This is a genomic window from Pseudomonas sp. LS-2, from assembly GCF_003605735.1.
In the GTDB taxonomy this organism is placed as follows: Bacteria; Pseudomonadota; Gammaproteobacteria; order Pseudomonadales; family Pseudomonadaceae; genus Aquipseudomonas.
In genome coordinates, this window is the sequence record NZ_QXTJ01000048.1 from 1 (window position 1) to 57,671 (window position 57,671).

Here is a 57,671-nt window from a genome sequence, read left to right on the forward strand (position 1 = left end):
TTGCAGCACGCTGATGCCCTGAGCCTGCACCTGTTGGAGGATCCGTTCCGGGTCGCGCTGGGTGTCCTTGTCGGCCATCACCACACGGCCGCCTACCATCAGCGGCGTGTACAGCTCGAGGCCGAAGATATCGAAAGAGAACGTGGTCAGCGACAGCAGACGGTCGTCTGCGGTAATCCCCGGTGCGGACGCCATGCTGACGATGAAGTTGGTCAGTGCGCCGTGGCGCACCATCACGCCCTTGGGTTTGCCGGTGGAGCCGGAGGTGTAGATCGCGTAGGCGAGGTTTTCCGGGCTCAGGTCGGTTTGCGGATTGGCCTTGCTGTAGCCACTCAATGGCTGATCGAGGTCCAGCGCTTGCACCTGATCCGGAATCGGCAACACGGACTGCAAATGCCCTTGCGTCAACAGCAGTTTCAAGCCGCTGTCTTCGATCATGTAGCGCAGACGATCCTGCGGATAATCCGGGTCCAGCGGCACATAAGCGCCCCCGGCTTTCAGCACCGCCAACAGAGCGATCACCATTTCCAGCGAACGATCCAGCGACACGCCCACCAGCACGTCCGGGCCAACACCCAGCTCAATCAAGCGATGGGCCCACTGGTTGGCTCGGGCGTTGAGCTCGGCATAGGTCAATTGGGTGTCTGCAAACACCAGCGCCACCGCGTCCGGCGTGCGCGCGGTCTGCTCCTCGATCAGTTGCTGAATGCACGCGTCAGCCGGGTATTCGACGTGGCTGCGGTTCCAGTCGTGCAGCACCTGCTGCGTCTCATGCCCGGCAAGCATCGGCAACTCGGCGACCCGCTGCTGCGGATCGGCAACGATGGCCGCCAGCAGGTTCTGCCAATGAGCAACCAGACGCTCGATGGTGCGCGCGTCGAACAGCGCGCAGGCGTAGACCACCGCGGCGGTGAGCGCGTCGCTGGCTTCGTAGGTCTCCAGCGTCAGGTCGAACTGCGCGGTCTGCCGTTCGCTGGCGAGCCCTTCGACGCGCAACCCCGGCAGGCGCACGTCGATGCTCTTCTTGCCCTCGCTCTGGTGGTTGTACATCACCTGGAACAGCGGGCTGTGGCTCAGGCTGCGCTCGGGTTGCAGCGCCTCCACCAACTGTTCGAACGGCAGGTCCTGATGGGCCTGGGCCTGCAACGCGGCCTGGCGCACCTGACGCAGCAGATCGCTGAACGCCATTTGGCCATCGACATCGCTCTTGAGCACCTGAGTGTTGACGAACAGGCCGATGAGTCGCTCGATCTCCACGCGGTTGCGGTTGGCGTTGGGCACGCCGACGCGGATATCCTGCTGCCCGCTGTAGCGGTGCAACAGCGCCTGGAACGAGGCCAGCAACACCATGAACAGGGTCGCACCTTCTCGCCTTGCCAGCTCACGCAGATCACGAGTCAATGCCGCACTGAGCGGGATGTCCAGACGTGCGCCAAGGGTGTCCTGCAACGCGGGGCGCGGCCGGTCCAACGGCAATTCCAGCACTGGCTGATCGCCGCCCAATTGCTCGACCCAGTAATCCAGCTGGCGCTGGCGCTCACCGGCGTCCATCCATTGGCGCTGCCATTGAGCGTAATCGGCGTATTGAATCGCCTGCGCCGCAAGCGGCAAGGGCTGCCCCTGACTGTGGGCGGCGTAGGACGCAATCAACTCTTCGACCAGCACCTGCATCGACCAGCCATCAGAGATGACGTGATGCTGGGTCAGCAGCAATACGTGATCGTCCGCCGCCAGTTGCAGCAAGCCTGCGCGCAGCAACGGCCCGTGCTGCAAGTCGAACGGGGCCAGGGCCTCGGCTTCGACCGCCGCGCCAATCAGCGTTTCGCTGGCCAGCGGCACCACACTCAGCACCCCTGGCGAGGGGGCGTCGATGATCTGCACGGTCTGCGAAGCGGCGTCGGCAAAGCGTGTGCGCAGGCTCTCATGGCGCTCGATCAACAGGTTGAAACTGCGCTGCAGCGCGGCAACGTCCAGCGTCCCGTGCAAACGCAGCGCCAGCGGAATGTTGTACGCGGCGCTGTGCGGATCCAGTTGCCAGAGGAACCACTGACGTTCCTGGGCATAGGACAGCGCCAAGGGCTGCTGACGATCCACCGCCACCAGCGCGGGCATCTGCGCCCGCATCGTCTCCGCCGCTTGCACCGGCGGTTGTCCCGGCGCGTGATCCGGCAAATCGGCGACCCGGCCCTGGCCCAGCGCACCGACGAATGCTTGCAAGGTGACGTGTTCGAACAGCGTGCGCAGCGGCAGCTCGATGTTCAGGGCGTGACGCACGCGGGAGATGACCTGCGTCGCCAGCAGCGAGTGCCCACCCAGCTCGAAGAAGTTGTCGCTCAGGCCGACGCGATCCAGCTTCAGCACTTCCTGCCAGATCCCGGCGATGCGCTGTTCCAGCTCGGTGTGCGGGGCGACGAAATGCTGCTGCAACTGTGCGGCATCGGGTTTGGGCAAGGACTTGCGGTCCAGCTTGCCATTGGGCGTCAGGGGCAGCGCATCGAGCGTCACCCATTGCAGCGGCACCATGTAGTCCGGCAGTCGCTGGCGCAGCGCTTCACGCAACGCCAGATGGAACTCATGGCCCGAGACATCGGTGGCCGCGGGCACCACATAGCCGACCAACGCCTTGCCGGTGCCGCTGTCGTAGACATCCACCACCGCATCGCGCACAGCGTCGAGTTCCAGAAGATGGGCGCTGATTTCACCCAGTTCGATACGGAAACCTCGTACCTTGACTTGATGATCGACGCGGCCGACGTACTCCAGCAGACCGTCGTTGCGACGACGACCCAGATCGCCGGTGCGGTACAGTCGCCCGCCCGCCTGAGCCGCGAATGGATCAGGCAGCCAGGCCGTGGCGGTACGCGCCGGGTCGCTCAGGTAACCGCGTCCCACACCGACGCCCGCCACCCACAATTCACCCACCGCCCCCAGCGGCACCGGCTGCAACTGCCCATCGAGCAGGTACAAGCGGTTGTTGTCGGTCGGGCTGCCGATGGGCAGACAGGCGCTTTGGGTCGCGCTCATCTCTACGCGGTACAGCGCCACGTCGTCCGAGCATTCGGCGGGGCCATAGGCGTTGACCAGGGTGATCGCCGGGTACCGCTGCAACCAGCGACGGGCCAGCTCCGGAGGCATGGCTTCGCCGGTCGGCAGCATGACGCGAAGGCGCTCCAGCGCCGCCACCGGTTCATCCAGCAGCCCCTGAATCAGCGACGGCACGCTTTCCAGAATGGTGATCCCGGCCTGACGCACATGGGCCAGCAGCGCGGCCGGCTCCTGAGTGATGTCGTGAGGCACGATGTCGACCCGCGCACCGCACAGCGGTGCGGTGAGGAACTGCCACACGGAAATGTCGAAACTCTGCGAGGCCGTCTGGGCGATGACGTCGTCTTCGCCCAACGCCAGATACGGCAGTTTGGAAAGCTGGTTGTTGAGCATGCCGCCCTGCTCCACCAGCACGCCCTTCGGCGTGCCGGTGGAACCCGAGGTGTAGATGGCATAGGCCAGATGCCGGGCACCGACGTAGATCCGCGGATCGGTCTGCGCGCCAGTGCCGTTCTGCACCGCCTCCCAGACCAGCAATTGCGGCCGGTCGTGCGACGGCAGACTGTCCAGCAGCAGCTGCCCACGTTCGGCACAGGCAGCGCTGCAGAACAGCACCCGCGTGCGGCTCAATTGCAGCAGACGCAGCAGCCGCTCATCCGGCAGGTGCGGGTCGAGCGGCAGGTAACCGGCGCCCGCCTTGAAGCTGCCGACGATCATGCCCAACAGCGGCAAATCCCGTTCGGCCAGCAGCGCCACCGGCTGATCGATCTGCACCCCTGCCGCGATGAGCCCGTGCCCGGCGCGATTGGCCTGACGGTTGAGTTCGTTGTACGTCCACTGCCGGTCCAGGCACGAAGCCGCCACTCGCTCGCCGTATTGCCTGACGCTGGCCTCGAACAGACGCACGTAACCCTGATCCAGCGGGTAGCTGCGTTCAGTCTGGTTGCAAGCCTCGACCAGTCGCTGGCGCTCGGCGTCGGACATCAGGGGCAGTGTGGCGAACTCACCATGGAAATGGCTGACCAGCACATCCAGCGCCCGCTTCATGTCCTGCAACAGCCGGTCGATGGTGGCTGCGTCGAAGAAACGCTGATCGTAGGACAGGTGCAAGCCCAGCTCATCGCCGGGATACACCACCACCGTCAGCGGGTAGTTGGTGTGCGTGCGGGCGCTGTCGGCAATCGCGCTCAGTTCCTGCGCACCGCTGACCACGGCGCTTTCAAGGGGCGCGTTCTCGAACACGAACAGGCTGTCGAACAGTGGCTGGCTGCTGTCGATCGCGCTGCACGCCTGGATCTTCACCAGCGGCAAATGCTCATGTTCACGCAACGCCAGGTTGTGTTCGAACAACGCCTGCAGCCACTGCCTGACACTGCCGTTGTGCGGCATGCGTACCCGCAGTGGAATGCTGTTGATGAACAGGCCGACGGTGTCCTGCATCTCCGGGCGACTGACCGGGCGCCCGGCCACCGTCACGCCGAACAGCACGTCCTGATCGCCGCTGTAGCGATGCATCACCAGCGCCCAGGCCGCCTGTGTGAAGGTATTGACGGTCAACTGGTATTGCTGGGCCAGTTCGCGCAGGGCACGACCTTCGCTGCGCGCAAGGTTCAGATAACGGTCGCCGATCTGCGACTGACCGCCCTGGCGCTGCACCGGCCGATCGTACGGCAACCAGGTTGGCTGCTCGACACCGCGCAGTTCTTCGCGCCAGGCGCTGATCGCCTCGGCCTCGCCCTGGCCTTGCAGCCAGGCGATGAAGTCGCGATAACGCGCTGCGGGTCGTGGCAACGCCTTGCCCTGATAGAGGGTGAAGAAATCCTGCAACAGCAGCGACCGGCACCAGGCATCGATCAGGATGTGGTGGTTGCTGAGAATGAACCAGTATTGCTGCGGCCCGCGACGAATCAGGCGCAGGCTGAACGGCGGTTGCACCAGCAGATCGAAACCCTGCTCGCGCTCCTGGGCCAGCAGGGCCTGCAGATCGGCTTCGTGCTGATCTGCGGGGCGCGCACTCCAGTCTAGGTAGTCCAGTCGCAACGGTGCGTGGCGATGAATGATCTGCAGCATTTCGCCGTGCTGATCGAGATTGAACGAGGCTCGTAACGCGTCATGGCGCTGGATCACCGCCTGCCAGGCGCCGCGAAAACGCGGCAGGTCGATGTCGCTGTCGATGCAGTAGCGATCCTGCATGAAATAGATACCCGAGTTCGGCTCCAGCAGCGTGTGCAACAGCAGCCCTTCCTGCATCGGCGACAGCGGGTAGATGTCTTCGATCTGCGCCATCGGCGTCGGCAGTTCGTCGAGACGCTGCTGGGTCAGGCTGGCGAGCGGGAAGTCGGACGGCGTCGCGCCCCCCGCCTGCGCCTGGACGCAATGCTCGATCAGGGCGATCAGTTCCTGACGATACTCATGGGCCAGACGCTCGATGGTGGCCGGATCATGCAGCTCGCGGCTGAACGTCCATTGCAGCGACAGCTCGCCGCCGTAGACCTGACCTTCGATGCTCAACCAGTTGGCCAGCGGCGCCTGTGGGTCTTGGGCGACACCGGACTTTTCGCTGGACGGCACGAACAGCGCGCCGTCAGCGAACTGGCCGTCGAACTGACCCAGGTAGTTGAACGTGATGCGTGGCGTCGGCAGCGCCGCCAGGGTCTGCTGTGCGTGCGATGAGCCCAGATAGCGCAACAGGCCGAAGCCCAGGCCCTTGCCCGGTACGGCGCGCAGTTGCTCCTTGACCGCCTTGATGGACGCGGCCAGGTCATCGGCCGGCGTCAGGCTGACCGGGAACAGGCTGGTGAACCAGCCGAGCGTTCGGGTCAGGTCGATGTCTTCGAACAGGTCTTCACGGCCGTGGCCTTCGAGCTGGATCAGCACCGAGCGCTCGCCGCTCCAGCGGGCGATGACCCGCGCCAGCGCCGTGAGCAACAAATCGTTGACCTGGGTGCGATAGGCCGCAGGCGCATCCTGCAGCAATTGCCGCGTCAGGTGCGCGTCGAGACTGGCGACGACTTTCTGTCCGTGCTCGTTGCGCAGACCGCCGTCGGCGCGGTCGCACGGCAGATCCGTCGGGGCATCGGCCAACGCGCGTTGCCAGGCATCGAGCTCGGTTTCCAGCGCCGGACTGCGGGCGTGATCCTGCAAACGTTCGGCCCAGGTTTTGTAGGCGCTGGTCTTGGCCGGCAAGGTCGGCGCGGACCCTGCCTGCGCCTGGCTGAGCAAGGTTTGCAGGTCCTCCAGCAGCACGCGCCATGACACGCCGTCCACCACCAGGTGATGAATCGCCAGCAGCAGACGCTGAGAGCCGTCGGCCATGTTCACCAACAGCGCACGCAGCAGCGGGCCATGGCTCAGGTTCAGGCTGCGCTGGGCCTGGTCGCAGCACTCGTTGAGTTCACTCGCCGTCGCCGCATCCCGCTGCCATAGCGGTGCCTCATCGGGCATCGCACCCTGTTCCTGAACCCAGCCATCGCTGCCCGCTGTAAAGCCCAGGCGCAATGCGTCGTGGTGTTGAATCAGTTGGGCAATCGCCCCCCGCAGGTGCGCAGGGTCCAGGGGCTGGCGCGGGGTCAGCAACAGCGACTGGTTCCAGTGTTCACGACGCGGGATCGGCAATTCGAAGAACCACCGCTGCACCGGCGTCAGCGGCGCTTCACCCGTCACCAGACCCTGATCGATGGTGGCGGCAACGGAGGCCTGGCAGACCTGAGCCAAACTGCGCACGGTCTGGTGCTGAAACAGATCGCGCGGGCTGAACAAAATGCCCGCCTGACGGGCGCGACCCACCACCTGAATCGAGACGATGGAATCACCGCCCAGCTCGAAGAAGTTGTCCTCCAGACCGACCTGCTCGACGCGCAGCACGTCGCGCCAGATGGCGGCCAGCGCCTGCTCGACGTCACTTTGCGGGGCGATGTATTCGGCCTGCACACTGGCTTCAGCGCGCGGCAGCGATTTGCGGTCGAGCTTGCCGTTGGGCATCAGCGGCAGGCTCGCCAAGGGCAGCCAGTGCTGCGGGACCATGTACTCCGGCAGCCCCTGCAACAGACAGGCCTTGAGCTGTTCACGCCAGTCGGCGGGCGGTTGCTCGACGCTCAGCACCAGACAGGCCACCAGTTGCTTGCCGTCCTGCGCCAGCACCACCGCCTCGCGCACCAGCTCGTGCTCGCACAGACTGGCTTCGATCTCGCCCAGTTCGATGCGCAGGCCACGCAGTTTGACCTGATGATCCAGGCGCCCCAGATACTCGATCACGCCGTCGATCCGGTAGCGCGCCAGGTCGCCGGTGCGGTACAGCCGTTCGCCGGCATTGAACGGGTCCGGCACGAAACGCTCGGCAGTCAGGCCGGGGCGTCGGTGATAACCCCGGGCAAGGCCGACGCCGCCCAGATACAACTCGCCACCGGCGCCGACCGGCAGCAGGCTCAGGTCAGAACCGAGGATCTGCGTGCGCAGGTTATCGATGGGCACGCCAATGGGCACGCTGGCCCGGCGCTCGTCGACGCAACGCCAGTGAGTCACGTCGATGGCCGCTTCGGTCGGGCCGTACAGGTTGAACAGCCCGGCGCCCGGCAACCTGGCGAAGACCTGCTGCTGGGCATCCACTGGCAGGGCTTCGCCGCTGCACACAATGCGCTTCAGACTGCTACAGGCCTCGACGCCCTGCTCATGAATAAACGCCTGCAACATTGACGGCACGAAGTGCACGGTGGTGATTCGATCCCGCACGATGGTCTCGATCAGCCGCGCCGGTTCGCGGTGTTCACCCGGCAGCGCGACCGCCAGACGCGCACCGACCATCAGCGGCCAGAAGAACTCCCAGACCGAAACGTCGAAGCTGAACGGCGTCTTCTGCAGCACGGTATCGCGCGCGTCGAGGCCGTATTCGCGCTGCATCCACCACAGCCGGTTGGTCAGCGCGATGTGCCGATTGCCGGCGCCTTTCGGGTGCCCGGTCGAGCCCGAGGTGTAGATCAGGTAGGCCAGTTGCTCTGGCAGGCAGGGCAGCTCGGGGTTGGCGTCGCTGAAACCTTCCAGCCAGTCGCCGTCCTGGTCCAGACACAGGGCCTGGACCTGCGCGTCCAGTGGCAGCTGATCCAGCAGGTGGCTCTGGGTCAGCAGCAGACGCACGCCGCTGTCCTCGATCATGTAGCGCAGACGCTCGGCCGGGTATTCCGGGTCCAGCGGCACATACGCGCCCCTGGCCTTGAGCACGGCCAGCAGGGCCACGACCATCTCCACCGAACGCTCGGTGGCGACGCCCACCAGCAGCTCGGCCCCGGCCGGCGCCAGTTCGCGCAGTTTGTGGGCCAGACGGTTGGCGCGCTGGTTGAGTTGCAGGTAGGACAGTGTCTGTCCATCGAACATCAGCGCCACGGCGTGAGGCTGCTGGCGCACCTGATCTTCGAACAGCTGGTGCACACCGCGCTGCGCGGGGAATTGGGCGTCGGTGCGGTTCCAGTCCACCACTTGGGTCTGGATCTGCCGGGCATCGAGCACGGGCAAGTCACTGACCCGGCGCGTGCTGTCGGCGACCATTTCATCAAGCACCTTGAGCCAGAGACCGGCCATGCGCTCGATGCTCGCCGGGGCGAACAGGTCGGTGGCAAATGTCAGAGCGGCCATGAGCGTGCCGCCCTTCTCGTAGGTGTCCAGCGTCAGGTCGAACTGCGTGGTGCGGGTGCTCCAGTCCAGCTGACTCAGACTCAGTCCCGATTCGAGTTCGAGCGCCGAAATGTCGGCGACGTCCGGCTGGTGGTTGTACATCACCTGAAACAGCGGAGTGTGGCTCAGGCTGCGCTCGAGTTTCAGCGCATCGACCAGCCGCTCGAAGGGCAGATCCTGATGGGCCTGAGCGCCATTCACTGCGTCTTTGAGATCCGCCAGCAACTGATTGACGCAGGTGTGCTCGTCGAAGCGCGCGCGCAGTACCTGCGTGTTGACGAACAGCCCGATCAGGCCTTCGACCTCCCGGCGATTGCGGTTGGCAATCGGCACCCCGACCCGCAGATCGGTCTGACCGGTGTAGCGATAAAGCAGAATGTTGAACGCAGCCAGGAGGACCGTGAACAGCGAGACATTCTGCTGGCGCGCCAGCTGCCGCAGATCGTCCGCCAACGTGGATGGCAGATCGAATTCGTAGCGACTGCCTTGATGACTGGCCACTGCCGGGCGGGGGAAGTCGGTGGGCAACTCCAGCACCGGATGATCGTCACCCAGTTGCGCTTGCCAGTAGGCGAGCTGGCGCTCCTGCTCGCCCGCTTCCATCCAGCGTCGCTGCCAGAGTGCGTAGTCGGCGTACTGGATCGGCAACGGTTCCAGGTCGAGGCTTGCGCCGCGGGTGTGGGCGTCATAACAGCGGATGAATTCGTCGATGAGGATGCTCATCGACCAGCCGTCGGAGACGATATGGTGCAAGGTGAGCAACAGCACGTGATGCTCGGGGCCGAGCTTGATCAACTTGACTCGCAGCAGCGGACCGTTGGCCAGGTCGAACGGCAGCAGCGACTGTGCTTGCGCTTCATGGCGCACACGTCGCTCGCGTTCGTCTTCGGGCAGGATGCTGAAATCTTCGCGCTCGACCAGCCGTGCTCCCGTCACCGGCGCCTGTTGCAGGGTTTCGTCAGGCAGTTGTTTGAAGACCGTGCGCAAGGTCTGGTGCCGCTGGACGAGACTGGCGAACGCCTGTTCGAGCGCTGACTCGACCAAAGGCCCCTTGAGCCGCACAGCACTGGGCAAGTTGTAGGCGCCACTTTGCGGATCCAGCTGCCAGAGAAACCACATGCGCCGCTGCGCATAGGACAACGCATCACGGTCCTCGACGTCCACTTCTGCCGGGATCGGAAACTGAGCGAAATCCACCCCTTCTTTCTGCAAGGCCGCCAGAAACAACCGGCGTTTTTCCAGGGGCAACCCGATAAACCTGCGAGCGAGTTTCAAGGAGTCATCAGCATTCATTTCTTAGCATCCGGATCAATAGGCAGGAAGCACAAAGGCGCGTCGTCCCTATAAAACGAATGCAGCGGGGAAAAATTAGCGGGATGTGGGTGACGCGGAGCGTCACAGGATTCATGCCCACGCGGAGCGTGGGCACGATCACCACACGCTTCTGCCCGGAGGGCGTGGGCATGATCGCGACACGCTTCTGCCCGCAGGGCGTGGGCATGATCGCGACACGCTTCTGCCCGCAGGGCGTGGGCATGATCGCGACACGCTTCTGCCCGCAGGGCGTGGGAGGCCGGCTTGCCGACGATCTGCCGGGAACCGGCAGTCAATCCGATGGACGCGGTGTGCCTGATCTTGCCAGGGCGCCTGATCTTACTGCCGCTACGCAGCAGATCGTCGGCAAGCCGGCCTCCCACGCCCTCCGGGCAGAAGCAACTTAGCGCTCGCGCCACAGCGCCCTACTTCAGCCTCTGCTTTTGATCGTTCCCACGCTCCGCGTGGTAACGCCGCCCCGGATGCTTTGCGTCCGCTGTGGGTGACGCAGAGCGTCACAGGATCATGCCCACGCAGAGCGTGGGCACGATCATCACCACACGCTTTTGCTTCTAAGCGCGCGACAGCACAGACGACGCCCATCGCGACTTGGGTGCAGGCTGAACGCAGGCGACGTGGAGTGGGCCGAGCGGCATGGATGCCGCGAGAGCGCCGCAAGGACATGGATGTCCGTTCGGCGCGGGCCCACGGAGCGTCGCCGGAGTGAGGGTACCTCGACGAAGTCGAGGCCAAACCGGGAGCAGGGCCTTTTGGTTACTTTTTAATGGTCCGGCACTCCGGCTCTTGAAAAAGTAACTCGCCGAAGGCGAAACAGGCCCGGCGTTAGCCAGCCTATGACCCCGCTACAACTGATCCGCCGAAAACCCCTCGGCCATCGCCACGATCACCTTGCGCTTACCCTCGAACGGCGCACGGGCATGGGCGGCGAGCATGTTATCGAGCATCAACACATCCCCCGCCTGCCACGGAAAACGGATCATGCACTGATCCAGCACCCCACGAATCTCCTCCAGAATCTCATCCTCGATCGGCGATCCATCGCCGTAATACACGTTACGCGGCAGGTCCTCTTCATCGACGATATCCAGCAGGCTCTCCCGCACCTCCGGCTGCAAGTTGGAAATGTGAAAAAGATGCGCCTGATTGAACCAGACCCTCTCACCGGTACGCGGATGACGCGCCACCGCCTGGCAGGTCTGCCGCGTGCGCAACTCGCCATCGTCCTTCCATTCGCAGACGATGCCATGGGCCCGGCAGTACGCTTCGACCACCGCCCGGTCATCGGTATTGAAGACTTGTTCCCAGGCCACATCCAGCCCGTTGCCGAAATTGCGCACGTACATCAAACCCTTGCTGACAAAACGCTCGCGAATATGCACCGGCATCCGCCTGTACACCTCGCGACTGTCGGCGATCGGCGTCTCGCCCCCCGACTGCGCGGCGATCATGCTGTAGAACCAGATTTTCATCGGCCAGTCGCGGGAATACGCCTGTTCGTTGTGCAGCGGAATGCTCTGATGCGCCGGGTATTCGGTTGAGGTATACACGCCCTGCGTCACACTGCTGCGCGGCGTGGAGCCGAACTCATAGTTGAGCAGCGGATGACCGAAGCTGGCGGCGAACTCGCGAAACTGCTCCGCGCCTTCCAGCGAAAAGCCTCGAAAGAGAATCCCGCCGTCGCGCTGCAGATGCTCATCCACCAACTCACTGATTTCATCGAACACCGCCAGCAGGCGGGTGCCGGGGTCCGTCGCTTCGACCAGCAACGGCAGACGCCCCTCCCCGGAAAACAGCGGACGCACGGCAAATCCTGTGGCAACACCCATGATGGGCCTCCTGTAGACAATCAAGCGCGCCGCACGGCGCTAGCGGCTGAGTGCGACCGGCTGAAAGTGCCGACGGTAGTGAACGTCAAGGTGGTCCCTGATCAGTCGCAGCACCCGCGCTTCGTGTTCGTGAATGAAAAAATGCCCGCCCGTCATCATGTCCACCGAAAAGCTGCCGCTGGTCTCTTTGCTCCAGCCGATCAACTGTTCGGTGGTCGCCCGGTCTTCCTTGCCGCCCAGCACATGCACCGGGCATTTGAGCAGCGGGCGCTCCCGTGGACGAAAACGGCCGCACATCAAAAAGTCCGCGCGCAACACCGGCAAGGTCAGGCTCATCAGTTCGCGATTGGCCAGCACTTCCTCACGAGTGCCCTGAAACGTGCGCAGCTGTTCGATCAACTCCTCGTCCGTCTTGGGCTCGGCGAATTCGCGGTCGTAATCGCTGCGTTGAGTCGGTGCCGCCGTGCCGGAAGCGAACAGCGCGACCGGTTCCGGGTAACCGAGCTCGCGAAAGGCATAGGCCATCTCGCAGGCCATCAAGGCGCCCAGGCTGTGGCCGAACAAGGCATAGGCCCCCCTGATCGACGACGAATGCTCTCTGGCGAGCTGCCGCGCCAGTGGGTGCATGTCGGTTTGCAGAGGTTCGTCGTAACGCGCCCCTCTGCCCGGCAGCTCCACCGGATGCACGTGCAGCCAGGGTGGAAGGCTGCGTCGCCACCGGCTGTAAACCATGGCGCTGGCGCCGGAATACGGCAGACACAGCAATGTCAGCTTGTTCACCGCGCTTACCTCGATCAGTGATGTGTAGATGGAACGGATGAACACGCGGGCAAATTAGTGCCACCGCGGGCGGACGACGGTCGTCGTCGCGATAAATTTCCTGGGTCATCGCTCGTTCCCTGTTCAAACCGTCTCCAAAACATTCGAACCAAAGCACTCAGACCCAAGCACTCAGACCAGCCACCAGACCGAACGCGAGGCAACGCCGTGGACCTGCAGACCATCCTCACCAGACTGTTCGCCAATGCAGGCAGCGTCGGCATCGAAGGCGTCTTTCAATTCGTGTTCTCGCCGGGGCAGGCGTTCTGGTCCGAAGTCAAGGCCGCCAGCCGCACACAGGCCGGTCGTCACCCGAGCCCCGACGTCACCATCGAAGTGGCCGAGCGCGATTTCCTCGGGATCATGGGCGGCATGGCTAACGTCGAGGAACTGTTCGCCAGCGGGCGGCTGAAGATCGGCGGCAACATGGGTCTGGCGACGATGTTGCCGCAGATCATCGATCACGCACGCAATGGCGGCGCCAAGGCGGAAAAGGTCGACATGAAGACGCGTTATCCGACGCCTGCGCGCTTCAGCGAGAGGGTGTCGGCCAGCCTGCCGGTGCAGCGCGTGATCGAACGACGGCCGCGCAGCGAAGTGTCAGTCAGCGAATTTCGCAGCCGCTACCTGCCCCATGGTATTCCGCTGGTGATCAGTGATGCCCTGCAGGACTGGCCGTTGTTCAAGCTCAGCCGCGAAGAGTCGCTGGTGCATTTCGCCGAACTGCAGGGCATCACCCGCCACGGCGACTATGTGAAGAAGACCTTCTCCGCCGACCGTGACTTTCGCTCCACATCGATGGCCGATTTCATTGCCTCGCTGGACCGCCCGGCGCAGAAGGGCGCGGACGGCGCACCACCGGCCTACATGGGCAACAACATCCTGCCGGCGCAACTGATGAAACAGATCAAGTACCCGCCCTACTTCGCCCCGTCGCTGTTCATCCCGCCGCGCATCTGGATCGGCCCGAAAGGCACGTTGACGCCGCTGCACAGAGACGACACCGACAACCTGTTCGCTCAGGTCTGGGGACAGAAATCGTTCATTCTCGCCGCGCCCCATCATCGCGAAGCACTGGGGACCTGGTCGACCTCGCCGGAGGGCGGGCTGGACGGCTGCGAAGTCAATCCAGACGCCCCCGACTACGGGCGCTTTCCGGCAGCCAGAGACGTGCCGTTCCTGCGGGTGACCCTGGAAGCGGGGGACCTGCTGTTCCTGCCCGAAGGCTGGTTCCATCAGGTGGAATCGATCTCCACGTCGCTCTCGGTCAACTTCTGGGTCAATTCGGGGCGTGGCTGGTAACCCCGCCAGCCCCGCATAAAAAACCTTTCTGCTGTATCGCCAGCCCTTGAGTTACGGGCCACTGGCCGTAACGAAACATTTACTTTCATATTCCGTGTCGGGTTTTCCCGCGCTCATTCGTCTTTATAAGTTGAAGCCAGTCGTGCCGGTCAAAGGACGGCCCCTCGCAAACGAGGGGCCGTATTGCGTTGCTCGCACGGCTCAACCCCTCGGATCAAGACGTGTACCGAATGTCCAAGAAGTCCCGCTCCAAACTCTGGTTTCTCGTCCATAGCTGGTTGGCGCTGCCGATCTGGTTTTTCGTATTGATCGTCTGCGTGACCGGCACCCTGGCCGTGGTCAGTCAGGAAATCGTCTGGCTCGCCAACCCGGACGTGCGCGCCAGCAAACCCTCGGATGACGCCACGTCGCTGAGCTACGACGCCATCCTCAAGGCCATCCAGGTGGCCGAACCGCAGACGCTGGTGGAAAACATCAGAACCCCCGACGAGTCCCATTTTGCGCTGACCGCCGATGTCAGCTACCCCGATGGCCGCTCGGTCTCCGTCTACGTCAATCCGTACACCGGGGCGATTCAGGGTGTCAGTCCGTCATTCGACTTCCAGGCCTTCACCCGCGCACTGCATGGCTGGTGGCTGGTCCCGTTCACCAACGGTTTCAGTTGGGGCTGGTATCTGGTTTCACTGCTGGGGCTGCCGCTGCTGGCCTCGCTGGTCACCGGTCTGGTCGTCTATAAGAAGTTCTGGAAAGGCTTTTTCAGACCGACCCTGCGCATCCGTCAGGGCGCACGGATTTTCTGGGGCGACTTTCATCGACTCAGCGGCATCTGGTCGATCTGGTTCATTGCCGTGATTTCCGTCACCGGGACCTGGTTCCTGATTCAGGCCATCCTGTTCGACAACCAGATCAGCATCTCAAGCGAACCCGTCGTCCCGGTCATCGCCCGTGAAAACGTGCCCACCGGCGCCAACGGAGAACCGCCGCCGATGATCGGCGTCGATGAAGCGATCCGCGTGATGACCAGCAAGGTCCCCGGGTTCGACGTCAGTTACATCGCCCTGCCCGCCAACGCCTACAGCCACCTTTCAGTGATGGGCCGCGGCTGGTATCCGTTGATGTACCAGACCGCCAACATCAACCCGTACAGCGGCACACTCGACACCACCCACCTGCTGACCGACCGCAGCGCCCTGGAGTTCGTCACCGAATCGATGCGCCCGCTGCATACCGGCGATTTCGGCGGCATCTGGATCAAGCTGATCTGGTGCTTCTTCGGCCTGCTGCTGAGCATGATGGTGCTAAGCGGCTTGCTGATCTGGACCAAACGCACCGCTCAGGCGACCGCCGCCGCCTTCAAACGCAGCAACAAGGCAACGGCCGAGCCGATCAAGACGGCCTCCATCCCAGACACCGCGGAGGCTAACCTGTGAGCCGGACCCACACTGCAGCCGCCCCGTCCCCGCTGCGCCAGCTCTGGCACAAGTGGCGCTTCCACCTGAACATCCTGCTGTTGCTGATCCCATTGGGCTTCATGCCCAAGTACTTCGCAGACGCTGCGCTGTTCCGTGGCGAGAGCGGTCTGGGCGAGCGGCAGATCGGTGAGGTTCAGGTCGGGCCATGGAGCCTGCGTCTGGCCGAGCTGCGCAATCAGGCGCCGCAACTCAACGGCCCGGCCGGCTACATGAAAAGCTTCAACGCCGCCCTGTGCGACACCTGCGTCAACCAGGTCAAGGCAACCTATCTGCGCATCGGCAAGCCGCGCAGCCTGCGCGCTGCCGGTGCGATCTTTTTCGGCACGCCGTATCGCATGGGCGCCGCCGTTTCGATCCCCAAACGCCTCCCCGCCGACAATGATCTGTGGATCACCATGGAGGGCTGGGACGGCTCCATGCATCAAGCCTCGATTCCCCTGAGCAAGGCGTCGCCGGCAACGGCCGCCTGGCTCGAAACACAAGGAAGCAAACCATGACCGCTGTGACAGGCAAACGTTGGCCGGGCCTTGTTGCCCCAGGCCTGTTACTGATGTTCTGCGCCGGCTTCAGCAGCCTGGCGATGGCCCACAACCCGCTGTGCGAGTGCAAGGAAATCGAAGGCGAGCAAATCCGCTGCACGGGCGGTTTCTCCGACGGCAGCGGCGCGCCGGGGGTGACGCTGGACGTCATCGGCTACGACGAAAGCATTCTGGTGCCGGGCAAGCTGGGCACCGACTCGACCCTGACCTTCAAGAAGCCGGGCGGCGAGTTTTATGTGCTGTTCGACGCAGGCCCGGGCCACGTCGTTGAAGTCGATCACGCGGATATCCAGCCACAATGAACGCATCCGCCCATACCCAGGTCATCCGTCCCGCCGGGGCCGGCCACGAAACGCTTTACGTGCTGCTGTTCTGCCTGATCGTGCTGGCCTGCGCCGGCTCGGTGGTGTTCTGGCATCGCGAGAGCCAGGACGTCGCCAGCCTCGAGACCTTCCAGATGGACGCCCGACGCGACCTGACGCCCGGCGAACAGGGGATCTACGCGGATCTGCGGGTGACCCTGGACGAAATCCGCCTGCTGCAACAGGAACAGCCGACCCTGCCGACCCCAAACGCCTTGGGCGCAGAAGGCTTCGCGCCGTTCGCCGAGGACGCCAGTTCCGTCAGCCGCGGTGGTCACGTTTGGCAACTGCTCGATCAACGCGCCTACCTGGGCCTGAGCAAGGTGGCGACCACTGCGGGCTCGTTTCTGCTGCGGGTGAACGCCGCGGACCCACAACCGGACATCTGGCTCAACCGCGCCGTCGCCCCGGCCATTCCTGACGACCTCGGCGATCAGGCCCTGATTGCGGGGGGCTGGCGGCAGATCGTCGCGCAGTTCGACGCCGGGGTCACCCGTCAGCATCAACATTGAACCCTTGATTCGCGCCAGGAGAAGACTGCTTACCCATGTCCATTTCATCCTTCGTTCGCCAGCGCCGCCTGCTGCTGGCTGGCCTGCTCGGCCTTTTGCTGACGCCGCTGATGTCACCCACCGCCAGCGCCGAGGAAGCAAAGCGCCTGCGCATCGGCATCACTTTGCATCCGTATTACAGCTACGTGGCGAACATCGTCGGCGACAAGGCCGAAGTGGTGCCGTTGATACCGGCCGGCTTTAACCCTCACGCCTACGAACCCCGTGCCGAGGACATCAAACGCATCGGCACGCTGGACGTGATCGTGCTCAACGGCGTGGGCCACGACGACTTCGCCGACCGCATGATCCAGGCCAGCGAAAAGCCCGGCATCGCGACCATCGAAGCGAATGAAAACGTGCCCTTGCTCGCCGCCACCGGCACCGCCGCCCGAGGCGCGGGCAAAGTGGTGAACCCGCACACGTTTCTTTCCATCAGCGCCTCCATTGCTCAGGTCAACAACATCGCCCGCGAGCTGGGCAAACTCGATCCGCCCAACGCGGCCACCTACACCGCCAACGCACGGGCCTACGGCAAACGCCTGCGCAAGATGCGCGCCGATGCGCTGGCCAGACTGACCCAGGCGCCAAACCCTGACCTGCGTGTCGCCACGGTGCATGCGGCCTACGACTACCTGCTGCGGGAATTCGGTCTTGAGGTCACCGCCGTCGTCGAACCCGCCCACGGCATCGAGCCCAGCCCCAGCCAACTGAAGAAAACCATCGACCAGCTGCGCGAACTGGACGTCAAGGTGATCTTCTCGGAGATGGACTTCCCCTCCACGTACGTCGAGACCATCCAGCGCGAAGCCGGCGTGAGGCTCTATCCGCTGTCGCACATTTCCTATGGCGAATACACCGCCGACAAGTACGAAAAAGAAATGACCAACAACCTGAACACCGTGGTCAGGGCGATTCAGGAGTCCGGCGCATGACGGTCGCAGAAAGTATCCAGGTGACCCGCAACGGTCCGGGCGTCCACTTCGAAAGCGTCAGCCTGACACTGGGGCGAACCGTCATCCTCGACAACGTGAGTTTTCGTGTCAGTCCCGGCAGCGTTCATGCACTGGTCGGCCCTAACGGCGGCGGTAAGAGCTCGCTGATCAAGACCTTGCTCGGGCAGATGCCGCATCAGGGCCGCCTGAGCCTGGAGTGGCAGCAGCCATCGGGCGTCATTGGCTATGTGCCTCAGGCGCTGGAATTCGACCGGGGCCTGCCGATGACGGTGGACGATTTCATGGCCGCGATGTGCCAACGCCGGCCGGCGTTTCTCGGCCTGTCAGCGCGCTACGCTCAAACCATCGGCGATGCGCTGGAACGGGTCGGCATGCAGGACAAACGCAAACGGCGCATGGGTGCGTTGTCCGGGGGCGAGCGCCAGCGCGTGTTGCTGGCCCAGGGGCTGATCCCCTCCCCGCAACTGCTGGTGCTCGACGAACCGATGTCGGCCCTTGATGAAGCAGGCATTCGAGTCTTCGAACGCCTGCTTGGCGACTGGCGCCAGTCCGGGGTCACGGTGCTCTGGATCGAACACGATCTGGAGGCGGTCCAGCGTCTGGCCGACCGCGTGACAGGCCTGAACCGCCGCGTGCTGTTCGACGCCCCGCCCGGTCAGGCATTGACCCCCGAACGGCTGCTGACGCTGTTCTCCACCCACCCTCGCGGCAGCCACGGGAGTATCGGGCCATGACGTATGAAGCCTTTCGTCTACTGGTGCAGGACTGGGCATCTTCCGGCTATCTGCCGGCGGTTCTCGCCTATGGATTCGTGGTCAACGCCCTGATCGCCGGACTGTTGATCGGACCGGTGCTCGGAGGGCTGGGCACGCTGGTGGTGGTCAAGCGCTTTGCCTTCTTTTCCGAAGCCGTCGGGCACGCGGCACTGACCGGCGTGGCGGTCGGCATTCTGCTGGGCGAACCCTACACTGGCCCCTACGGCAGCCTGTTCGGCTACTGCCTGCTGTTCGGCGTGCTGCTCAACTACCTGCGCAATCGCACGGGTCTGGCACCCGATACCCTGATTGGGGTGTTCCTCTCGGTGTCGCTGGCACTGGGCGCCAGCCTGCTGCTGATGCTGGCCGGGAAGATCAACATTCACATTCTGGAAAACGTGCTGTTCGGCTCGGTGCTGACGGTCAACGGCAACGACCTGCTGGTATTGGCGATCGTCGGCTCGTTGGTCATGGCACTCGCCCTGCCGCTGTACAACCGCATCATGCTCGCCAGTTTCAACCCGCAACTGGCGGCAGTTCGCGGCGTGGCGGTCAAGACCCTGGACTACCTGTTCGTGGTTCTGGTGACGCTGATCACCGTTGCGGCGGTCAAGGTCATCGGTGCCATTCTGGTCGGTGCACTCTTGGTGGTGCCTGCCGCTGCGGCACGCCTGTTGAGCCAGTCGCTCAAGGGCTTTTTCTGGATCTCCGTGCTGATCGCGACGGTCAGCACCCTCTGCGGCATCCTGCTGCCCATCGTCTTCGACCTGCCGGTCCCCTCAGGCGCCGCGATCATTCTGGTCGCCGGCGCTGCCTTCGCCCTCGCTGCGATTGCCCGCGGCACCGTGCCGAGCCTGAAAGGAAATATTGGATAAATGTCAGTCATCCGCTTATCGACCCTGACGCTGGCACTCGCCCTGGGCGGTGCGTTCGGCGCGCCTTTGCTTGCCAGCGAGACCCATCAGAACCCGACCTCACACACACCTGAGCAACCGGTGCGGGTCATCGCCTCGTTGCCCATCACCTTTGGCCTGGCTGAAATCCTGTTGAAGGGCTCGGGAGTGACGCTCGAACGCGCTGCTCCGGCGAGTCTGCCGGGATCGCGTCAGGCCGCGTACTTCAGCGGACGTGGCGCGTCGGAGCTGAAACAACTGGCGACATCGGCCGATGCGGTGATCGGTTTGCGTTCGATCTGGCCGGATGACCCGCTGTATCCCGATGCCCGCCGCAGCAACATCCGCATCGTCGAGATCGACGCCGCGCGGCCGGTGGACGGCGCCCTGCCTGGCGTCGCCTTGCAGCCTGGGCAAAACGACGGCCTGAACAGCCAGCCGTGGCAGTCGAGCAACAACCTGGGACGAATGGGCGATGTACTCGCCACCGATCTGGCGCGCTTGGCCCCGTCGGCCAAGGCGACCATCGACAGTAACCTTGCCGGTTTCAAGCAACGGCTGCTCAAGATCAGCGCCGAGGCCGAGGCGCAACTGGCCAAGGCCGATAATCTGAGTGTGATGAGCCTGAGCGAGCGCTTTGGGTATCTGACCAGCGGGCTGAACCTGGACCTGCTGGCGGTCGATGCCCGCCCTGATCCGCAATGGACCGCCGAGGCACTGGAAGCGCTGCAGAAGCGACTCAAGACCGATGACGTGGCAGTAGTGATCGCTCACCGCGACCCCGCCGATGCGCTGAAAGCGGCCATTCGTGCGGCGGGCAGTCGATTGCTGGTGTTGCAGACGGACAGCGACGATCCGCTGGGGGAGCTTGAAGGGAATATCAAACAGGTCACCGAGGCGCTGGTTTCCGGGTCCTGACGCATTGTTCCGACGGCGGTCAACCGCTGCTGCCGCTTCGCGCCAGATCGCGGGACAAGCCACGCTCCTACGCCTTCGGCAGAAACAGAACGGCGGCGTGATTCGGGCTTTTGATTCGGCCCGAAGGGCGTAGAAACAGAACGGCGGCGTGATTTGCGCTTTTGATTCGGCCCGGAGGGCGTAGGAGCAAGCTTGCTCGCGATCTGGCGCGCAGCGGCAGTAAAGTCTGCGCATGCGGTGTGCCTGACACACCGAGCTGGCTGATCTTACTGCCGCTGCGCGCCAGATCGCGGGACAAGCCACGCTCCCACGCCTTCGGCAGAAGCAGAACGGCGGCGTGATTCGGGCTCTTGATTCGGCCCGGAGGGCGTAGAAGCAGAACGGCGGCGTGATTCGGGCTTTTGATCCGGCCCGGAGGGCGTAGGAGCAAGCTTGCTCGCGATCTGGCGCGCAGCGGCAGTATATCCTGCCCATGCGGTATGCCTGACACACCGCGCTCGCCGATCTCACTGCCGCTTCGCGCCAGATCGCGGGACAAGCCACGCTCCTACGCCTTCGGCAGAAGCAGAATTGCGGCGTGATTCGCGCTTTTGATTCGGCCCGAAGGGCGTAGAAGCAGAACGGCGGCGTGATTCGGGCTTTTGATTCGGCCCGAAGGGCGTAGGAGCAAGCTTGCTCGCGATCTGGCGCGCAGCGGCAGTAAATCCTGCCCATGCGGTTTGCCTGACACACCACGCTGGCTGATCTTACTGCCGCTGCGCGCCAGATCGCGGGACAAGCCACGCTCCCACGCCTTCGGCAGAAACAGGATTGCGGCGTGATTCGCGCTTTTGATTCGGCCCGAAGGGCGTAGAAACAGAACTGCGGCGCAATTTGCGCTTTTGATTCGGCCCGAAGGGCGTAGGAGCAAGCTTGCTCGTGATCTGGCGCGCAGCAGCAGGGAAGAGCGCCGAGGCGGGTAGGCGGGCACACCACGCTGGCCNCCAGATCGCGGGACAAGCCACGCTCCTACGCCTTCGGCAGAAGCAGAAGTGCGGCGTGATACGCGCTTTTGATTCGGCCCGAAGGGCGTAGAAGCAGAACGGCGGCGTGATTCGGGCTTTTGATCCGGCCCGGAGGGCGTAGAAGCAGAACGGCGGCGTGATTCGGGCTCTTGATTCGGCCCGAAGGGCGTAGGAGCAAGCTTGCTCGCGATCTGGCGCGCAGCGGCAGCCAAGCCTGCCTATGCGGTGCACCTGACACACCACGCTGGCTGATCTTACTGCCGCTTCGCGCCAGATCGCGGGACAAGCCACGCTCCTACGCCTTCGGCAGAAGCAGAAAGGAATCAGTGCGCCGTTGCGGCCTGCTCTTCCATTTTCTTGCGCAGGCTCAAGGGACGCATGTCCGTCCAGACTTCCTCGATATACGCCAGGCATTCCTTTTTCAGGCCGCTCTTGCCCACCGTACGCCACCCCTGCGGCACAGCCTTGTAATCAGGCCAGATCGAATACTGCTCCTCGTGATTGACCACTACCTGAAAGAGGATGTCCTCGCGGTCGAATACTGACGTCATTGCTTGTCTCCATCGCTGAAAGGTTCGCCGCGCCGGACGCGCAGCGAAGGTGTAGAGGGTTGTGTAGAAGGAACGGATCAGCCGCCCGAAAAATTAGAGGCTGGCGACCGCAGCGGCGAACGCCCTGCTGAAGATCTGCGCCACTTCATCGATCTGCGCCGCCGTAATCACCAGCGGCGGCAGGAAACGCACCACGCTGCCATGCCGCCCGCCCATTTCCAGAATCAGCCCGCGCTTGAGGCACTCACGCTGTACCAGCGGCGCCAGACGGGCAAATGGCGGCGGGTGCCCCAGCGCATCTTTCTCGCCCTGCGGATCCACGAGTTCGACACCCAGCATCAGACCGCGACCACGGATATCGCCCATCTGCGGGAAATCCCGTTGCAGGATGCGCAGGTGCTCGCTCAAGCGCTGCCCCATGGCCGCTGCGTGGTCGGCGACGTTGTGCTCCTTCAGATACCGCATCACCGCGGAACCGGTGGCCATCGCCATCTGGTTACCGCGGAAAGTGCCGGCATGGGCGCCGGGCTGCCAGGTGTCGAGCCAGTCGCGATACACCACCACCGCCATGGGCAGACTGCCGCCGATGGCCTTGGACATCACCACCACATCCGGGATGATTGCGGCGTGCTCGAAGGCGAACATTTTGCCGGTACGACCGAAGCCGCTCTGAATCTCATCGACGATCAGCGGCACGCCCGCCTTTTCGGTAATCCGACGCACGCCGCGCAGCCATTCGACGTCGGCAGGAATCACCCCGCCCTCACCCTGTACCGCTTCAAGAATGATCGCCGCCGGCAACTGCACACCGGCTTCCGGGTCGTTGAGCAGGCTTTCCAGATAATGCAGATTGGCCTTTACCCCTGCCTCCCCTCCCAGCCCGAACGGACAACGGTAATCGTAGGGGTAAGGCAGAAACTGCACGCCGCTGCTCAGCAACGCGCCCAGTGGACGCTTCGGCCCCAGGCTGCCCATCAGGCTCAAAGCGCCCTGGCTCATGCCGTGATAAGCGCCTTGAAACGACAACACAGTGCTGCGCCCGGTGGCGGTCCGCACCAGCTTCAACGCGGCCTCTACGGCGTCGGTGCCGGTGGGTCCGCAAAACTGGATTTTTGCTTCACTGGACAACGCGGCAGGCAACAGACCGAAAAGGTCCTGAACGAACTGATCCTTGACCGGGGTGGTGAGGTCAAGGGTCAAGAGCGGCAGCTCATCGGCCAGCACCTGTTTGATCGCCTCGATCACCACCGGATGGTTATGCCCCAGCGCAAGCGTCCCGGCACCGGCCAGGCAGTCGATGAAACGGCGCCCCTCAACGTCCTCGACGTGAATCCCGCCGGCACGCTTGAGGGCCAGTGGAAGACGTCGCGGATAACTGCGAGCGTTTGACTCCTGTCGACTCTGCCGGGCAAGCAGAGGCGACTCGTTGAACTGGTAGAGCTTCTCTTCCGGCGCAGGGCTGGCCTGCTCGGACCGATCATCGACAAGACGGGTGACCGTTGACATCTCTCGAACCTCACGCGGGTGAATGGGCGAAAATGCGCTCCCAAAATGCGCAGCCGATTCAGCGCGCAATTGCAGGATTTCCTGTTCTGGAAACGCATCAGCGAGGGAAGGATTTAGACCTTTGGGCGGTTTATTTGAGGGGGCGGCCGATGCCTTGCCTTGATCTTCGAAGCAACACCGCGAACACGCAGAGGACGACGGAATTCAGGACATCAGCGAAAGACCGCAGTGATCTGCGGTCTTTCGCCAGCCCCGTCCGGCAGCGCCTTTCCAACACCTGAAACCCTTACATCCCCTCAAGCTCGGCCATCAGGCCATTCAACCGATCGACCTTCTCTTCACTGATCTCGCTGGCCGCCAATCCATTGATGTAACCGGCCAGTTCCTCCACCGTGCTGCACTCGAACATCGCCCGCAGGGGCACATTGCGCTGCAACGTCTTCTTCACCCGCGAAGCGATCTGGGTCGCCAGCAACGAATGCCCACCCAGCTCGAAGAAATTGTCCAGCACCCCTACCCGCTCGACCTTCAGCACCTGAGCCCAGATGTCCGCCAGCGTCTGCTCCAGCTCGTTGCGCGGCGCCAGATAATCCTGCCCCTGCAACTGACCGATTTCGACTTCCGGCAAGGCCCGGCGATCCAGCTTGCCATTGGCATTGAGCGGCATGCGCTCCAGCCAGATCCAGTGCAACGGCACCATGTACTCCGGCAACTCACCGCGCAGGCGCTGCTTGATCCGATCCAGCCGCTCAGCCTCGGCGAGCGCTGAATCCGCCGCCACCAGATACCCGACCAGATGTTTGCCGTTGGTTGTTTCCTTGACCACGACCGCAGCATCACGCACTTCAGGCTGCTCATGCAGACGCGCCTCGATTTCACCGAGTTCGATGCGATAACCACGGATTTTGACCTGGTGGTCGATCCGCCCCACGTACTCCAGCACACCGTCGCTGCGACGCCGGGCCAGATCACCGGTGCGGTAGAGACGCTCCCCCGGCGCGCCGAACGGGTTCGGCACGAATACCTGCGCGGTACGCGACGGATCGCTGACATAGCCACGACCGACACCGGTGCCCGCCACGCACAGCTCGCCCACCGCACCCGGCGGCACCAGCTCTTGCGCGCCATCGAGCAGGTACAGGCGGTTGTTGTCGGTCGGCATACCAATCGGCAGATACGTGCCGCGCGTCGAGGCCTGATCGACGCGGTAGAACGCCACGTCGTCGGAACATTCGGCCGGGCCATAGGCATTCACCAGACCGATCTGCGGGTAGCGAGACAGCCATTGATGCGCCAGTTCCGGCGGCATTGCCTCGCCGGTCGGCAGCATCCAGCGCAGAGCATCGAGCGCAATACGTTCCTGGCTCAGCATGCCCTGGATCAACGACGGTACGCTTTCCAGCACCGTGATGCCCCGCGCCTGAACGTGGTCGAGCAAACCTTGCGGATCGTGGGCAATGGCGTTCGGCACGATGTCCACGCGCCCGCCGAACAGCGGCGCGGCGAGGAACTGCCAGACCGAGATGTCGAAGCTCTGCGAAGCGGTCTGCGCGATCACGTCATCGGCGCTCAGCGTCAGGTACGGCACCTTGCTCAGCTGGTTGTTGAGCATCCCGCGCTGCTCGACCATCACGCCTTTTGGCAGTCCGGTGGAGCCCGAGGTGTAGATCACGTAGGCCAGGTTGTCCGCCGCGCTGTAGACGCCCGGATTGCTCTGCGGCCATTCACCCTGTTGCACGTCTTCCCAGACCAGCAGCTTCGGTCGCGTGGCGCAGGAATACTCCTCCAGCAACGCCTGCGCCTGAGCGCGACACGCCGCAGAACACACCAGCAAGGGCGTGCGGCTCAGCTCGATGATGCGACCCAGACGCTGCGCAGGCAGGCCCGGGTCCAGCGGCAGATAACCCGCCCCGGCCTTGAAGCTGCCGATGATCATGCCCAGCAGGTCCAGATTACGCTCGGCAAGCAAGGCGACCGGCTGATCCAGGGTCACGCCTGCAGCGATCAAGGCGTGGCCCAGGCGGTTACTGCGCTGATTGAGCGACTGATAGGTGTCCTTTTGATCGAGGCAGGTCGCGGCAACGCGCTGCGGATGTTCAGCGACGTGCGCCTCGAACAGCGCCGCATAGCTCTGCTCCAGCGGATCGGCCCGCTCGCTCTGGTTGCAGTCGTGCAACAGCCATTGTGCTTCCTGTTCGCCGAGCAGCGGCAAGTCCTGCATTTCGCCGTGGAACCCTTGCATCAAGGCCAGTAACAGACGTTTGAATTCGGCGAGCAGGTACTCGACGCTGGCCGTCTCGAAATAGCGCTGATCGTAAGACAGGTGCAGCCCCAGGTCGTCCCCCGGATAGCAGACCACGGTCAACGGGAAATTGGTGTGGGTCCGACCGGAGTCCGAGGTCGCGTTCAGGGTCTGCGCGTGGTCAAGAACAGAGGTTTCCACCGGCGCATTTTCGAACACGAACAGGCTGTCGAACAACGGCTGGCCCTTGGGCAGTTCGCTTTGTTCCTGCAGCGCCACCAGGGGCAGGTATTCGTATTCGCGCAGCTCCATGTTGCGTTCCAGCAGGCCGCTGAGCCAGCTGCGCACGCTGCAACGCTCGCCGTCCTGCGGCAGCGTCACACGCAACGCCACGCTGTTGATAAACAGGCCGACGGTGCGCTGCATCTGCGGCATCTGCACCGGACGCCCCGCCACCGTCACGCCGAACAGCACGTCACGATCGCCACTGAAACGGCGCAGCACCAGCGCCCACGCCGCCTGGGCGAAGGTGTTGACGGTCAGTTGATGCTGCTGCGCCATTTCCTTGAGGCGCAGGCCATCGACAGGGTCCAGACGCGTGTAGCAATCTCCCACCACCATGCCGCCGCTGTCGCCAGCGTGTTCGCGCAGAAACGGTCGGTCGCTGGGTATCGGTGTCGGGCGTTCGAAGCCTCGCAGATTGTCTTTCCACCACTGACGCGCCTCGGCCATGTTCTGGCGCTGCAGCCAGCCGATGTAGTCGCGGTAGCGTGGCGCAACCGGCAATCGGGCTTCACGACCTTCGCCAAGGGCGCTGTAGATTTCGAAGAAGTCGTTCATCAACAGCGAACGGCACCAGGCGTCGATGAGAATGTGGTGATTGCTCATCATGAACCAGTAGCGCGCCTCGCCGACCTTGATCAGCCGCAGGTGGAACGGCGCCTCGCGCAGCAGGTCGAAACCGGCTTCTCGTTCGTCCTTGAGCAGCGCCTGCAAGCGCGCTTCCTGATCATGGGCAGGCACTTCGCTCCAGTCCAGGTAATCGATGCGCGTGGCGCCCGGCGTGTGAATCACTTGCAGCATGTCCTCGCCGATGTTCCAGCAGAACGAGGCCCGCAACGCTTCATGCCGCGCGACGACCGCTTGCCACGCCTGAGCGAACCGCTGTGGGTCGAGCACGCTGTTGATGCGATAACGGTCCTGCATGTAATACAGACCCGTGCCCGGCTCCAGCAACGTATGCAACAACATGCCCTCCTGCATCGGCGTCAGAGGATAAACATCTTCAATCTGGCTTGCGGCCACCGGCAGCGTGTCGAGCTGACTCTGTGTCAGACGCGCCAGCGGGAAATCGGACGGCGTAAGACCGCCACTGCTGTCCGCCAGGCAATGGGCGATCAGACCACGGAGCTCGTCCACGTACGCCTGGGCCAGGGTTTCGATGGTCTGGGCAGCGTGTCGTTGATCGCTGAAGGTGAAGCGCAGCACCAACTCCCCCGCGTACACCTGGCTGTCGATGCTCAACTCGCTGGGCAATGAGGCATCGGGATCGTGGGCCAGCCCCGCCGATGCGTCCAGCGGACGGAACAGCGCGTGGTCGGCGAAGCTCTGGTCGAACTGGCCCAGGTAGTTGAACGTGATCGGCGCCTGGGGCAGTGCCGCCATCGTCTGGCGCGTTTCGTCATCGGCCAGATAACGCAGGACGCCAAAGCCCAGCCCCTTGTGTGGCACGGCGCGCAGTTGTTCCTTGATGGCCTTGATCGAGGCGCCCTGTTCCGCGCCATGTGGGCTTAAACGCACCGGATAGGCACTGGTGAACCACCCCACGCTGCGGGTCAGGTCGATGTCGTCGAACAGCGCTTCGCGGCCATGACCTTCGAGCTGAATCAGCGCCGAGGCTTGCCCGTTCCACTGGCAGAGCGTGCGGGCCAGCGCGGTTAAGAGCAGGTCGTTGACCTGCGTGCGATAAGCCGCGGGCGCCTGTTGCAACAACTGCCGTGTGGTACTGCTGTCGAGACGCACGCTGACTTGCCGCGCGTGGCGATTCTGTTTTGCACCCTCGGCGTTCAAGCCCGGAAGCTCGGTGGATGGACCGGCCAGTTGCGTCTGCCAGACAGCCAGTTCCTCGCGCAACGATTCGCTGCCGGCATAGGCCTGCAAGCGCCCGGCCCAGTCACGCATGGCGCTGGTCTTGGCAGGCAGTTTCACTGGCCGGCCGTCCAGAACGTGACGATACGCAGTCTGCAGATCATCCAGCAGAATGCGCCACGACACGCCGTCCACCACCAGGTGATGAATCGCCAGCAGCAGACGCTGCTCGGCATTCGGACCGTCCACCAGCACGGCGCACAGCAACGGGCCGTCGGTGAGATGAAACCCGCGTTGCGCTTCGCTGAACAGGTCCTCGCACTGATCGAGGGACGTCACCTGAACCTGACGCAAAATGCTCGCGTCCACGGCCTCGCGAAAATGCGCAATCCATTGGCTGCCCGATTGGGCGAAACTCAGGCGTAGTGCATCGTGATGACTCAGCACCGCCTTCAACGCCAGCTCCAGCCCATGGGGGTCGAGGCGATCGACCGGTTGCAACACCACGGCCTGGTTCCAGTGCTGGCGCTGAGGGATTTCCGTGTCGAAGAACCAGTGCTGGATCGGCGTCAACGCCGACGCGCCAGTCAGTGACCCTTGCTCGACGCCGACGGTCGCACTCCGGGTCGCGACCGCCGCCAGGGTTTGCACCGTCTGATGCTGGAACAGATCGCGAGGGCTGAAGTGAATCCCGGCCTGACGTGCACGGCTGACGACCTGGATCGACAGGATCGAATCACCACCCAGCTCGAAGAAGTTGTCATCCAGACCGACCTGCGCGACGCCCAGCACGTCGCACCAGATGACCGCCAGCGCCTGCTCCAACGGATTGCTCGGCGCCACGTAGGACTGGCGATTGAGGGTCACATCCGGCATTGGCAAGGCGCGACGGTCGAGCTTGCCATTGGCGGTCAACGGCATTGCCTCCAGCAGCATCAGGTGCGTCGGTACCATGTAGTCCGGTAACTGGCTGCGCAGGTGAGCCTTCAGCGACTCACGCAGTTGCGCCTGTTCCGCGTCGCCCTGCGCGGCATCATCGCTGACCAGATAACCGGCCAGTTGCTTGCCGCCTGCCATGTCCAGCGCCAGCACCACGGCCTCGCGAACACCGGGATACTCAAGAAGACGATTTTCGATCTCGCCCAGCTCAATGCGAAAACCGCGAATCTTCACCTGATGGTCGATACGCCCCAGGTATTCGACCAGGCCATCGGCACGTTGCCGAACCAGATCGCCGGTGCGGTACAAGCGACCGCCGTCGGCCGAGAATGGATCGGCCACGAAACGCTCGGCGGTCAGCCCTGAACGCTGGTGATAACCCTGCGCCAGGCCGGCGCCGCCGACGTACAGTTCGCCCGTCGCGCCCCGGGGCAGCAAGGCCAGGTCGGCGTCGAGAATGTACGCCACGCGATCCCCGATCACCTGCCCGATCGGTACGCTGCCAGCGCCCTCTTCCAGGGCCTGCGGCGCCAGGCTCGCCAGCGGCATGACCACCGTTTCGGTCGGTCCATAGGCGTTGAAAAACACCTGCGGGGTAAAAGCGGCCCGAATCCGCTGCAGATGCTCGCCGGTCAGCGCCTCGCCCCCGGTGATGCACATGCGCACCGGCAGGGTCTTGTGGTGGGTCGCGAGCCATTGCGCCAACTGACTGCCAAAACTGGGGGTAAAACCCAGAACGCTGACCTGTTGCTCGTCGATCAACTGGCAGATTTCTCCCGCGTCCCACTGACCCTGAGCGCGCAGAACCACACGCGCACCACTGAGCAACGGCACCAGCAAGCGCTCGCTGGCGGCGTCGAAATTGATGGAATAGAAATGCAGTTCGCAGTCGTCGGGACGCATGCCGAAACGCTCGATGACCGCCTGGCAATGCATGGCGATTTCACCGTGGGACACCACCACGCCTTTCGGCTTGCCGGTCGAACCCGAGGTGTAGATCAGGTACGCCTGATGCTGCGCCAGAGTGCTCAGTGGCAAGTCTTCAACCGGGTAGGTCGCCAGTGTCGCACCGTCATCTTCAAGGCACCCCCTGCTAACGCCCGACGGCAGCGGGCCCAAGGCTTGCAGCAAGGCGGGATGACTGAGCAACAGGCTCAGGCCGCTGTCCTCGATCATGTAATGCAACCGATCAAGCGGGTACTCAGGGTCCAGCGGCACATAGGCACCGCCCGCCTTGAGGATCGCCAACAGACCGACCACCATCTCCAGCGAGCGCTCCAGCGCCAGGCCGACGCGGACCTGCGGGCCGACACCCTGCTCGCGCAGTCGCCAGGCCAGTCGATTGGCGCGGCGATTAAGTTCGGCATAGCTCAGGGTCTTGCCAGCGAAGGTCAGCGCGGGGGCATCGGGACGCACCGCCACCTGCTGTTGGAACAGCCCATGAATGCAGTCATCGGAAACCTTCGCAGCCTGAGCCGGGCCAAGGCTTGCGAGCAGCTTCTGGTGTTCCACAGCCCCCAGCAGCGTCAGTTCGCTGAGGCGTTGTTGCGGGTTTTCCAGCAAGGCATGCAGCAGATTGCGCCAGTGCCCGGCCATGCGCGCGATGGTCGCCTCATCGAACAGGTCGGTGCTGTAGGTCAGGCAGCAACCGAGACGATGATCCAGATCGGTGACCTCCAGATTGAGGTCGAACTTGGTCGCCCGCGCATCGTTGACCAGATACTCGACGGTCATCCCGCCCAGCGTGCGGCTCTGCTGGAATTCCCAGCGCTGCACGTTGCACATCACCTGGAACAGCGGGTTGTAGGCTGCACTGCGCGTCGGCTGCAGGGCTTCGACCAGATGATCGAACGGCAGATCCTGATGGGACTGCCCCTCGATGACCGTCTGGCGCACCTGCGAGAACAACTCGCCCACGGTCATTTGTCCGTCGAGCTGACAACGCAGCACCTGAGTATTGAGGAACGCACCGATCAGCCCTTCGCTCTCCGGGCGGATACGGTTGGCCACCGGTGCGCCGATGCGCAGATCGTTCTGGCCGCTGTAGCGATACAACAGGACCGCCAGCGCCGCGGTCATGGTCATGAACAGGGTCAGGCCGTTCTGCGCATTGAAGTGACGTACTCGTGCGGCGAGTTCATCGCTCAGATCGAAACGGTACAACTCGCCGAGATGGCTCTGTACCGCAGGCCGAGGACGGTCGCTCGGCAGCTCCAGCAACGGGTGCTCGTTGCCCAGTTGAGCGAGCCAGTAATCGAGTTGGCGCTGACGTTCACCGGACTCCATCCACTCCCGCTGCCAGACGCTGTAATCGAGGTACTGCACCGGCAATGGCGGCAGGGGCGACTCGCGTTCGTCGATGAACGCTTCGTACAGCGCGCTCAGCTCCCGGGCGAAGATGTCCATCGCCCACCCCTCGGTGACGATGTGATGCAGCGTCAGAACGAAGTAATGCGTCTGCTCGCCCGCCTTGACCAGATGCCCGCGCAACAGTGGCCCGCGTTCCAGATCGAACGGCAAATGGGCCTCGCTGTCCGCCAGCGCCTGCAATTGCTCCTGGCACTGCTGTGAATCGAGGGCGGAGAAATCCTGCCAGCCGAGGGTGAGGCCGGTCTGCGAATTGACCTGCTGACAGGCCACACCGTCGATGCTCGGGAACGTGGTGCGCAAGGTTTCGTGGCGCATGATCAGCGCCTGCAATGCAGACTCGAATCGTCCGACATCCAGCACCCCGCTCAAACGCGCCATGCCGCCGACGTTGTAGGCCGGGCTGTCAGGTTCCATCTGCCAGAGGAACCACATGCGCTGCTGCGAATAGGAGAGCGGCACGGGCCGAGTGCGATCCACTGCCGCAATCGCCGATTGCGGGTTACGCAGCCCCGAGGTCTGGGCCTGGCTGACCCGCTCGGCAAAGGCGCCAAGCTCTGGCGCTTCAAACAGCACCCGCAACGGCAGCTCGACGTCACAGGCCTGACGCACGCGGGAGATGATCTGCGTCGCCAGCAACGAATGCCCGCCCAGTGCAAAGAAATCGTCACGCAGGCCGACGCCGGACACGCCCAGCACTTCACGCCAGATGGCGGCAATTTGTTGTTCCAGCGGCGTCTGCGGCTCGACGTGCTCACGCACCTGCCACTGCGGCTCAGGCAGGGCGCGGCGATCCAGCTTGCCACTAGGGCTCAGGGGCATGACGTCCAGACGCATGAGTTGCGCCGGGACCATGTATTCCGGCAGTGCGCGTTCCAGCGCCTGTTTCAGTCGCAGGACCTGATCGCGCTCGGATTCGCGGGCGTCTGGATCGCCGCTGAAGTCAGCGCTGAAATAGCCGATCAACTGCGGGCCGGACGCCGTTTCGCGCACCAGGACGGCGGCCTGATCGACGCCTTCCAGCGCCAGCAGACACGCTTCGATTTCTTCTGGCTCGACACGGAAGCCGCGCAGCTTGACCTGCTGGTCGAGTCTGCCCAGATATTCCAGCACCCCATCGCCGGTCCAGCGCGCAAGGTCGCCGGTGCGATACAGGCGCGCGCCCGGCTCGCCCAGTGGGTCGGCGACGAAACGCTCGGCGGTCAGCCCCGGACGCCCCAGATAACCCCGCGCCAGACCGACACCGCCGATGCACAGCTCGCCCGGAACACCGCTGGGCAGTGGATTGAAATCGCTGTCCAGCACACGGCATTGCACATTGCCCAGCGGTCGGCCAATCGGCGAGCGCTCGCCATCGTCGACAGCGCACTGCCAATGGGTAACGTTGATCGCCGTTTCGGTCGGGCCATAGCGGTTGTGCAGCTGCACCGACGGCAACCGGGTCAACACTCGGTCGCGCAACTGCGCGGAAAGCGCTTCACCCCCGCAGAACAGGCGACGCAGGCTGGTGCAGACGCTGACGCGCGGCTCGCCGATGAACACATGCAGCAGCGGCGGCACGAAGTGCAGCGTGGTCACGCCGAAGGCCTGGACCAACTGCGCAATGCGATGGGGATCGCGGTGCTCGCCGGGGCCTGCGAGCAGCAGACGGCAGCCCGTGATCAGTGGCCAGAAGCACTCCCAGACCGACACGTCGAAGCTGATCGGCGCCTTCTGCATCAGCACGTCAGACTCGTCCAGGCGGTAGGTGTTCTGCATCCAGTGCAGGCGCTCGGCCAGCGCGCCATGGGTGTTACCGACACCCTTGGGCTGCCCGGTGGAGCCTGAGGTGTAAATCACATAAGCGAGGTTGTCAGCGTGCAAATGCAGGCCCGGAGAATGGCTGGACCAGTTGTCGAGTTTCAACAGGTCCATGGCGATGGCGCTGACGCCGTCAGCGACCGGCAGCCCGTCGAGCAGATGACTCTGGGTCAACAGCAGTTGAGCACCGCAATCCTCGAGCATGAAGGCCAGACGGTCCGCCGGGTACTCCGGGTCCAGCGGCACATAGGCACCACCGGCCTTGATGATCGCCAGCAGGCCGATGAGCAGTTGCGGCGAACGCTCGGCGGCGATCGCCACGCAGACATCAGGCCCGACGCCCTTGTCGCGCAGGTAATGCGCCAGTCGGTTGGCCTGAATGTGCAGCGCGGCGAAATCCAGACTGCCGCCCTCCCACATCAGCGCAACGCGCTCCGGCGTGCGCATCGCCTGCTGATCGAGCAACGCAGGCAGCCAGCAGGTCGGCGACGCTTGCGGCGCCACGCCCCAGTTCATCAAGGCGGTGCGCTCGGCCTCGCTCAGCAGCTGGACATCACCGATGGCCTGTTGTGGCTGTTCGGTGACCTGTTGCAGCAGGTGCATGAAGTGCCCGGCCAAGCGCTCGATGGTGGCGGTGTCGAACAACTCGTCGGCGTAGTCGAAGGCCAGCGACAGTCGTCCGTTGCGGTCTTCTTCGCTGTGCAACTGCAGGTCGAACTTGGCCTGGCGACTGTGCCAGGGCATCTCGTCGGCCAGCAGACCGGGCAGACGACGCAATGCGCCGAGGTCACGTTGCTGGTGGTTGAACATCACCTGGAACAGACCGTGCTCGCGCGCCTCGGGGAAGGCTTCGAGCAATTGCTCGAACGGAAGGTCCTGATGGGCCTGGGCGCCAAGGGTGGCCAGACGTGTACGGGCAAGCAGATCGGCGAAGGGCGTGCGCGAATCCAGCTCGGCACGCAGCACCAGGGTGTTGATGAAGAACCCGATCAGTCCTTGGGTTTCAGCCCGTGGGCGGTTGGCGCCGGGGACGCCGATGCGAATGTCACGCTGACCGCTGTAGCGATGCAGCAGGCCCTGAAACGCGGACAGCAGGAGCATGAACGTGGTCGACTGATAGGCCTGCGCCGTCTTGCGCACCGCGTCGCTGAGGCTGGCGTCCAGACGCAGGCTCAACCGCGAGGCACTGTGGCGCTTGTGTGCCGATCGCGGATGGTCAGTGGCCAGAGCCAACACCGGCTGCCCGTCGCCCAGCTGCGCTTTCCAGTACGCCAGTTGCTGCGCGGCCTGCCCTTGGGCCAGCCATTGACGCTGCCAGCTTGCGTAGTCGGCGTACTCCAGCGGCAGCGCCGCCAGTTCTAAAGACTGCCCTTGAACGTGCGCGGCATACAGACGCGAGAACTCGTCGATCAGAATGTTAAGCGACCAGCCATCGGCGACGATGTGGTGCAGTGTCACCAGCAAATGGTGCTCTTGTTCATCGAGGCGGATCAGCGTCACACGCAGCAAAGGACCCCGTTCGAGATCGAACGGCGCCTGAGCGTCTTCATCGCGAATCTGTCGGGCCTGGGCGTAGCGCTGTTCGTCCGGCAGATCGGTGAGATCGCGCCGCTGAACGGCAAACGGACCCGGCGCGTCGATGCGTTGCAGCGCCTGACCATCGCGTTCGTAAAAGCGCGTACGCAGCGAAGCGTGGCGTTCAACGAGCCGCTGAAAACTGGCGCGCAAAGCGTCTTCGTCCAGTTCGCCGCGCAGGCGCAGAGCACCGGGGATGGTGTAGGCGCTGCTCTGCGGCTCCAGTTGCCAGAGGAACCACAGACGGTTCTGCGCCAGCGACTGCGGCAGGGCTTCGTCGCGAGGCAAGCGGGGAATCGCCCCTTGAGCGACGCCGCCATCGCGTTGTTGCCGGGCGATGTGTGCGGTGAAGGCAGCCAGGGTCGGCGCCTCGAACAACAGTCGCAGATTCAATTCCAGACCCAGGGTATGACGCACGCTGGCGACCACCTGGGTGGCCGCAATCGAGTTGCCGCCCAGCAGGAAAAAGTGGTCATCACTGCCGACGTGCTCGACTTGCAAGTGCTCGGCCCAGATCCGGCCAATCTGCCTTTCCAGTGCGTTGGCCGAATCTGTGTTCTCGCCCCTTTGTGTCGGCGACCGATCAGGAAACAGCGCGTAGCTGTCCAGCGTGCCATCCGCCAGACGCTGGCGGCAGGCGGAACGTTGCAGCTTGCCGCTGGAGGTCTTCGGCAACGCGCCGGGATTGAGCAGCACCACCACACTCGGGGCTTGCTGGCAGGCATCGGCGACGGTCTGGCGCAAGGTCTTGATCAGGGCTTCGGGCGTCAGGATTTTTTGCACGCTGCGGCTGATCTCGGCGGCGATCCCGATGCCTTCCTCGCCATCGACTGTCACCGCGAAGGCGGCAACCCGCCCTTTGCGCACCACTTCCACTTCTCGCTCGATGGTCTGCTCGATGTCCTGCGGATAGAGGTTATGGCCGCGCACGATCAGCATGTCTTTCAGGCGACCGGTGATGTACAGCTCGCCGTCGCGCACAAACCCCAGATCGCCGGTGCGCAGCCAGATCTGCCCGTCGGCCTCGACGAAACTTGCAGCGCTGGCTTCAGGATTACGCCAATAGCCGTGAGCGATGCTCGGCCCGCTGGCCCAGACCTCGCCCACCTGATTGTCCGCCCGCGGCTCCAGACTGTTCGGCTCTACCACGCGTACGGCATGGCCCGGCTGGCCGGTGCCGCAACTCATGACCACGCTGCCGCTCTCTGAAGTCTGGGCGGGCCGCGCGCGGTTCTGCCGCAACGCCTGCTCATCCAGAGACAACGCGCCAATGCCGTGACCGCGCTTGCCGCCGGCCACGAACAAGGTCGCTTCTGCCAGGCCATAGGAGGCGAAATAGCTCTGGTCGCTGAAGCCGCAAGGGGCGAACTTTTCGGCGAACTGTTGCAGGGTGTCGAACCGGATCGGCTCGGAGCCTGAATACGCGACGCGCCAGCGACTCAGGTCCAGCCGCGCCAGCGCCGACCCGCTGACCCGCTCGGCGCACAAGCGGTAGGCGAAGTCCGGGCCCCCACTGATGGTGCCGTTGAACTCGCTGATCGCTTCCAGCCAGCGCACGGGCCGCGCCAGAAAATACGCCGGGGACATCAGCACGCACGGCACACCACTGAAGATCGGCTGCAACAATCCGCCGATCAGGCCCATATCGTGGTAAAGCGGCAACCAACTGACGATCACGTCATCCGGATTGAGGTCGATGCCGAAACCGTGGCGAATCAGTTGTTCGTTGGCGACCAGGTTGCCGTGGCTGACTTGCACCCCCTTGGGCAACGACGTCGAGCCGGAGGTGTACTGCAGAAACGCGATGTCATCAGCCTTGATATCCGGCATCTGCCAGCGCTCGGCCCGCGCGCTGTCCAGTGTGTCGACGCACAGCAACTGCGCGGCTTCCTGCCCCTTGAACTCGTCCATTTCCAGCAGCGGTTCGCGCAGTGCTGTGTGGGTCAGCACCACACGCGGCTCCGCGTCGTCGATGATCGACACCAGACGCTGCTGATGATGATGACGCGAGGACTCTGGCGGATACGCAGGCACTGCGATCACCCCGGCGTACAGACAACCGAAGAAGGCGGCGACGTAATCCGGGCCACTGTGAAACAGCAGAACGGCGCGCTCGCCCACTGCCGCGAACCTTTGCAGAGCCGCTGCGATGGTTCGCGCGCGCAGGTCCAGATCGCGATAGGTGAGGACCGCCCCCTGGTCCTTGTGTTCGGCCAGGAAACGCAACGCCAGACGATCCGGCGTCGAGGCGGCGCGACGTTGCAGGGCGTGGACCAGAGTGGTGGGGAGTTCGAACGCGTCCATCATGAAAGTCCTGAGTGGAGTCGGTTGACGATTAAGGAGTGCAGAATGCCGCCTGAGCACCATCGGCCCGGCATGCGGCGTTGAAGAATGCGGGTGGGGACACCTGGACAGTTGTCCGGTCCGTCATCCAGAAGAACGGATGACTCGAGGGAATAATTAGTCGCACATACGTCTGAAATCGTCGGCGCCCACGATCCAGATTGGCGCGAAGCCAAGTGAGAAGCACCAACAACGGTCATCTATTTCAAATCTTAATTGACAATCATTATCATTAACCATAATTTGTCGCACGATGTGTACAGGCCCCTCCCCGGGTCATGCCCCTGCTACCTCATTCGCGACAAGGTGATTTTCATGACGGATCAAGTATCTCCCATCAGGCGCGGTTCACCGTTACTTCAGGCTTTTATAGAAAATCGTCAGATTCTGGTAAAGATCGCCGCCCGCATCACCGGATGCCGGTCCAGAGCCGAGGACGTCGTGCAGGATGCCTTCTTCCGATTGCAGTCGGCGCCGGAGATCACCTCCTCGTTCAAGGCTCAGCTCAGCTACCTGTTCCAGATCGTGCGCAACCTGGCCATCGACCATTACCGCAAACAGTCGCTAGAGTTGAAGTACTCGGGGCCGGAGGAAGAAGGCTTGAACGTCGTCATCCAGGGGGCATCGCCGGAAACCTCGCACATCAACTTTTCGACGCTGGAGTCCATCGCCGACGCGCTGTCCGACCTGCCGCCGCGCACGCGCTACGCGTTCGAGATGTACCGCCTGCACGGTGTCCCGCAGAAAGACATCGCCAAGGAACTGGGCGTCTCGCCGACACTGGTCAACTTCATGATTCGCGATGCATTGGTGCATTGCCGCAAGATTTCCGGACAGCAGAAAAACAGCGCGGCCTGAACCCCACGGCACCGACGAAACCCTTCACGCAGCAAACCCGATCAGCAGGCGTCGCACCCGACATCGGGGCGAGCCTGCGGCCACTGTGATCCGCCCTCTCCTTGCAGCCGCCGCCAACTGCAGACCTCGTTGCCTCAGCTCAAGGCGCAGCGATCGAAAAAGCGTTCACGCCCCAGCATCATCAAGGCCGCGCGCTTGTGCGGAAAATCGAATTCCTTCTCGCAGTGAAAACACTGGTTGTGCATGTACCCGATCATGCGCTGATTGTCGGCGCGCGGTTCGGCCACCACACGCTGCGTGCGAGGGTCGTCGAGAAACAGGTAATGCACCAGCGCCGACAGCCAGCTCGCCACTTTGTGTGAACCACGGTGATGTTCTTCGCCCACCAGCATGTGAATGCCACGGTCGTAATTGTCGGCGTCATAGAACGGCGCGATACGGTCTTCCCTGGCCCAGTAGGCTTCAAAATAGGCGAACGGTTCGTCATCGAAGCAGCCGATCAACGTCAACGTGTGCGGATCTGCCTCCAGTTTGCTCAGGTATTCGCGGTGCTGCTGCACGCTGCCACCCTCTTGCCAGAATGCGAGCACGCGGGGGTTGTTCTGCCAGCGATTGAAGCGCTCGACATCGCCCTCGACTTCCACCGTGCGCAGTGAAACCCAGGCCCCGAGCCGTGCATCGAATCGTCGGTACACCTCGCCACGCGGTTTGGTGGCGCGCAACGGATGGCGCTTGCCGTCGGTGATCGCCATCTGTTGCGGATAGGTATCGCTGAATGACTGACCCAGCCAGGGCTGTGGCAATTGCCAGAACAAGGTGCGTTCACAGAGGTATTGGCCTGTGACGGACCCCGGAATCAACAGGCCGCTGCGCAAGGCTTCGTCCGGTGATCGGGCCAATGACCAGACCAGCCGCTGACGCGCCGGGTCACGTGCAAACAGCCAGTAACAGGCCGCCCACAAGGCTTGGCCATCGGGTGTCGCCTGCACGTCCTGCAACGACAGTTGAAGAGTGTCACCCCGCGCGAGGACGAGCTGAATCAGCGGCTGCCCCTCCAGAACCAGACTCAGACGGCTATCGGTTTCATCGGCGCCGAGTCGGCGGCCAGACGGCAGAGACAAGGACGTCAGATCGTGCAGGGTGGACATGGCGGCGCTCACGTAATCGATGATGGTTGTAAACACATGACGTGAGCCAACTGCAGAAATTTAACCGGGGCTTGATGGTGCGCTCGCGGCTGAAGACCCGGCAGGCGGGGAGAAAGCCTTTGGTATCAATATGATCGATAGTCAAAATAGCGTTGACCGACGTTCATTTGTCGAAGGCAGACAGGGATGATGGCGCCATCGATTTCAAAGGACCTGTCGCCGTGTCTATAAACATGACCATTTTGCTGATGCTGATCGTTTCTTTTTCCATTGCGCTGGCGGGTGTCGGGCAGTTCTGAATCCCCAGCCCTGCGGGAGCCGGCCTGACAAGCCGGCCTGCTGGCGAAGGCGGTGCCTCAGGCACATCGTTGTCGACTGATCGTGCGCCGTCGCCAGCAAGCCCGCTCCCAGCCGCAATCAGTTATTCATGAAAATCCGCAACGGTTTGCTTGCTGCCGACGAAGAAACTGTCCGCCACGATGCGCAACGGCTGCAAGTCCAGATCGCTCAGTCCGTCAGCGATCAACCGTGCAAAGTGTTTGTACATCGCCGGGTATTCGCCCTCCTCTGACACCCCCTGCGTCACCCCATCGATGCTGACCTGCGCGCCGCCCGAATCCAGACGCATCACTCCTTCATCACTGTGCAGCTCGATGCGCCACAGCTCGTTGTCGCTGTGATCGAAATCCAGCTCCGCGGACACCGGCACCTGCTCGCCGGAACGCATCTGGATCGAAGCGGCCATCGGCGACTGACAGTTGCCCGGCACGCTCAATTCGGCGGACTGAACGAACAACGCCCCCGCCAGCAGCTCGGTGACGATCGACAAGGCGTTGATGCCCGGATCGAACACGCCCAACCCACCCGCCTGCCAGATCCAGGTTTGCCCCGGGTGCCATTTGCGCACCTGCTCTTTCCACTCGACACGCACCTGCTTGAGCGCCTTGCCCTGGAGCCACGCTTTGGCGTTGGCCACACCGGGTGCGAAACGCGAGTGCCAGGCGAACAGACCGCTGACACCGGCCTTCCCCACCTCGTCGATCAAGGCCATGGCCTCGCCCAGCGTCGAGCACGGCGGCTTTTCCACCAACACATGCTTGCCTGCGTCCAGCGCTTGCTGAACCAGAGCGAAGCGTCCTTGCGGTGGGGTGCAGAAGGCAATCGCATCCACCTGCGGGCCATGGGCGAGCAGATCGGCCAGCGAGCTGAAGTTATCGACGCCGGGGCACGGTTGGCCCAGCGTGGCGACAGACACCAGCGTGAACTGAGGGTTGGCGCGGATCGCCGGCACATGCTGGTCCTGCGCGATCTTGCCGTAACCCACCAGCCCTAAACGAATCGGATGCATCGATGACTCCTGTGATGTTGTCGTTGTTATGTACGGCCACGGGCCTCATGGCCCGTAGTCTGAGCGCGAATCAATGAAGCGGTGCCGCGACCTCTTGCTGGTACTCGCGGGGTGTGCAGCCGAACTCGCGGCGAAACACGGTGTGCAGGTACTGCGCGGATTTGAAGCCGCAATTCTGTGCGATGTCGGCGATGGCCGAATCGCTGTTTTCCAGCCTCGATGCAGCGGCGGCCAGTTTGAAGCGCAGGATTTCGTCATGCACGCTGCAACCGCGCGCCTTGCGAAAGTGCGACTCCAGCGAAGAACGGGAAATGCCCACATAGCCCGCGACCTGTGCGGTCTTGATGCCCTGGCATGCGTACTGACGAATGAAGTGCAGCGCCTGCATCACGTAAGGATTTCCCAGCGGCTGATGCAGACTCGACGCCTGCACGTTGATCGCTTCGGGCGGGACCAGGATCTGCTGGGTGCTCGAGGGCATACCGTGGAGCATCTGATGCAACAAGGCGGCGGCGGTGCGGCCCATGCTTTGCGTGCCCTGAATCACTGAACTCAACGGCACGCGGGTCAGGGTGCGGGTCAGCGGGTCGTTGTCGATGCCGATCAGCGCCACTTGCTCCGGCACCGCGATCCCCGCGGTCAGGCACGCTTGCAGCAACTGCCGGGCGCGGGCGTCGCTGACGGCAATGATGCCGATGGGTTTGGGCAGGCTTTGCAGCCAGGCGATCTGCTGCTCCACGGCGCTGTCCCAGAGTGGCGCGCTGGTACTCAGGCCACGATAGATTTCCCCGCGCAGACCGTCGCGCTGGAGCAAGCGGCGAAAGGCCTTCTCTCGTTCCTGCGCCCAGCGATTGCTCTGCGCTTCAGGCAGGCTGAAGCAGGCGAAACGGGTCAGCCCGGCTTCGATCAGGTGTTCGTAGGCCAGTTTGATCAGGGCAAAGTTATCGGTCGCAACATAGGGAATGTGTTTGGGGTAGGCGCGTTCATTTTCGTAGGAGCCGCCTACCGCCACTACCGGCAATTTGCTTTCGGCCAGGGCTTCGCCAATCAGCGGGTCGTCGAAGTCGGCAATGATGCCGTCGCCTTGCCAGCGCTCGATGCCTTTGAGCCGGCATAGAAAATCTTCCTCCAGGAACAGGTCCCAGGAGGCGCGCGTGCTGCTCAAGTAATTGCCGATGCCAGTGATGATGCCGCGATCGTAGATCTTGCCGCCGTTGAACAGGAGCGCGATGCGATGCACGGGCGGGACGGTTTTCATTGTTTTTCTCCCGAGCCGGTAAAACCGGTCGGCACAGACTAGGCCTGCGCGAGAGGAATCTCAATACTCAAAATCGAACACCGAGTTGGTGATTTTCATAATTTTCAGGGGATAGGCCGTTGCTAGTATCGGGGCAGATCCAGCTCCCCCAGAACAACAAGGAAAACACCGATGCCCTGCTTCCCCGAGATCGACAGGATTCGCTACGAGGGTCCGAACAGCGATTCCCCCCTCGCCTTTCGCCATTACGATGCCAACAAAATCATCCTCGGCAAGCCGATGCGCGAGCATTTGCGCATGGCGGCCTGTTATTGGCACACGTTCGTCTGGCCGGGCGCCGACATGTTCGGCGTCGGCACCTTCAAGCGCCCGTGGATTAAACCGGGCGATGCCATGGAACTGGCGCGCTTCAAGGCCGATGCCGCCTTCGAGTTCTTTTCCAAGCTGGGCATCGACTACTACAGCTTTCACGACACCGACGTAGCGCCCGAAGGTGCCAGCCTCAAGGAGTACAGCCGCAACTTCGCGCAGATGGTCGACGAGCTTGAGCGGCATCAGGAACAGAGCGGCATCCAGTTACTGTGGGGCACCGCCAACTGCTTCAGTAATCCGCGCTTTGCCGCAGGCGCCGCGAGCAACCCGGACCCGGAAGTCTTCGCCTATGCGGCGACTCAGGTGTTCAGCGCCATGAACGCCACCAAACGCTTGAACGGCGCAAACTACGTGCTGTGGGGCGGTCGCGAAGGCTACGAAACGCTGCTCAACACCGACCTCAAACGCGAGCGCGAACAGCTCGGGCGTTTCATGCGCATGGTAGTCGAGCACAAGTACAAGATCGGCTTCACCGGCGATCTGCTGATCGAGCCCAAGCCTCAGGAGCCAACCAAGCACCAGTACGATTACGACAGCGCGACGGTGTTCGGCTTCCTGCATCAGTTCGGTCTGGAAAAGGAAATCAAGGTCAACATTGAAGCCAACCACGCGACCCTCGCCGGGCACAGTTTCCACCACGAGATCGCCACCGCCGCCTCTCTCGGCATTTTCGGCAGCATCGACGCCAACCGTGGCGATCCGCAGAACGGCTGGGACACCGACCAGTTTCCCAACAGCGTCGAAGAGATGACCTTGGCCACCTATGAAATCCTCAAGGCGGGCGGTTTCAAGAATGGCGGCTTCAACTTCGATTCCAAGGTCCGCCGTCAGAGCCTTGACGAAATCGACCTGTTTTACGGTCATGTCGCGGCCATGGATGTCCTTGCCCTGGCCCTCGAACGTGCGGCGGCGATGATCGAAAACGACCAGCTTCAGCAGTTCAAGGATCAGCGCTATGCCGGTTGGGACCAGCCGTTCGGACGCGCCGTGCTGTCCGGTGATTTCACCCTGGACTCCCTGGCGCAGCACGCGATGGACCATGAGCTGAACCCGCAGGCGGTCAGTGGCCGGCAGGAAATGCTGGAAGGCGTGGTGAACAGATTCATCTATCGCTGACCCGAAAACCGGCGCTGCGACCCTGCGAAATAGGGCGGTTACATTCTCGCGACAATTCGTTGCTCGCGGCGCCCGGCGACTCACTACAGTTCTACCGGCAACACGTACACGCTCAGGAAGTGCCCCCAAACAAAAATAAAAGGACGCACCACAATGAAAAACCTGAAACGCACCTTGCTCGCCAGTGCCCTGGCCCTGCTCAGTCTCCCCGTCATGGCCGATTCAGCCCATCCTAAAATCGGTTTCTCCATCGATGACCTGCGCCTGGAACGCTGGTCCCGCGACCGTGACTACTTCGTCGCTGCGGCGGAAAAAATGGATGCGAAGGTCTTCGTCCAGTCCGCCGATGCCAACGAACAGAAGCAGATCTCCCAGATCGAAAACCTGATTTCCCGTGGCGTCGACGTGATCGTCATCGTGCCGTTCAACGCCACCGTGCTGACCAACGCCGTGGCCGAAGCCAAGAAAGCCGGGATCAAGGTGGTCTCCTACGACCGGCTGATTCTCAACGCCGATATCGATGCCTACATCTCGTTCGATAATGAGAAGGTCGGCGAGATGCAGGCCGCGGGTGTGCTCAAGGCACAGCCCAGGGGCAACTACTTCCTGCTCGGCGGCGCGCCCACCGACAACAACGCCAAGGTCCTGCGCGAAGGCCAGATGAAAGTGCTGCAACCGGCCATCGACAAGGGCGACATCAAGATTGTCGGCCAGCAGTGGGTCAAGGAATGGAACCCGACCGAAGCGCTGAGCATCGTCGAAAATGCCCTGACCAAGAACAGCAACAAGATTGACGGCATTGTCGCCTCCAACGACGCCACTGCCGGTGGCGCGATTCAGGCCCTGGCCGCGCAGAAACTCGCCGGCAAGGTGCCGATCTCCGGTCAGGACGCTGACCTCGCCGCGGTCAAACGGGTGATCGACGGCACGCAGACCATGACGGTCTACAAGCCGCTGAAGCTCATCGCCTCGGAAGCGGCCAAGCTTTCAGTGCAACTGGCACGTAACGAGAAACCGGACTTCAGTTCGCAATACGACAACGGCACGAAGAAGGTCGACACCATCCTGCTGACGCCGACACCGCTGACCAAGGACAACATCGACCTGCTGGAAAAAGACGGGTTCTACACCAAGGATCAGATTGCAGGGAAATAGCAGCAGCGCGCGTGTCTTGCCCTGTATCGGCCCGGCCGGGCCGCTACAGGTCGATTTACCCACTCTGACCGCTGCGTGAGTACCCCTGCAAATGTCCGATTACCTGCTGCAAATGAACGGCATCGTCAAAACCTTTGGCGGTGTCAAAGCCCTGAACGGCATCGACATCAAGGTCCGGCCCGGCGAGTGCGTCGGGCTGTGCGGCGAGAACGGCGCCGGCAAATCGACGCTGATGAAAGTGCTGTCGGCGGTCTACCCACACGGCACCTGGGAGGGGGAAATTCTCTGGGATGGACAGCCCCTCAAGGCGCAATCGATCAGCGAAACCGAAGCCGCCGGCATCGTCATCATCCACCAGGAACTGACCCTCGTCCCCGACCTGTCGGTGGCGGAAAACATCTTCATGGGGCACGAACTGACCCTGCCCGGCGGGCGCATGAATTACCCGGCCATGATCCATCGCGCAGAAGCCCTGATGCGTGAACTCAAAGTACCTGACATGAACGTCTCGCTGCCGGTGTCGCAATACGGCGGCGGGTATCAGCAGCTGGTGGAGATCGCCAAGGCGCTGAACAAACAGGCGCGACTGCTGATCCTCGACGAGCCCTCCTCGGCCCTGACTCGCTCGGAAATCGACGTCTTGCTGGACATCATCCGCGACCTCAAGGCCAAGGGCGTCGCCTGCGTCTATATCTCCCACAAACTCGATGAAGTGGCGGCGGTCTGCGACACGATTTCAGTGATCCGCGACGGCAAACACATCGCGACCACGGCCATGGCCGAGATGGACATCCCGAAGATCATCACCCAGATGGTCGGCCGTGAGATGAGCAACCTGTTTCCCACCGAACCCCACGAGATTGGCGAGGTGATTTTCGAAGCGCGGCGCTTCACCTGCTTCGATGTCGATAACCCCAAACGCAAACGCGTCGACGACATCTCGTTCAGCCTCAAGCGCGGCGAAATTCTCGGGATTGCCGGGCTGGTCGGTGCCGGGCGCACGGAGCTGGTCTCGGCGCTGTTCGGCTCCTATCCCGGTCGCTACGAAGGCGAGGTGTGGCTGGAAGGCAAACGGGTCGACACCCGCACGCCGCTCAAATCGATTCGCGCCGGTTTGTGCATGGTCCCCGAGGACCGTAAGCGCCAAGGCATCATTCCTGACCTGGGCGTCGGCCAGAACATCACCCTGGCCGTGCTCGACAGCTTCGCGCACCTGACCCGCATCGATGCCGAGAAGGAACTGGGCAGCATCGACAAGGAAATCGCCCGCATGCATCTGAAGACCGCGAGCCCTTTTCTGCCGATCACCAGCCTCTCGGGCGGCAATCAGCAGAAAGCCGTGCTGGCGAAAATGCTGCTGACCCAGCCTCGCGTGCTGATCCTCGACGAGCCCACGCGAGGGGTCGACGTGGGCGCCAAATACGAGATCTNATCATGGTGTCGTCGGAGCTGGCCGAAGTGCTGGGCGTTTCCGACCGCGTGCTGGTGATCGGAGAAGGCCAGTTGCGCGGCGACTTCGTCAATCAGGACCTGACGCAGGAACAGGTACTCGCCGCCGCGCTCAGCCAGAGTGGCGGACATGACAATAACGACTGGAAGACCGCTTGAATGAATCAGGTCAAACAACTCTTCACCCGCTACAAAATGCTCGCGCTGGTCATCGCCATTGCGCTGATCTGGCTGTTCTTCAGCTGGCAGACCGAGGGCGGTTTCCTCACCCCGCGCAACCTGTCCAACCTGCTGCGGCAGATGTCGATCACCGGGATTCTCGCCTGCGGCATGGTGCTGGTGATCATCAGCGGCGAGATCGACCTGTCCGTGGGCTCGTTGCTTGGGTTGCTCGGCGGTGTCGCGGCGATTCTCGACGTGGTGTATCACGTGCCGCTGCCGGTGAACCTGGCGGTCGTTGCGCTGTGCGGGCTGTTGATCGGCCTTGCCAATGGCTGCATGACGGCTTACTTGCGCATTCCCTCCTTTATCGTCGGCCTTGGCGGGATGCTGGCGTTTCGCGGGATCTTGCTGGGCATCACCGGGGGCACCACCATCGCACCGGTTTCGCCGCAGCTGGTGTACGTCGGCCAGGGTTATCTGCCACCGTTGGCAGGCGTAACGCTTGGCGTGCTGCTGTTCGCCCTGACTCTGTTCCTCACCTGGCGTCAGCGCCACAATCGCGCGCTGCATGGCCTGGCTGCGCACTCGTTGGTCCGTGACGTATTGCGCGTGGTCGCCATCGGCGCGGTGCTGGCCGGGTTCGTCTACACCCTCAACAGCTACGACGGCATTCCGGTCCCGGTCCTGCTGTTGCTGGTGCTGCTTGGCGTGTTCAGCTACATCACCAGCCAGACCGTGTTCGGCCGCCGCATCTACTCGGTGGGCAGCAACATGGAAGCCACGCGGCTTTCAGGTATCAACGTGCAGGCGGTGAAGCTGTGGATCTTCGGCATCATGGGCGTGATGTGCGCCCTGGCCGGGCTGGTCAACACAGCGCGTCTGGCGGCAGGTTCCCCCTCGGCGGGCAACATGGGCGAACTCGACGCCATCGCCGCCTGTTTCATCGGCGGCACTTCGATGCGCGGCGGCTCGGGCACTGTTTATGGTGCACTGCTCGGCGCACTGGTCATCACCAGCCTGGACAACGGCATGTCCATGCTCGACGTCGACAGCTACTGGCAGATGATCGTCAAGGGCAGCATTCTGGTGCTGGCGGTGTGGGTGGACGTGAGTACGCGCACCGGGCGGCGTTGATGGCAGGAGGCTGGGCAATTGCTCCTCACCGCCCCTCCAACAATTCCCCCGCCTTATCCAGCAACCCCAGCGGATCGTCGGTCTTGTGAATATCCACCGACAGCAACTGACGAAACTTGCGAGCGCCGGGGAAGCCGGTGCCCAGGCCCAGGACGTGGCGGGTGATGTGGTGCATCGAGCCGCCGTCGCGCAGGTGGGCTTCGACGTATGGGCGCAGCTGTGCCAGGGCTTCGGCGCGGGTGATCTGCGGGGCGCTGGCGCCGAACAGCTCGCGGTCGACTTCGGCCAGCAGGTAAGGATTGTGGTAGGCCTCGCGGCCGAGCATGACGCCGTCGAACGTGTCGAGGTGTTCCCGGCATTGTTCCAGGGTCTTGATGCCGCCGTTGAGGATGAACTCCAGCTCGGGAAAGTCCTGCTTCAATCGCGCTGCGACCTCATAGCGCAGTGGCGGAATGTCGCGATTTTCCTTGGGCGACAGGCCCTCGAGAATGGCGATCCGGGCGTGAACGGTGAAGCTGGTGCAGCCCGCATCGCGCACGGTGCCGACGAATTCGCAAAGCTGCTCGTAGCTGTCACGGCCGTTGATGCCGATACGGTGCTTGACGGTCACCGGGATCGAAACGGCATCGCGCATCGCTTTAACGCAATCGGCGACGAGTTGCGGGTGGCCCATCAGCACGGCACCGATCAGGTTGTTCTGCACGCGATCACTCGGGCAGCCGACGTTGAGGTTGACCTCGTCGTATCCCGCCGCCTGGGCCAGACGCGCGCTCGCTGCCAGATCCGCCGGATTGCTCCCCCCCAGTTGCAGGGCCAACGGGTGCTCGGTCTCGTCGTGACGCAGAAAGCGCTCACTGTCGCCATGCAGCAACGCGCCCGTGGTGACCATTTCGGTGTAGAGCAAGGCGTTTTTCGACAGCAGGCGCAGGAAGAACCGGCAGTGGCGATCTGTCCAGTCCATCATCGGCGCCACGGAAAATTTCCGGCTGACAACCATTTGATTTAAAACGTTTTTTTCTACGTCAATGTTCACTAAAAGGCCTTCATGGATCGCGCGATTGCACATACGGCGTGCGGGGGGGTATGTGCCGAGCGCGGATTTTACCTGTTGAGCGCAGCTTTTCCCAATTCCCTCGACGGAGCTCACTCGATCCCCCGGACGGGCAGCCGGAAACGCATTCTGCAACCGGTCTGCCCGCTGCTTTCTACCGTCAGGCGGCCCGCATGCGCATCCAGAATCGATCTGCAGATCGCCAGGCCCATGCCCATTCCACTGCCCTTGGTGGTGAAAAAGGGGTCGAAGATTTTCTCGAGGTTCTCCGCGGCGATGCCAGGGCCGTTGTCTTCAACACTCGCGTGCAGCCATTTGCCGTCGCAGGCCGTGCGGATCATCAGCAGCCGCCCCTGCTCGCGATGACTGGCCATGGCGTCCAGCGCATTGGTGATGAGGTTGAACAGCAGTTGCTGAACCTGAATCTGATCCCCGAAAACCCGCTCTCTGGCGGACAGATCCAGTTCGACGCGCACCCCAAGGCCGGAGATTCGGGGCAGCAGCAGGCGCAACACATCGCGCACGATGTCATTCACCGACAGCTCGGCGATCTGAATCGGCGCTTGCGATGCCAGCGACCTCACCGCACGCAGAATGCTGGTGGCCCGTTCGCCGTCAGCCGATATGTCCTGCAGCCCGGCCCTGGCCTCCTCGACATTCGGGGTTTCTCGGCTCAACCAGCGCAGACTCGCCGCCGAGTTGGTCAGGATGCTCAGCAACGGCTGACTGATCTCGTGGGCGATGGACGCTGCCAGTTCCCCGAGCACCGCCAGATGGGAGCTTCGCGCCAGCTCGGCCTGAGAAGTACTGAGCTCGATTTCGGTTTTGGCCCGCAGGCGGCTTTCTTCCAGCGCATGGGCGTAGATGCGGGCGGTATGAAGCGACACCGCCGCCTGCGACGCCAGCAATTCCAACATCGCCAGTTTCTTCTGATCGAACAGCCGGGGGACCTGACGGTTTTCCAGATACAGCAGCGCCAGTAAGGTCCCCTGCCGTATCAGCGGCAAACAGAGCACCGAACGGGTCATCCGGTTGGCGAAGTCCGCCCGATGGGCCATCGGGCATTGGCGGCTGGCATCGTCGATGACCAGCGGCCGGGACGCGCGAATCGTTGCGTACAGCACCGACATCGGCACTTCATCGAACGCCGCATCGCAGCCTTGCGCCGACGAGATGACCGCCCCGCCTTCGAGTCTGGCGGATACGGCGATCTTCAGGCTGGCGCCGTCGACGGTGACCAGCACGCCGCGATCCGCGCCGGCGTACAGAATCACTTGCGTCATCAGGGTTTCGACCAGCCGGTCCAGGTGCACTTCCTCGGAGACTGCTTTCGCCGCCCACATCCCCGCCTCCATGTCCAGTTTTTCCTGGAGGATGGTGCTCATCGAACGCTCCACGACCGTGTCGATGGAAAGAAAGGTGTGCTCACGCTCCATCTGCGCGGCTTTGGCGGCAGCGCCCCAGAGACGGTAACAGTCTCGCGAAACCCGCAGATGGAGGTTGGCCCCCGAGACCAGTCCCGTCAGCACGCAGGTCTGGGCCAGTTGCTCATGAGCGATGGCCTGCTCGTGGATGAATCCCGTTGCTGCCGCCGCGATTCCGGCCTGATCGAAATTGCGGATGGCGACGATGTCCTGCCCTTCGAGCCGGGCAATCAAGCCGTCAATCAACAGTAATTTGTGGCGGAAGGTCGCCGGGTTCGATTTGGCCCAGAGCGCGAAATGGCTGCGGTGCTTCGACAGCAAGGCCAGCCGCGACTCAACGGAACCCGGCGCCTGCGGGCTGCCGAGCGCCAGGCTGTAAAACAGGTAAAAGGTCGACACGTTGATATGTGCCGCGACCGACCAGAGCGAAGGCGCCGCCGCCTCGAACTGGCGGATGGCGAACTCGGCTTCGCCCAACAGGCACGCCGACATGCCCGAATACAGCAATGTCCAGAACCGCGCCGGCGCCGATAGCGCCTGCGAGGGGTCGTGCGTGGCGAGCACCTGCGACGCACGACCGACCTGCATGTCGGTCGCAAACTGTTTCTGTGCCTCGACGATTCTCTCGACATCGAAGTAGTCGAATTTGCGAATGAAAGTCAGACCGCGTTCCAGCTCTTCGAGCACTGAGCTCAAAGGTTCCCCCATCACGAACATGTCCGCGCCCAGATGCGTGACGGCGTAGCACGCCATGACCAGATCGCCGCCCCGGCTACCGATCTCGAAGGCCTTTGACGCCTGCTCCCTGGCAAACGCCAGCGGCAGGGTCCACGGGCTGACTTGATCCATCGCCAGCAGCGTCGAGGTGCGACTGGCTTCGTAGCCACGCTGCTCGCCGATATCCAGGGCCAACTGAACGAAGGCGTGTCCGTCGACATACTCGTCGTAGCGCGAGGCGATCATCACCCCGAACCATGCAAGCCCATAGCAACTGGCCGGGGACGTGCCGTGCAGCAACGTCAATTCGACCATCTTCGCCAGGTGCAGAAAGCCCATGCCGTCGTGGGTGAAGAATGATGAAATCAGCGTGCTGAGCAGTTCCATCGCCGCTTCGGTGTCGGGCTGGTCCATCTGCGGCAGCGCAGCCAGTTCAGGGATCGACCGCTGCCCGATCAACGCTCGGATGCGCTGATAAATGTCGTCCAGTTCCTGCTCGTCCGGCTTGCGGATCAGGGGCGTCTGCAGCAATTGCAACCCCGCCAGTGCTGCCGCGATAGCCCCTTCATGGTCGGAGCGCAGGGTCTTGAGCGTTGCCATCAGCCGGTAGGTGCTGGCCTGTTCGAGCGCAGTGATCGCATCTGCGAAACACTGGCCGATGAGGGCCTCGGCGCTGTCGAGGTCGGCGAGCAAAAGGTTGCACTCCGCCGCCAGCCACCGTGCGCAAAATGCCTGCCGCTGTGGATCCGGCTGAGGGGTCGCCTCCAGCAGCACCTGGGCGCTGACCAGGTAATCGCACGCCTGTTTCACCGCGCCTGCGCTTTTTGCAAGCCTGGCGGCATCGATCAATACGCCAATGAAAGGCGCATGAGAGCCGTCCGGACACAGGTCTGCAATGCTGCGCTGGATCTGGTTGGCGATCTCGAACACCGATTTTTCATGGACGGTGTGCGCCCGCCGGACCATCAGCTGCGCAATGCGGCCGTGGACCGCGGGCCGTACCTCCAGCGGGGTCAGGCCATACGCTGCTTCATGAATCCGGTCGTGGGGGAAGATCAACGACTGGCCTTCGTACATCAGCAAACCGGCATCGACCAGCGCCTTCATGACTTTGACGAACTCGATATCGCCCAGCCCGCTCAGCTCGCGCAAAAGGCCCTCATCCACTTTCACCCCGACGCCGCTGGCGAGTCGCATCAAATCGCGTGCGATCTCGGGCAGGCGATTGAGCCGATGGACCATCAGGTCGGCGACGTTATCGGCGTAGCGATGACGCGCTACGTCCTCCAGCGCCCAGGTCCACTTGCGATGCTGTGCGTCGAAACGCAGGAGCTTGTCGTCGATCAGTGCGCGCAGAATCTGCACGATGAAAAACGGGTTACCCGCGGTTTTGGAATGAACGAGTACGGCGATCTCGGCAACGTCCTGGGCACGCATGTTGAGGTATCTGGCCAGCAGTTGCGCCACCGCCTCTACGGGAAACGGCCCCAGTGCGATGTTTTCGACGACGATGCTTTTGCCATGAACTCCATGGAGTAAACCGTCGGGAGCGCTTAGCCGTGAGGCAGCCGAAGCGCGATGCGCAAGGATCAGGAAGACGTTGGTGGGGGGTGCATCGATAAAGGCCCGCAACAGCGAGAGTGTGGAGTCGTCGGCCCATTGCACATCGTCGAAGAAGATCACCAGCGGCGTACCGAAGCTGCCAAACACTGCGAGGGTATCGAGCAACGTCTGATTGGCCCGCAGAATGGCGTGATAAGCAGGGACGCTCGGCTGTTCGCTTGTCGGGCCGAGTATGGCTTCGAATGCAGGGCACAGATCGGTGAGCAGCCGACCTCGGCTCCCCAGCTGTCGACTCAATGAAGCCTTGAAGCGCTCGACCTCGTCAAAGCTCCTGGCAGATAGAAATCTGGCAAGGCTCGCGAGGATCTGGCGAAAGGGTGCGTAAGGAATTTCACGTTGCAAGGACCGGCTTCTTCCGCGCGCCCAGTAATCCGGCGACACCGATGACAGCCAGTGCTGAACCAGCGTGGACTTGCCCTCCCCCGGTGAGCCGCAGACCACCGCCACCGCAGATAATCCGGTTTCGACCACCTGCGCATAGGTGGCCGACAGCTGCCGCTGCTCCGCTTCGCGCCCCACCAGCCGGGCGGACCTGGACCACTGGAATGTCTTGTCCAGCAGCCCGGTTTCAAACGGTTCGATCCGGCCATGCCTGGCCAGTTGCTCACAGCAGTGCGCCAGATCTGCCGCCAGCGCCTCGGCCTTTTGGTACCGCTCGCCGGGGTCCTTGGCCAGACACTTCAACAGAATGCTGCTGACCACGGCAGGAACCTGCGGGTCCAGCTCGGAGGGCGACATCGGCTGTACCGCCGCATGGACGTGCAGCCATTGCACCAGCGTTTCGCCTTCCAGCGGCAAGCGCCCGGCCAGCACCTCATAAAGCACCACGGCGAGCGAGTACAAATCGCTGCGCACCTCTCTGGAGGCGCGCTCACTATTCAACTGCTCCGGGGCGAGGTACGGCCAGTGGGAGGGCGCGAACGCCGAAGCCGGTGGCGCGGTGTCGTCGATGGACATGAAGCCGTTCAGCCTTGCGCCCTCTGGGCTGACGGCAATGTGTTCCGGGGTGAGATTGCCGTGAATCACGCCGCAAGCATGGGCACTCGCCAGTGCCCGGGCGGCCTGGGTCGCCACTGCGAGAAATCTCGACAAGGTGAATGTGCCCGGCATGAGGGTTTCACGCAGATTCGGCACCCGGGGGTAGACGATCATCGGGCCTTCGGCGGAACGAATGAACGCCACGGGCAGGATCGCCCAGGCCGGATCCAGAGGAATGCGCAAGTCTCGTTCGAGTCGCAAACAGGCCGCAGGACAGGTCAACGGGGCTCTGGCGGCGTCCCACTCCACGCCGGTTCCGGGTTCATGAATACGCAGGCAGGTCAGATACTCTTCATGGCGCAGTAACGTCAACGTACAGTGTTCGAGCCACGCGTCTGCGTCTACGGAGCCTTGCCCGGCCAGCTCGTATTCAGTGGGAAACATCGGGGGTACTCGAATTGAGAATAGCGAAACTGTGGCGCGATCTTACTATCAAGATTTACCCGTCCCAAGCTGTTTGAAACCCGGGCCTGGCGCCATAGCGTGGCGCGCCGGCTGTTACAGTCCGCCCGGCTTGAGGTTTGGTGCTAAATTCCCCTCCCATGACGACCGCCATCGCGCCCCCGAGCCGTGAGGAACACCTGTGAACTGGGATGACACCCGCATACTGTTGGCGCTGAGCCGAACCGGCAGCCTGCGCGCCGCCGGCCGCAGCCTGAATATCGATCAAGCCACCGTCGGCCGGCGCCTGGCCCTGCTCGAGCACGCACTGGGCGCCAAGCTGTTCCTGCGCACCTCCGAAGGTTTCGTATTGACCACGTCGGGGGAGGCGGCAATGACTTCGGCGGTCGCGATGGAAGAATCGGCGCTTGAGTTGCAGCGACGCATTCAGGGCCTGGACAATCGTTTGCAAGGTATCGTTCGGGTCACGGCCACCGATTCCGTCGCACAGGATTTCGTGGTGCCCGCCCTCGCCCGGCTTCATCAAAAACATCCTGACGTGCAGGTGCAATTGCATTCGTCAACGACGTTTCTCAGCCTGGTGCGGCGTGAAACGGACATCGCCATCCGCAACGTGAAACCCGACAACCCCGATCTGATCGTTCGCAGCCTGGCAAATTGGCCGGTGGGGCTTTTTGCATCCCCCGAGTACCTCGAACGCAGGGGAGAACCGATGCCGGGCGGGGCATTCGCGGGGCATGATCTGGTGGTGTATCAGCCCTACCTCGACAACAACAAAGGCCTACATCTGGTAGGCGAGCCCATCACCCATGGCCGGGTGGTCACGGCGGCAAGTTCGAGTCTGTTGGTGCGCAGCGCGCTGCTTGCAGGCCTCGGGTTGGGCGAACTGCCGCTGGCTCTGGCGCAAAACCGGAATCTGGTTCGCGTCTGGCCGCATCTGGTCAATCCCAATCCATACGCCATGTGGTTGATCACTCATTCCGACTTGCGCCATACCGCCAGGGTGCGGGCGGTGATCGACGAGATCGTCGGGGTGTTCGAGTCATGACCTTTTTGAATCAACAGGCCGCTAACTTCAGCGCATAAAAAAATCCCGGCCTGAGCGAGACCGGGATTTTTACTTGAAGCGCGTCGAGGCTTATTTGCCGGCGATCAGGCGATCCAGAGAAATCCGCCCGGCGCCTTCAACGAGCACCGCAATCGCCCCGCCCAACAGCGCCAGACCGAATTCGTAACCGTTGTTGGCCATGAACAGACCGTTGTGGATGTGGACCGACAAGATCGCCACCACCAGCATCACGATCAGCACCAGCGCAGCAGGACGCGCCAGCAGACCGAGGAACAGCGCCAAACCGCCGAAGAATTCCGCGCTGCCCGACAACAGCGCCATCAGGTAACCCGGATTCAGCCCCAGACTGGCCATGTATTGACCTGTGCCTTCCAGACCATAACCGCCGAACATCCCGAACAGTTTCTGGCTGCCGTGAGCCATGAAAATGATGCCCACCAGGATGCGCAAAATGGTGATGCCGTAACCGGCGCGGGTGCTGAACAGCGATTTGATTTGAGCATTCATGGCGTTTAATTCCATTTGGTAAGAAGAAAGTGGCGCCATGATAATCGGAATAACAAATATGAATATCGCAAAAAACGCGTTATCAATATCGAATTATTAGATCAGTCTCGGACAGCCACTTTTCGCGATGAAGGACTCTCCAGCGAACTGCGTTCCTGGTCGTACGCCAGATAGTATTTGTTCACACTATTAACGTAGCTGACCACGCCCATTCCCACCTGCTCCATCGCCACCCGCTCGACCTGGAAGAACCACTGGTTGGGGTTCAGGCCCTGACGTCTGGCCTGGGTGCGCATCGCCTGTACGCGCTCCGGGCCGAGGTTGTACGCCGCGAGGGTAAAAGCCATGCGCTCGCGCTCGTTGATTCGGGGGCTGGCGAAAAACTTGCGGCGGATCAGCGCCAGGTATTTGCTTGCAGCCTGCACGTTGCCATCGACATCACGAATGTTGTCCACGCCTACCCGCTGCGCGGCTGAAGGGGTGATCTGCAGCAGCCCGGTAGCACCGCTGCCGCCCTTGGCGCTCGGGTTGAGCTTTGATTCCTTGAACGCCAGCGCGGCAAGGTCCAGCCAGTCCATCTTCTGGGCATCGGCGTGGCGTTGCAGGGTCGGGCGCAGCTTTTCCAGACGCTGGCGGTCTTCACGGGCCAGCGGATAATGGACGCGGTACAGATCCTTGTAGGCCTTCTGGAAGGCCATGTCCTGATTGGCCGGCGGTTCGTAGGTTTCAAGGAAGCGGTCGACCGTGGCATGCAGCATCACGGCATCCTTGCGCACGAACCAGTTCATGTCGCCCGGATCGCTCAGCGCCAGCGAACGGTCGACACGCAATTTGGGCATCACGCGCGCCCAACGCTCGGCAATCGGTTGCTCGACGACGGTCAGGTGATAGATCCCGGCCTGAACCATCTCCAGCACGTCTTCCACCGCAAGGCTGGGATCGACCCATTCGATTTTCACCGGCGGCAGCTTGCGCAGTGCCAGTTTCTGGTTGAGCTGGATGATGGCCTCGTCCGCCGCGCTGCCGTTGGCCAGCATCAGCGTGCGCCCCGAGAGTTGCTCGGCCCGTTTGAAACTGCGCTCGCCACGCACCCCGACCACCACCAGTGGTACATGACTGACCACCGGCTCGGTCGCGTCGACATACCGCGCCGCACTGGCGTCCAGCAACTCGCCAGGCGCCACCAGGTCGCCCTCTCCACGTTGCAGCGCGGCGAGCAATTGGTCCTTCGCTTTGGGAATCAACTTGAGGGAGACTTTCTGGCCGTCGCGGGCGTGGCCGTTGAGGTATTGCTCGAACGCTTGCAGACGACGGTATTCGACGCCGATGGGCTGGCCTTGCACTTCACCGGAACTGTTGCGGCTCTGGTTGACCAGCACGCGCAAGACCTTGCTGCTGCGGATGGCGGCGAGGTCGCGAACCTGGGATTTCTTGATGACCACCGGCGGCCCGGCAGGGCGCGCCTGGGCGTGGGTCGGAACCAGCAAAAGACACAGCAAGGAAATCAGAGAGGCTCGGATCATTGACGCTCCGGGAAAATGCCGAAAAAACGGGCTTGAAGTCTGTGTCGGGCACTCGCGTGGGCTGCAGACAGCATCTGCAGCGGGCAACGTCACAGGAGATCTAATAATTCTAAGCAGTTGAGCCTGCTTGTTTTTTATCGCTTCAATCGCTCTGGTATTCTTCTCGGCCTCCGGCCTGAGGTAGCACCATGCAACTTATAGACATCGGCGTCAACTTGACCAATCCCAGCTTTGCCGCCAAAGAGCGGGAGGTTCTCGACCGCGCCTACGCCGCCGGGGTGGCTCAGTTGCTCCTTACCGGCACCAGTGTCGAGGGCAGCGAGCACGCCTTGCAGATGTGCCGCCAACTGGACGAAAGCGGCCAGCGACTGTTCAGTACCGCCGGGGTACACCCCCATTCGGCGAGCGATTGGACAGCCGACACCGAGAAACAGTTGCATGCCCTGCTAAGAGAAAATGCAGTGTGCGCCGTCGGTGAATGCGGCCTGGATTTCAATCGGGATTTCTCGCCGCGCCCGCAGCAGGAAAAAGTGTTCGAAGCCCATCTGGCGCTGGCGGTTGCGCTGAAGAAGCCGGTGTTTTTGCATGAGCGCGATGCCGACGAGCGGTTGCTGGCGATTCTGCGCGACTACCGCGATCACCTGCCCGCGGCCGTCGTGCATTGTTTCACCGGCGAAAAGCGCGCGCTGTTCAACTATCTGGACATGGACCTGCACATCGGGATCACCGGCTGGATCTGCGACGAACGCCGGGGCACCCATCTGCACCCGCTGGTCCGCGAAATTCCTCGCGGCCGTCTGATGCTGGAAAGCGATGCGCCCTATCTGCTGCCGCGCAGCCTGCGGCCGAAACCGAAAAACGGCCGCAACGAACCGGCCTATCTGCCGGAAGTGCTGCGCGAAGTGGCCCTGCATCGCGGCGAAACCGTCGCCGACGTAGCAGCTCACACCACCGCCTGCGCCCGAGCGTTTTTCTCGTTGCCCTCCATCTAGGCAGAGTGCGGTGGACCGAGATCTGCGGCTCGCAGGCCTGCGATGTAGGAGTGAGCTTGCTCGCGATAGCGGTGTATCCGCCATGCGGCTATCAACCGACCCACCGCTTCGCGACCGTCGTACCCTCCGATCGCTCCTACAAAGTTATGGATGCCACTCAAAACCCCGGTTTGCCACACAAATCGGTAGCAAGACGAGCAATTGATACAGATCAACACTTCTGCACCGCACCATGGCCAGACTAGTGGCACCTTGCCTGTCACGTGCAATCAATTAACAGAAGAGCTTCCTCATGGGCCGCTGGTTGAGCAACATCTCGCTGAAATACAAATTCTGGGCGGTGAACGCCGTCGCCTTCCTTACCACGTTACTGCTGGTGCTCTACGCCCTGAATCTGGAGCAACACAGCCGGGCCGAGGATGCCAGGCTGGCCACGCAGGCCCAGGCCCAATGGCTGGCGGCGTGGCCGAAGG

Annotated in this window: 31 protein-coding genes and 2 pseudogenes (1 of these 33 running past the window's edge); 20 read left to right on the forward strand and 13 right to left on the reverse strand. The window is 62.8% G+C overall.

Going from position 1 to position 57,671, the window contains the following annotated elements; genetic code table 11:
* A partial coding sequence (locus D3M70_RS31310) for a non-ribosomal peptide synthase/polyketide synthase (protein WP_120130109.1) occupies positions 1–10,002 on the reverse strand: 10,002 nt, incomplete at its 3' end.
* Positions 10,003–10,172: 170 nt separating this feature from the next.
* Between D3M70_RS31310 and D3M70_RS32180 the strand changes: the two genes are divergently transcribed.
* On the forward strand, positions 10,173–10,430 hold the full coding sequence (locus tag D3M70_RS32180) for a hypothetical protein (protein ID WP_165869947.1): 258 nt from the start codon (positions 10,173–10,175) through the stop codon (positions 10,428–10,430).
* Positions 10,431–10,886: 456 nt separating this feature from the next.
* Here the strand turns inward: D3M70_RS32180 and D3M70_RS31325 are convergent, their stop codons facing one another.
* Positions 10,887–11,870 carry a TauD/TfdA family dioxygenase gene (locus tag D3M70_RS31325; protein WP_120130113.1) on the reverse strand — a complete coding sequence of 328 codons (984 nt, stop codon included), beginning with the start codon at positions 11,868–11,870 and terminating at the stop codon, positions 10,887–10,889.
* Between the two features lie 39 nt (positions 11,871–11,909).
* Complete coding sequence (locus D3M70_RS31330) at positions 11,910–12,650, reverse strand: thioesterase II family protein (RefSeq protein WP_120130156.1); 741 nt, start codon at positions 12,648–12,650, stop codon at positions 11,910–11,912.
* 207 nt (positions 12,651–12,857) lie between these two features.
* On the opposite strand from D3M70_RS31330, the gene D3M70_RS31335 reads away from it, so the two are divergent.
* From D3M70_RS31335 to D3M70_RS31375, 9 genes are all read left to right on the forward strand, one after another.
* Positions 12,858–13,991, forward strand: a complete 1,134-nt coding sequence (locus D3M70_RS31335) for a cupin-like domain-containing protein (protein WP_120130115.1) — start codon at positions 12,858–12,860, stop codon at positions 13,989–13,991.
* A 230-nt stretch (positions 13,992–14,221) separates the two neighbouring features.
* Positions 14,222–15,421, forward strand: a complete 1,200-nt coding sequence (locus D3M70_RS31340; protein ID WP_120130116.1) for a PepSY domain-containing protein — start codon at positions 14,222–14,224, stop codon at positions 15,419–15,421.
* Positions 15,418–15,960, forward strand: a complete 543-nt coding sequence (locus tag D3M70_RS31345; RefSeq protein ID WP_120130118.1) for a thiamine pyrophosphate-binding protein — start codon at positions 15,418–15,420, stop codon at positions 15,958–15,960. Before D3M70_RS31340 ends, D3M70_RS31345 begins: the two co-directional genes overlap by 4 nt.
* A gap of 53 nt (positions 15,961–16,013) precedes the next feature.
* Positions 16,014–16,304, forward strand: coding sequence for a hypothetical protein (locus tag D3M70_RS31350; RefSeq protein ID WP_120130157.1), 291 nt, complete (start codon positions 16,014–16,016; stop codon positions 16,302–16,304).
* Positions 16,301–16,876, forward strand: a complete 576-nt coding sequence (locus D3M70_RS31355) for a DUF6162 family protein (protein WP_120130119.1) — start codon at positions 16,301–16,303, stop codon at positions 16,874–16,876. The genes D3M70_RS31350 and D3M70_RS31355 overlap by 4 nt, the downstream gene beginning before the upstream one ends.
* 35 nt (positions 16,877–16,911) lie before the next feature.
* Positions 16,912–17,850 carry a metal ABC transporter solute-binding protein, Zn/Mn family gene (locus D3M70_RS31360; RefSeq protein ID WP_120130121.1) on the forward strand — a complete coding sequence of 313 codons (939 nt, stop codon included), beginning with the start codon at positions 16,912–16,914 and terminating at the stop codon, positions 17,848–17,850.
* Positions 17,847–18,605: a metal ABC transporter ATP-binding protein gene (locus D3M70_RS31365; protein WP_120130123.1), complete on the forward strand. Its 759-nt coding sequence runs from the start codon at positions 17,847–17,849 to the stop codon at positions 18,603–18,605. Before D3M70_RS31360 ends, D3M70_RS31365 begins: the two co-directional genes overlap by 4 nt.
* The gene (locus tag D3M70_RS31370) at positions 18,602–19,501 is read left to right on the forward strand and encodes a metal ABC transporter permease (RefSeq protein ID WP_120130124.1); all 900 of its coding nucleotides are present in this window, start codon (positions 18,602–18,604) and stop codon (positions 19,499–19,501) included. Before D3M70_RS31365 ends, D3M70_RS31370 begins: the two co-directional genes overlap by 4 nt.
* Positions 19,502–20,437 carry a metal ABC transporter solute-binding protein, Zn/Mn family gene (locus D3M70_RS31375; RefSeq protein ID WP_120130126.1) on the forward strand — a complete coding sequence of 312 codons (936 nt, stop codon included), beginning with the start codon at positions 19,502–19,504 and terminating at the stop codon, positions 20,435–20,437.
* Positions 20,438–21,764: 1,327 nt separating this feature from the next.
* On the opposite strand, the gene D3M70_RS31390 is transcribed toward D3M70_RS31375, so the two are convergent.
* The 3 genes from D3M70_RS31390 to D3M70_RS31400 form a co-directional block, all read right to left on the reverse strand.
* A complete protein-coding gene (locus D3M70_RS31390; protein ID WP_120130131.1) occupies positions 21,765–21,992 on the reverse strand; it encodes an MbtH family protein in 228 nt (75 codons plus the stop codon).
* A 93-nt stretch (positions 21,993–22,085) separates the two neighbouring features.
* Positions 22,086–23,498 (reverse strand): aspartate aminotransferase family protein, encoded by a 1,413-nt coding sequence (locus D3M70_RS31395; protein ID WP_120130132.1) that lies wholly within the window; start codon positions 23,496–23,498, stop codon positions 22,086–22,088.
* Between the two features lie 286 nt (positions 23,499–23,784).
* Positions 23,785–36,816 carry a non-ribosomal peptide synthetase gene (locus D3M70_RS31400; RefSeq protein ID WP_120130134.1) on the reverse strand — a complete coding sequence of 4,344 codons (13,032 nt, stop codon included), beginning with the start codon at positions 36,814–36,816 and terminating at the stop codon, positions 23,785–23,787.
* A gap of 351 nt (positions 36,817–37,167) precedes the next feature.
* Between D3M70_RS31400 and D3M70_RS31405 the strand changes: the two genes are divergently transcribed.
* Positions 37,168–37,710 carry an RNA polymerase factor sigma-70 gene (locus D3M70_RS31405; protein WP_120130135.1) on the forward strand — a complete coding sequence of 181 codons (543 nt, stop codon included), beginning with the start codon at positions 37,168–37,170 and terminating at the stop codon, positions 37,708–37,710.
* Positions 37,711–37,844: 134 nt separating this feature from the next.
* Here the strand turns inward: D3M70_RS31405 and D3M70_RS31410 are convergent, their stop codons facing one another.
* Complete coding sequence (locus tag D3M70_RS31410; RefSeq protein ID WP_120130137.1) at positions 37,845–38,858, reverse strand: GNAT family N-acetyltransferase; 1,014 nt, start codon at positions 38,856–38,858, stop codon at positions 37,845–37,847.
* A 167-nt stretch (positions 38,859–39,025) separates the two neighbouring features.
* On the opposite strand from D3M70_RS31410, the gene D3M70_RS33895 reads away from it, so the two are divergent.
* Entirely contained in the window at positions 39,026–39,157 is a 132-nt protein-coding gene (locus D3M70_RS33895; protein ID WP_256660058.1) for a hypothetical protein, read from the forward strand.
* A gap of 122 nt (positions 39,158–39,279) precedes the next feature.
* On the opposite strand, the gene D3M70_RS31415 is transcribed toward D3M70_RS33895, so the two are convergent.
* Both D3M70_RS31415 and D3M70_RS31420 read right to left on the reverse strand, forming a co-directional pair.
* Positions 39,280–40,206, reverse strand: a complete 927-nt coding sequence (locus D3M70_RS31415; protein WP_120130139.1) for a Gfo/Idh/MocA family protein — start codon at positions 40,204–40,206, stop codon at positions 39,280–39,282.
* Between the two features lie 70 nt (positions 40,207–40,276).
* Positions 40,277–41,464 (reverse strand): XylR family transcriptional regulator, encoded by a 1,188-nt coding sequence (locus D3M70_RS31420; RefSeq protein ID WP_120130140.1) that lies wholly within the window; start codon positions 41,462–41,464, stop codon positions 40,277–40,279.
* Between the two features lie 171 nt (positions 41,465–41,635).
* On the opposite strand from D3M70_RS31420, the gene xylA reads away from it, so the two are divergent.
* The 5 genes and pseudogenes from xylA to D3M70_RS31440 all read left to right on the forward strand — a co-directional run bounded on the left by xylA (position 41,636) and on the right by D3M70_RS31440 (position 46,852).
* Positions 41,636–42,952 (forward strand): xylose isomerase, encoded by a 1,317-nt coding sequence (gene xylA / locus D3M70_RS31425; protein ID WP_120130142.1) that lies wholly within the window; start codon positions 41,636–41,638, stop codon positions 42,950–42,952.
* Positions 42,953–43,105: 153 nt separating this feature from the next.
* Complete coding sequence (xylF, locus tag D3M70_RS31430; RefSeq protein WP_120130143.1) at positions 43,106–44,107, forward strand: D-xylose ABC transporter substrate-binding protein; 1,002 nt, start codon at positions 43,106–43,108, stop codon at positions 44,105–44,107.
* Positions 44,108–44,258: 151 nt separating this feature from the next.
* Positions 44,259–45,537: pseudogene (gene xylG, locus D3M70_RS31435) on the forward strand (D-xylose ABC transporter ATP-binding protein); the annotation flags it as partial.
* Position 45,538: 1 nt separating this feature from the next.
* Positions 45,539–45,715: pseudogene (locus D3M70_RS33900) on the forward strand (D-xylose ABC transporter ATP-binding protein); the annotation flags it as partial.
* Positions 45,716–46,852, forward strand: a complete 1,137-nt coding sequence (locus D3M70_RS31440; RefSeq protein ID WP_120130145.1) for a sugar ABC transporter permease — start codon at positions 45,716–45,718, stop codon at positions 46,850–46,852.
* A 25-nt stretch (positions 46,853–46,877) separates the two neighbouring features.
* Here the strand turns inward: D3M70_RS31440 and dusA are convergent, their stop codons facing one another.
* Both dusA and D3M70_RS31450 read right to left on the reverse strand, forming a co-directional pair.
* The gene (dusA, locus tag D3M70_RS31445; protein WP_120130159.1) at positions 46,878–47,849 is read right to left on the reverse strand and encodes a tRNA dihydrouridine(20/20a) synthase DusA; all 972 of its coding nucleotides are present in this window, start codon (positions 47,847–47,849) and stop codon (positions 46,878–46,880) included.
* Between the two features lie 146 nt (positions 47,850–47,995).
* Positions 47,996–53,089: an ATP-binding sensor histidine kinase gene (locus D3M70_RS31450; protein ID WP_120130147.1), complete on the reverse strand. Its 5,094-nt coding sequence runs from the start codon at positions 53,087–53,089 to the stop codon at positions 47,996–47,998.
* A 199-nt stretch (positions 53,090–53,288) separates the two neighbouring features.
* Between D3M70_RS31450 and D3M70_RS31455 the strand changes: the two genes are divergently transcribed.
* Positions 53,289–54,155 (forward strand): LysR family transcriptional regulator, encoded by an 867-nt coding sequence (locus tag D3M70_RS31455; RefSeq protein WP_120130148.1) that lies wholly within the window; start codon positions 53,289–53,291, stop codon positions 54,153–54,155.
* A 90-nt stretch (positions 54,156–54,245) separates the two neighbouring features.
* On the opposite strand, the gene D3M70_RS31460 is transcribed toward D3M70_RS31455, so the two are convergent.
* On the reverse strand, positions 54,246–54,683 hold the full coding sequence (locus D3M70_RS31460; RefSeq protein WP_120130150.1) for a DoxX family protein: 438 nt from the start codon (positions 54,681–54,683) through the stop codon (positions 54,246–54,248).
* A 101-nt stretch (positions 54,684–54,784) separates the two neighbouring features.
* On the reverse strand, positions 54,785–56,206 hold the full coding sequence (locus D3M70_RS31465; protein ID WP_120130151.1) for a transglycosylase SLT domain-containing protein: 1,422 nt from the start codon (positions 56,204–56,206) through the stop codon (positions 54,785–54,787).
* Between the two features lie 188 nt (positions 56,207–56,394).
* Between D3M70_RS31465 and D3M70_RS31470 the strand changes: the two genes are divergently transcribed.
* Positions 56,395–57,198: a TatD family hydrolase gene (locus D3M70_RS31470; protein WP_120130153.1), complete on the forward strand. Its 804-nt coding sequence runs from the start codon at positions 56,395–56,397 to the stop codon at positions 57,196–57,198.
* A 292-nt stretch (positions 57,199–57,490) separates the two neighbouring features.
* Positions 57,491–57,671, forward strand: partial view of a methyl-accepting chemotaxis protein gene (locus D3M70_RS31475; protein WP_120130154.1) — the 5' portion only. The gene runs 1,133 nt beyond the window's last position; 181 of the gene's 1,314 nt are visible here — the first part of the coding sequence; it begins with the start codon at positions 57,491–57,493; the stop codon falls past the right edge of the window.

What these genes read in the sequence shown, in the direction of transcription:
- D3M70_RS32180 (WP_165869947.1), top strand. Translation starts at nt 10,173, where the DNA reads ATGATCGCGACACGCTTCTGCCCGCAGGGCGTGGGCATGATCGCGACA.
- D3M70_RS31325 (WP_120130113.1), bottom strand. Translation starts at nt 11,870, where the DNA reads ATGGGTGTTGCCACAGGATTTGCCGTGCGTCCGCTGTTTTCCGGGGAG.
- D3M70_RS31340 (WP_120130116.1), top strand. Translation starts at nt 14,222, where the DNA reads ATGTCCAAGAAGTCCCGCTCCAAACTCTGGTTTCTCGTCCATAGCTGG.
- D3M70_RS31350 (WP_120130157.1), top strand. Translation starts at nt 16,014, where the DNA reads ATGTTCTGCGCCGGCTTCAGCAGCCTGGCGATGGCCCACAACCCGCTG.
- D3M70_RS31355 (WP_120130119.1), top strand. Translation starts at nt 16,301, where the DNA reads ATGAACGCATCCGCCCATACCCAGGTCATCCGTCCCGCCGGGGCCGGC.
- D3M70_RS31360 (WP_120130121.1), top strand. Translation starts at nt 16,912, where the DNA reads ATGTCCATTTCATCCTTCGTTCGCCAGCGCCGCCTGCTGCTGGCTGGC.
- D3M70_RS31365 (WP_120130123.1), top strand. Translation starts at nt 17,847, where the DNA reads ATGACGGTCGCAGAAAGTATCCAGGTGACCCGCAACGGTCCGGGCGTC.
- D3M70_RS31370 (WP_120130124.1), top strand. Translation starts at nt 18,602, where the DNA reads ATGACGTATGAAGCCTTTCGTCTACTGGTGCAGGACTGGGCATCTTCC.
- D3M70_RS31375 (WP_120130126.1), top strand. Translation starts at nt 19,502, where the DNA reads ATGTCAGTCATCCGCTTATCGACCCTGACGCTGGCACTCGCCCTGGGC.
- D3M70_RS31390 (WP_120130131.1), bottom strand. Translation starts at nt 21,992, where the DNA reads ATGACGTCAGTATTCGACCGCGAGGACATCCTCTTTCAGGTAGTGGTC.
- D3M70_RS31395 (WP_120130132.1), bottom strand. Translation starts at nt 23,498, where the DNA reads ATGTCAACGGTCACCCGTCTTGTCGATGATCGGTCCGAGCAGGCCAGC.
- D3M70_RS31400 (WP_120130134.1), bottom strand. Translation starts at nt 36,816, where the DNA reads ATGATGGACGCGTTCGAACTCCCCACCACTCTGGTCCACGCCCTGCAA.
- D3M70_RS31405 (WP_120130135.1), top strand. Translation starts at nt 37,168, where the DNA reads ATGACGGATCAAGTATCTCCCATCAGGCGCGGTTCACCGTTACTTCAG.
- D3M70_RS31410 (WP_120130137.1), bottom strand. Translation starts at nt 38,858, where the DNA reads ATGTCCACCCTGCACGATCTGACGTCCTTGTCTCTGCCGTCTGGCCGC.
- D3M70_RS31415 (WP_120130139.1), bottom strand. Translation starts at nt 40,206, where the DNA reads ATGCATCCGATTCGTTTAGGGCTGGTGGGTTACGGCAAGATCGCGCAG.
- D3M70_RS31420 (WP_120130140.1), bottom strand. Translation starts at nt 41,464, where the DNA reads ATGAAAACCGTCCCGCCCGTGCATCGCATCGCGCTCCTGTTCAACGGC.
- xylA (WP_120130142.1), top strand. Translation starts at nt 41,636, where the DNA reads ATGCCCTGCTTCCCCGAGATCGACAGGATTCGCTACGAGGGTCCGAAC.
- xylF (WP_120130143.1), top strand. Translation starts at nt 43,106, where the DNA reads ATGAAAAACCTGAAACGCACCTTGCTCGCCAGTGCCCTGGCCCTGCTC.
- D3M70_RS31440 (WP_120130145.1), top strand. Translation starts at nt 45,716, where the DNA reads ATGAATCAGGTCAAACAACTCTTCACCCGCTACAAAATGCTCGCGCTG.
- dusA (WP_120130159.1), bottom strand. Translation starts at nt 47,849, where the DNA reads ATGGTTGTCAGCCGGAAATTTTCCGTGGCGCCGATGATGGACTGGACA.
- D3M70_RS31450 (WP_120130147.1), bottom strand. Translation starts at nt 53,089, where the DNA reads ATGTTTCCCACTGAATACGAGCTGGCCGGGCAAGGCTCCGTAGACGCA.
- D3M70_RS31460 (WP_120130150.1), bottom strand. Translation starts at nt 54,683, where the DNA reads ATGAATGCTCAAATCAAATCGCTGTTCAGCACCCGCGCCGGTTACGGC.
- D3M70_RS31465 (WP_120130151.1), bottom strand. Translation starts at nt 56,206, where the DNA reads ATGATCCGAGCCTCTCTGATTTCCTTGCTGTGTCTTTTGCTGGTTCCG.
- D3M70_RS31470 (WP_120130153.1), top strand. Translation starts at nt 56,395, where the DNA reads ATGCAACTTATAGACATCGGCGTCAACTTGACCAATCCCAGCTTTGCC.